The sequence below is a fragment of the Caulobacter sp. GW821-FHT10E02 genome (assembly GCF_059415225.1).
The window spans coordinates 995,713-1,052,308 of sequence record NZ_JBWKMV010000002.1 but is presented as its reverse complement, the minus strand read 5'-3'; the positions used below and the strand labels follow the sequence as shown (position 1 = coordinate 1,052,308).

Genomic DNA, 56,596 nt, shown 5'->3' with positions numbered 1-56,596 from the left:
AACAACGCCTCCACCTGGGACGACTTCACCAACTATTACGAGGTCGCGCCGGCCAACCACCTGGAGCGCCTGCTCTGGGCCGAGAGCGATCGCCTCAAATCGCTGGTCATCGACGAAAGCGTGTTCGCCTCCGAACGCGACGTCGTGAAGGAAGAGCTGCGCCAGCGGGTCCTGGCCGACCCCTATGGCCGCTTCTTCGCCCTGTCGATCCCGCAGCAGTCGTTCACCGCCCACCCCTATCAGCGCCCGGGCATCGGCTCGATCGAGGAGCTGGACGCGGCGACCGTCGACGACGTGCGCGCCTTCCACCAGACCTACTATCGCCCGGACAACGCGGCCCTGATCGTCGTCGGCAATTTCGACCAGGCCAAGCTGGACGCGCTGATCGACCAGTACTTCAACCCGATCGCCAAGCCGGCGGGCGACATCCCGAAGGTGACGGTGGTCGAGCCGGCCCGCACGGGTCCCAAGTCGGTCAACACCTACGGCCCCAACGTGCCGCTGCCGGCCCTGGCCATCACCTGGCTGGCCCCGGCCGCCGCCGACAAGGACACACCGGCCCTGACCGTGCTGGACGCGGTGCTGTCGGCCGGCAAGTCCTCGCGCCTCTATGACAGCCTGGTCTACGACCAGAAGATCGCCCAGTCGGTGTTCTCCAGCGCCCCGAACAACGCCCAGCCGGGCCTGTTCTACGTCGGCGCGGTGATGGCTGGCGGCAAGACCGTGGCCCAGGGGGAAGCCGCCCTGCGCGCCCAGGTCGCCCGCGTCCGCGACGGCATGGTCACCCCCGCCGAACTCGCTGAAGCCAAAGCCGGTCTGCTGGCCGACGCCGTCCGCCGCCGCGAGGAGATCGACGGCCGCGGCTTCGCCATCGGCTACGCCCTGGAAACCGAGGGCGATCCCGCCGTCGCCAACACCGCGCTCGCCAAGCTGCAAGCCGTCACCGCCGCCGACATCCAGCGCGTCGCCAAGAAGTACCTGGCCGACGACCGCCGCACGGTGATCCGCTACCTGGCCGAAAAGGACAAACCCGCCGGCGAGAAGGACGCCACGCCGGCGATCCCGAAGGTCTCCTCGGTCAAGTACGACGGCCCTGTCACCACCCTGGCCCCCGAGAGCGAGCGCCAGAAGCCGCCGGCCGTCGGCGCCCCGGTCTCGGCCGTGATGCCGAGCCCGGCCGAGAAGACCCTGGCCAACGGCCTGCGGGTCATCGTCGCCAAGTCCAGCGACCTGCCGCTGATCACCGCCGACCTGACCGTCAAGGGCGGGGCCAGCTCCGATCCGACCGGCCTGGCCGGGACCTCGAACCTGACCTCCGAACTGCTGACCGAGGGCACCACCAGCCGCTCGGCCACCCAGGTCGCCCGCGAGACCGAGGCCCTGGGCGCCAATCTGGAAGCCGGCTCGGGCTGGGAAGCCGCCTCGCTGACGCTTAGCGTCACGGCCAACAACGCCGCGCCCGCCATGACCATCATGGCCGACGTCGCCGAGCACCCAGCCTTCTCGGCCGAGGAGCTGGACCGCGTCCGCACCGAAACCCTGGACGGCCTGTCGGTGTCGTTCCAGCGCCCGGGCACCCTCGCCGCCTTCGCCACCGCGCCGGTGCTCTATGCCGGCTCGGCCTATGGCCATGTGGCCGGCGGCACGCCGGGCTCGCTGCCGAAGATCAAGCGCACGGACCTGGCCAAGACCCACGCGACCTACTGGCGTCCGGACAATGCGGTGCTGGTGCTGACGGGCAACCTGACGCCCGAGGCCGGCTTCGCCTTGGCCGAGAAGGCGTTCGGCGGCTGGAAGAAGCCCGCCACCCCGCCGCCGGCCCCGCCGGCCGCGCCGACCGGCTACACGCCGCGCAACGTCGTCATCGACCTGCCCGGCACCGGCCAGGCCGCCGTGGTGCTGGCCAAGCCGGCCATCACCCGCGCCGACCCGAACTACTACCAGGGCATCGTGGCCAACACCGTGCTGGGCGTCGGCTTCAGCTCGCGCCTGAACCAGGAGATCCGCATCAAGCGCGGCCTGTCCTACGGGGCCGGCTCCAGCCTGACGCCGCAGGGCCGCTTCGGCGGCTTCTCGGCCCGGGTGCAGACCAAGAACCCGTCGGCCGGCGAGGTCGTCACCCTGACCCGCGCCGAGCTGACCCGCCTGGGCGCCGAACCAGCCTCGGCTGGCGAGCTGACCGCCCGCAAGTCGGTGCTGGTCGGCAACTTCGGGCGTGACCTCGGCACCTCGGAAGGCCTGGCCAACATCCTGGGCAACTACGCCGTCTACGGCGTGCCGTTGACCGAGATCCAGAGCTACGCCGCCAAGGTCGAGGCCGTGACCCCGGAAGAGGTCCAGGCCTTCGCCAAGGCCAAGCTCGATCCGGCCCAGATGAGCGTCATCGTCGCCGGCGACGCCAAGGCCATGGGCGAGGACCTCTCCAAGGCCGCGCCGAACGCCAAGGTGATCCCGGCCGACAAGCTGGACCTCGACGCGCCGAGCCTGCAAAAGTAGGGAAGCTTTAGGTCCCACGATCCGACGGAGATCTCATGGACGAGGTCGACATCGCGATCGTGGGCGCCGGCGCCGCTGGCCTGGCCGCCGCCGAGGCCGTGGCCGCCAGCGCTCTGACGGGCGTCCTGCTGGAGGCCCGCGACCGCCTCGGGGGCCGCGCCCACACCATCCAATCCTCGGTCGGTCCGATCGACCTCGGCTGCGAGTGGCTGCACTCGGCCGACGAGAACCCGCTGGTGGGCAAGGTCGAGGCCCTGGGCCTGACGATCGACAAGACCCCGCCGCCCTGGGCCAACATCACCGACAATCCGGTCTTCAGCCGCGAGGAGCGCGCCGAATTCGGCGAGGCGTTCATGGCCTTGGACGCGCGACTGGAAGCCGCCGCCCAGGACGGCGGCCCCGACCGCCCGGCCTCCGACCTGATGGATCCTGAGAACCGCTGGACCCCGCTCCTGAACGCCTTCAGCGCCTTCTACAATGGCGCGGAGTTCGACCAGGTCTCGCTGCACGACTACGCCGCCTATGAGGACACCGAGGTCAACTGGCGAGTCGCCGAGGGCTACGGCACGGCGATCGCCGGCCTGGGCGGCAAGCTGTCGACGCGGCTGTCCTGCCCGGTCAGCCTGATCCGCCATGACGGACCGCGCGTGGAGCTGGAGACCCCGCTCGGGACGATCTCGGCGCGGGCGGTGATCGTCTGCGTGCCGACCGCGATCCTGGCCACCGGCGCCCTTCGCTTCCTGCCCGCCCTGCAGGACAAGCTGGACGCCGCCGCCGGCCTGCCGCTGGGCCTGGCCGACAAGGTGTTCCTGTCGCTGGACGAGCCGGAGATGTTCGCGGCCGAGACCCAGCTCTATTCCGATCCCCACACCACGGCGACCGGGGCCTATCATCTACGGCCGCTGCACAAGCCGATGATCGAGGTGTTCTTAGGGGGAGCCCACGCCCGCGCGTTGGAAGGCCAGGGGCTTGGCGCGGCGGCGGCCTTCGCGGTCGACGGACTGGCCCAAGTCTACGGCGCCGACATCCGCTCCAAGGTGCACGTGATCGCCGAGACCCACTGGGCCGCCGACCCGTTCGCCGGCGGCTCCTATTCCCACGCCCTGCCCGGTCATGCCGGCGCGCGGGCGGTGCTGGCGGCGCCAGTCGACCAGCGCCTGTTCTTCGCCGGCGAAGCCTGCAGCCCCAACTTCTTCTCCACTGCCCACGGCGCCTGGCAGACGGGCCAGGCCGCGGCGCGGGCGGCGATCGAAAGCCTTACTTCTTAGCCAGCAGATCCCGGATCTCGGTCAACAACAGTTCCTGCGGGGTCGGGGCCGGCGGGACTTCTGGGGCGGGCGCTTCGGCGTCGGCGCGGCGGATGCCGTTGACCACCTTGACCAGCAGGAACACCACCATCGCGACGATGAAGAACTGGATCAGGGTGTTGATGAAGGCGCCGTACTGGATCGAGACCTTCTCGATCGCCTCGGTCGCCGGGTTCTCGGGGCGCAGCACCCATTCCAGCTTCGAGAAGTCGAGGCCGCCCGTCAGCAGGCCGATCGGCGGCATGATCACCTGATCGACCAGGCTTTTGACGATGCCGTTGAACGCCGCGCCGATGATCACACCGACGGCCAGGTCGATGACGTTGCCCCGCGCGATGAACTCGCGGAATTCCTTGACGACGCTCATGACAAATCCCTCGTCACCCTGAAAACAAGGCGCAAAGGCTGAAGGCGTTCGCCGCCCAGGGTCAACCCCGGGTCACGATTGTTGTTATTCGTCGCCGTCGGCGTTCAGGCGGGCGCGCAGTTCCTTGCCGCTCTTGAAGAACGGCACGTGCTTGGCGCGGACGTCCACCGCCTCGCCGGTGCGCGGGTTGCGGCCGGTGCGTGCGGGACGCGAACGGACCGACAGGGCCCCGAAGCCACGCAACTCAACCCGGCCGCCATCTTCCAAGGCGCCAATCATACGTTCCAGGATCACGCCGACTACGCGTTCGACGTCCTTCTGCGTCAGGTGCGGATTTTCATTCGCGAGCCTGGCGATGAGTTCAGACTTGATCATCGATATCCCCGGAACGCCCTTGGGAGGAAAAGGCGCGAGCGGACCTTTGCCCAACGATGGCTGAGTCTTCAAGGGGTTGCATGCGATTCTCGAACGGGGTTCGGTTAACAACCGCCCCTTACGAACCCTTCGGCGCGCGGATGATCATGGCCTGCTCGGCCAGCCGGCGACGCACCTTGTTGGCCTCCTCGGCCTGATCGAAGGGCAGTTCGCGCTCCAGGACCTGATCGGACTCGAAGAAACGCGCCTTGCCGCCGACAATCTCGGACGTCCGGATGACGTCGGCCGCGGCCAGCTTGCCATTGAAGGTCGGCCCCTTGACCGTGAAGCCGACCCCGCCGTCCGGCAGGGTGACCTCGACCAGGGCCTTCTTGAAGCTGGGGAAGGCCACGGCGAACGGCGCGTCGGCGTTGGGGCCCGGCTCGCGGCGGGGGAACTGGGCGGGCTTGTTGTTCCCCGACATCGGCAGACGCCATTCCATCAGGCCGACATCGTCGTTCAGCCGCCACTCCATGTCGGCGTCCCCCGCCATGACCAGGGTCACCACGCCGTCGTCGGCGAGCGTCCAGTCGATCGTGGCGATCCGCATCCAGCTGTTGGTCTTGGAGAAGCTCTCGCGGAAGGCGCGCTCGACCTCGGCGCGCGGGGCGTTTTCGATCAGGCGGGCCATTGACCGGGCCGTGTCGCCGCGCAGGACCAGGGTGACGACGGCCTTGGCCGGCTTGTCGAGGCCGGCCGAGGCGTCGAAGCGCATGGCCGCGTCCAGATCGGGACGGGTCGGCGGCTTCTGGACGATCGCCTCAAGGGTCGCGCCCGAGGCCTTGATCGGCAGGCCCCACAGGAACGGCGGCGCGCTGAGGGTCTGGAGACCGCCGCGATCGCCGGAGCGGGTGCCGTCCAGCCAGTAGGCCTTGCCGTCGATCGTGGCACGGACCAGCACGTGGTTGAACTGGCTGGCCGAGGGCACGCGCTGATCCAGGCCGTCGGCGGCCGGGTTGGCGAACACCACGACCGGCTCGGCCTGGATGTTCAGGCCTTTCAGGATGGCCAGCAGCAGGACGGTCTTGCCCTTGCAGTCGCCGAACCGGCGGGCCCAGGTCTCGTCGGCGCTGGCCGGCTTGTAGCCGCCGTCGCCCATGGCCAGCAGCAGGTAGCGGGTCTTGTCCTCGACCAACTTCAGAGCATTGAAAGCGCGGACCTTGGGGTCGGGGCTGGCGGCGGCGATGGCGGCGATCTCGGCCTTGATCGGCGAGTCCGCCTTCAGGGTCATGGCCTCGTTGTACAGCGCGGCCATAGGGGCGACCACGTCGTCCCAGCCGCGATAGGTCGTGGCCTGCAGCTCGCCGACCCTCTGGAAGCGCATCGGTGCGCCGGTCGGCGGCTTGGGCGCGGTCACGTTGGTCTGGTCGACCACCAGTTCGTTCAGCTCGCCCGCCTTGCCGATCTTCGGATCGGGGAAGCCGGGCGTGGCTTTCCAGACCAGCGGCGTACCGTCGGCCCACAGCATGCGCACGCGATAGCGCCCGGCCACCCCGGGCCAGCTCATGCGCTCGAAGCTGCTGACGCGCGGACCCAGGATCGGGTCACGCCGCTCGATGCTGTAGGCCCAGTCGACCATGTCGCCGACCCGCAGGTCCTTGATCTGGATCGTGGCGGTCATCCGGCCGTCCAGCATGGCCCGCTCGAGGTCCTTCTCGCGGCGCAGGACCAGGACGTCCTCGCCGGTCTTCAGGACGTCGATGCGCTGGCCGTCGCGGATGATGGCCAGGGTGTGCAGGGTGACCTTGTCGCGGTCGGGCTGCCAGGTGATCGACCGCGAGCCGGCCGACAGCCCCTGGGGCTTGGTCACCCGCGCGATGCGGCGGCTGTAGCTGTAGAGGCTGTCCTTGCCGAGCAGGGCCTGGCTGTCGTCCAGCACCGCCTGGAGGGCCGGAGCCTGGTCGTCGCTGGGCGGCGGGGTCGGGACCTCGGCCACCCGCACCCACGCGGCCGGCGGACCATAGGCGGGCTTCTCATCGGCCCACGCGGCAGTAGCCAGAGCCACGACCGAAACCGCGGCCATAGCCGCCCACCGCTGAACCACGCCACACCCCCGAAGCACTCAACCTGAAGCATCTGTGGCAGGGTTTCGCGCAAAAGAAAACGGCGGCGGGATTGCTCCCGCCGCCGCTGACTTCAACTCCAGTGGAGCCGAAGACTATTCCTTGGAAGCGCGCTCGCGGAGAGCGGCGCCCAGGATGTCGCCCAGCGAAGCGCCGGAGTCCGACGAGCCGAACTGCTCGATGGCTTCCTTCTCTTCGGCCATTTCCAGCGACTTGATCGACAGCGACACGCGGCGAGCCGCCTTGTCGATGTTGGTGATCTGAGCGTCGATGCGGTCGCCCACAGCGAAGCGCTCGGGGCGCTGTTCCTGACGGTCGCGCGACAGGTCCGACTTGCGGATGAAGGCCGACATCGGAGCGTCTTCTTCACCGAAGCGCACTTCGATGCCGCCCGTGGTGACTTCCGTCACGGTCACGGTCACGGTCTGGTTCTTGCGGTAGGTGTCGCCCGACATCGGGTCGCCAGCCAGCTGCTTGATGCCCAGCGAGATGCGTTCCTTCTCGATGTCGACATCCAGGACCTTCGCCTTGACGACGTCGCCCTTCTTGTAGCGCGCCATGGCTTCTTCGCCCGGGACGCTCCAGTCGATGTCCGACAGGTGCACCATGCCGTCGATGTCGTTGTCGAGGCCGATGAACAGACCGAATTCGGTCGCGTTCTTGACTTCGCCTTCGACCGACGAGCCGACCGGGTGAGCCTCAACGAAGGCTTCCCACGGGTTGGCCAGGGCTTGCTTCAGGCCCAGCGAAACGCGGCGCTTGGACGGATCGACGTCCAGCACGACCACGTCGACTTCTTGCGAGGTCGAGACGATCTTGCCGGGGTGGACGTTCTTCTTGGTCCAGGACATTTCCGAGACGTGCACCAGGCCTTCAACGCCGGCTTCCAGCTCCACGAAGGCGCCGTAGTCGGTGATGTTGGTGATGCGGCCCGTGAACTTGGCGCCGACCGGGTACTTGGCTTCAACGCCATCCCACGGATCCGACTGCAGCTGCTTCATGCCGAGGCTGATGCGCTGGGTGTCCGGGTTGATCTTGACGATCTGGACCTTCACGGTGTCGCCCACGGCGAGCACTTGGCTCGGGTGGTTGACGCGCTTCCAGCTCATGTCGGTGACGTGCAGCAGGCCGTCGATGCCGCCCAGGTCAACGAACGCACCGTAGTCGGTGATGTTCTTGACGACGCCTTCGCGGATTTCACCCTCTTGCAGCTGCGACACCAGTTCGGTGCGCTGCTCGGCGCGGGCTTCTTCCAGGATGGCGCGACGCGAGACGACGATGTTGCCGCGCGGACGGTCCATCTTGAGGATGGCGAAGGGCTGTTCCTTGCCCATCAGCGGGCCGACGTCGCGGACCGGACGGATGTCGACTTGCGAGCCCGGCAGGAAGGCCGAAGCGCCGCCCAGGTCGACGGTGAAGCCACCCTTCACGCGGCCGACGATGGCGCCCATGACGGGTTCGTTGCGGGCGTAGACGCCTTCCAGACGGGTCCAGGCTTCTTCGCGCTTGGCCTTTTCGCGGCTGATGACCGCTTCGCCCATCGCGTTTTCGAGGCGTTCCAGGAAGACTTCGACGGTGTCGCCGGTCTTGATGGTGGCCTTGCCATTTTCGTCGACGCCGAATTCCTTCAGCTGGACGCGACCTTCGGTCTTCAGACCGACGTCGATGATGGCGAAGTCCTTTTCGATCCCGACGACCAGGCCCTTGACGACGGTGCCTTCCGCGAAGTCGCGGCCGCCCATCGAGTCATTGAGGAGCGCTTCGAAATCGTCGCGCGTCGGGTTGAAGCTCATATCGTCAGCCATGCTGATCTTTAGTCTCTGAGGTTAGGGGAAGCCCTGTAGCGAGCGCCGCTGGAGAAAGCGGTTCTCGGGATTCCGGATGAAATGGGTTTCTGCGATCCCGCGATTTCTCTCTATCGCGGCGAGGTCGGCGGTGGATTTGCCCAGAGCTTGAAGGCTCCTAGCGGGCGCGCGCGTCCTCGACGATACGGCGGGCCGCATCGAAGGCCTGCTCTATACTCATTTCAGAGGTGTCGAGCAAGACGGCGTCCGCCGCCTGCGTCATCGGCGCGTCCTTGCGGCCGCCGTCGCGTTCGTCGCGCTTGCGGATATCGGCCAGGATCTCGTCGAAGGTGACGTTTTCGCCCTGCCCCACCAGCTGTTTCCAGCGGCGGTCGGCGCGGACCTCGGGGCTGGCGGTGACATAGAGCTTGGCCGGCGCCTCGGGGGCGATCACCGTGCCGATGTCGCGGCCGTCGATCACCGCGCCCGCCTCTTGCGTGGCGAAGGCGCGCTGCAGGTCGAACAGGGCCGAGCGCACGCCGGGATGGACGGCGCAGCGGCTGGCGGCCTCGCCGGCGGCGCGGGTGCGCACTTGCGGCTTCTCCAGCTCGGCCAGGGTCAGGCCACGAGCCTGGGCCTCGGCGAAGGTGGGGTCGTCGAGATCGCCGCCGGCGGCCAGGATCCGCACGCCCACGGCGCGGTACAGTAGGCCGGTGTCCAGCATCGGCAGGCCATAGGCCGCCGCCAGACGCGCGGCGATCGTGCCCTTGCCCGAAGCGGCCGGCCCGTCGACGGCGATCACAAAGCCCATGCCTCAGGCCTCGGCGAGCGTGGCGCCCAGGCCGCGCATCAGGTCGGCGAAGCCGGGGAAGCTGGTGGCGATCATGCCCGGCTCGTCGACCGAGACGGCCTCTTGCGCGGCCATGCCCAGGATCAGGTGGCTCATGGCGATCCGGTGATCGCCATGGGTGACCACGGTGGCCCCGCCCTTGGGCTGCTGACCAGTCCCGGTGACGATGAAGCCTTCCGGCTCCTCGATCACCTGGACGCCGCAGGCCTTCAGGCCGTTGGCGGTGAGGCTGATGCGGTCGCTTTCCTTGACGCGCATCTCGCCGACGCCGCGCATCACCGTCTCGCCTTCGGCGAAGGCGGCGGCGATGGCCAGGATCGGATATTCGTCGATCATCGACGGCGCGCGCTCGGGCGGCACGACCACGCCCTTGAGCTTGGAGTAGCGGGCGGTGATGTCGCCGACCTCTTCGCCGCTGGCGACGCGCTGGTTCGAGATCACCAAGTCGGCGCCCATTTCCTGCAGCGTCGTGAAGAGGCCGGTGCGCAGTTCGTTGAGCATCACGCCCTCGACCGTCACTTCCGAACCCGGGACGATCAGGCCGGCCACCAGCGGGAAGGCCGCCGACGACGGGTCGCCCGGAACGGCCACGTGGGTGCCGGTCAGCTTCTGGCCCTCAGGCAGGCGCACGTGGCGGAAGGTCTTCTCGCCGACCTTGCGGTCCTCGACGAGCACCTCGGCCCCGAAGGCGCGCAGCATGCGCTCGGTGTGGTCGCGGGTGGCTTCTGGCTCGACGACCTCGACGCCGCCCTCGGCGTGCAGGCCGGCCAGCAGCACGGCCGACTTCACTTGAGCGGACGCCATCGGCAGGGTGTAGTTGAGGCCGCGCAGATTGCCGCCCTTCAGGGTCAGGGGCAGGCGGCCCTTGTCGCGCCCCATCCAGGTCGCGCCCATGCGGGCCAGCGGATCAAGGACCCGGCTCATCGGCCGGCCACGCAGCGAGGCGTCGCCGGTGAAGGTGGCGCAGAGGGCGAAACCCGCCGCCGCGCCCATGATCAGGCGTACGCCGGTGCCGGCGTTGCCGCAGTCGATGACGTCGGAGGGCTCCTCGAAGCCGCCCTTACCCTCGATCCGCCAGCGGCCGACGCCTTCCTGCTCGACCCGCGCGCCGAAGGCCTGCATGGCCCGCGCGGTGGCGAGAACGTCATCGCCTTCCAGCAGGCCTTCCACCGTCGTCGTCCCAGACGCCAGCGCGCCCAGGATCATCGATCGGTGGGAAATGGACTTGTCACCCGGGGCCCGCACGATCCCTCGCAGAGCGCCTGCGGGTGCGCTCTTCAATCCAGCCGACGACATGCCGAAACCGGCTCCTTAGTACTTGGTGGTTTTCGCGAAGGGGTTTGCTTTTGACAGCGGGCTCTCGTCATGGCAAGTGACCGGCCGCTTTTCCCATCCGGATCAAAGGGTCGCCACTTGGCCAATCCCGAATTGGGCGCAAAACAAATTTGCCCCAACTGCCAATCCAAATTCTACGATCTCGACCGTCGCCCGGCCGTGTGTCCGAAGTGCGGTGAGACGTTCGACCCGGAAGAGGCGCTGAAGTCGCGCCGCGTCCGTGCTCGTTCGATCACGCCGGACTATGACGCCGAGGACGAGAAGCCCGCCCCCGCTCCCAAGGACGAGGACGGCTTCGAGGACGAGGCCGATGAAACGCCGGAACTCGACAAGGTCGAGCCGGACGTCATCGAGACCGAAGACGAAGACGCCGACCCGGGCGCGCCGACCCCCGCGGGCGGCGACGACCTGGGCGTGGACTTCGCCGAGGACGAAGAACTCGAAGACGAGGAAGCCGACGACGTTCCGTTCCTGGAGGACGAGGACGACGACGACAATCTCGACGACGAGATCGAAGGCCTGCCCGGCGAAGGCGCCGACGACTAAGAATACCTGGCGGGATAGCCGGTTTCGGACGTTCGAAACCGGCTATCCACAGGGGTTTTCAGGGGTGCGACATTTTTCTCGAAAAAAGTTCGAGAAGAGGCTTGATCCCAAAAAAATCCCGGACTAGTTTCCGCGCCTCTTCGGAGGGCGACGCAAGTCGAAACGCCGAAGAGACCAAGGATTTCCGAGAGTTACCGCAAGGTGTTCGAGGAAAAATTTGGGGCTATAGCTCAGCTGGTAGAGCGCTTGAATGGCATTCAAGAGGTCAGCGGTTCGACTCCGCTTAGCTCCACCATCAAGGCCCGGACGGAAACGTCCGGGCCTTGTCCATTTCTGGCTCTGAGCTAGCCCGCTCGCTCATCTCGCGCCTTTGCGAACGCAGCCTCAATTTCCGACAAGGATCTGAAGTCTCCCGGCAACACGCTGTGAACTTCCAACTTTTGAAGAGGTAGAGCGAGCGTACGGACATCCCCAAAGGCGGAATTGGCGAAGAAGCTAATGTCGACCAATCGCTCATCAACCCGCGGACTATCCAACGATAGAATGTAGCCAAAAGGCGGATGGGAAATTTCCGAAAATACCCGCCCAGTGGCCTCGGATAGGTCCACAAGCCCAGAGATTCCCGATCTCCTCGAACTCGTGGAAGCTGGATCCATCAGGCACACATGGAGCCTGACATCGTCCGGCAGGCCAGATACCTCTCGATTTAGAACGAAACGAGCAAGGTCCGGGCGGTTTGCAAAAAACTCCGGACCGCACGCGCTAGCGAACATGGCGAGGACCTGTTTGGCGACACGTAACGGCTTTATCTCAAAGCTAAGCTGACCCACGGGCCTAGATAGACTCTCCATTCCCTGTCGGGCCCAGGCAACGTATGCACTACCGTACCAGGATCCCGTATTGTTATTGCAATCTTGGCAAAGGCTAAATCGCCCAGAGCCACGCTGGTTCTGCTTGCGTGGGGCATTTGCAATGTCCTCGAAGGACTGCGCGCGCATAATGAAATTTATATCCGCCTCTAATGCCTTTTCATTATTGAAGGCAGACTGAGGCGGTATGTGCTCGAAAGTCATTTTCGCATCGGTACCGCAGATACAGCATTGCCCTTGAGGCGACTTATTCCGAGCCATAACGACGATCCCTTCTCAGCCAGAGCCTGCCACAGCGCCACCTCCCCTTGAACGCTCCGTCCACGGCCTCCACATCTGGAAGCGTGTCGCGGGGATCGGCGCCGATCCTCGGGTCTGTCTCCGCGAACGAAGTCGCTTGAGCGAGGACTTCGCGATGACCCGGACGATCCTGTTCGACAGCCCCTTCCTGCTGGGCTTCGAACACACCCGAGACCTGATCGAGCGCGCCGCCAAGGCCGCCTCGGAAAGCTATCCCCCATACAATGTCGAGCAGGCCGACAATGGCGGCGTGCGCATCACCCTCGCCGTGGCGGGCTTCTCGCCCGATCAGCTGCAGGTGACGGTCGAGGGCGGGCAGTTGGTCGTCGCCGGCAAGCGCGACGCCCTAGACAGCCGTACGGAGGCCGAGAGGGCCTTCCTGCACCGAGGGATCGCCGCGCGGGGCTTCGTGCGCACCTTCGTCCTCGCGGAGGGCATGGAGGTGACCGCCGCGACCCTCGAACACGGGCTGCTGCACGTCGACCTTGCCCGCCCCGAACCCGAGCGCCTGATCAAGCGCATTCCTATCCGTAGCGCGGGCTGAAAGCCGCGCGGAACCCGTCCCCTCCGGCATTGGCTCTGAACCGGCTGGAGAAAGGCGCGTTCCCTAATCAAGGAGGTGGTCATCATGACGCCTAACACCCACCACAACCCGCTCTTCACGAGCGAAGCGTTCGCGGCCCTTGGCGCCCCTGACCTCGTCTATGTTCGGCCGATCAAGGCGGCCGAGATTCTTGCCGACGTCCCCGAGGGCGTGGAGGACTTCAACCTGGCGCCCGATCAGACCCTTTACGCGGTTTGCCGCGCCGACGGCGCGCGCCTGGCCGTGATGATCGACCGCGACACGGCGATCGCCGCCGCCCTCGCCCACGAACTGGCGCCGGTTTCGGTTCACTAAAATCTTGAGAAGGGCCGCCCGCGTTGGGCGGCCTTTCCAAAGCGCGCCTGGGCGCGCTTGTAATGAGAAAGCTAAAGCCTGCCAAAGGCAGGGTTTAGGCGGCCGTGCTGGTCGCTTCGTGCGTCAGCAGCACATGGATGGCGTCGGCCGAGCGCGCCTGGCGCAGGGCCGTCCGCATCGCGGGCTGGCGCATCATCCGCGCCACCCGCGCCAGGGCCCGCAGATGCTGGGCATTGGCTTCGCGCGGGGCGAACAGGGCCACCAGAAGGTCCACCGGCTTGTCGTCCAGGGCGTCGAAGGCCACGGGGGCGTCCAGGCGCACCAAGACCGCGCGGACGCGGTCCAGGCCATCGATACGCGCATGCGGAATGGCCACACCTTCGCCCACGCCGGTCGAGCCGGCGGCTTCGCGGTCCGCGAGACCTTCGAGGGTGAGATCAGCGTCGATACCCAGCACGCGGGCGGCGACGTCGGCGACCAGGGAAAGCGCCTGGCGCTTGCCGGGCGCGCCAGCGCGCAGCGCGACCGCCCCGGGGTCCAGAAGATCGCCAATGGTCATGGACGTAACAAGCTCGCTAGATGCCGACCGTCTTGGCGCCGTCGCCGCGAATCCGCCGCGACGGCGCCAGACCATGAAGGACCTGGTTAGCTCGCAGTTGACCCGTGCCCGTTCAGCGACTTCGTGCGTTCGGGGTCGATCCAGCCGATATTCCCGTCTGGACGTCGATAGACCACGGACAACCCGCCGTGGGCGGCGTTCCTAAACACGATTGCCGGGTATGCGGTCAAGTCCAGTTCCATGACAGCCATGGAAACGGTCATTGTCTTCACGGCGGCCTGGGTTTCCGCGATGACCATCGCCGCGGGCGCGCCCGTCGGGTGGTCGGCATCCACATCCCAGTCGTGCTCTTCGTGCTCTTCGACTTCGGGAGCCTTGAGGACGAACATCGCGGCGTTCTCGACCTGCTTGGCCGTGGCCGCTTCCGAGTGGCTCTTCAGCCGCCGCTTGTACCGTCGAATCCGGGTGTCGATCTTGGACAGCGCGGAGTCGAACGCGGCGTGCGCGTCGCCTCCCGATCCATGACTGATGAGCTGCTGGCCCGAAGCCAATTTTACCGAGCAATCGACACGGAAGGCGTAGCCTTCCTTGCTGACCACGACCTCGGCGTTGCCGCCGCGATCGAAGTATTTCCCAATGCTCAGGGCGATTTCGTCGGAGACTCGCACTCGCAGAGCCTCACCAACGTCGACATGCTTGCCGGAGACTTGGACTTGCATTCGAGTACAACGCGCCTGTCGCAGGCGGGTGTCAAGCGGGGCTTTAAACGTCTGTGGACGGTCTCAGAACAGGCCTGAAAACACCCCGAGGAGCTTGCGCACGGCCATCACGACAACGTGCGCGCTGACGAACAGCAGAGCCCCGCTACCGAGGGCCATCAGGTAGCCCAACAGCGCCAGAACGCCGTCCCTTTGCAGCAGAGCCAGCGCCAGTACGGCGACCGTCGCGCCGGGCGCCAGGTTGCCCAGGGGGATGGGCAAAACGAGCACCAAAGCCAGCAAGGTGCAGACCACGCCGATCGCCCTCTCGCCCAATGGTGCGAACATCGGCCGCAGGCGCGGACGGGTGATCAGCTCCATGCTGCGCACGATCGGACCCAACCGGCGAAAGAGGCCGCGCAGGTCGTCGCGCTTCAGCGGCTTCTCCATCAGCCCGCGCGGCAGCCACGGCGTGTCGGCGCCCATGGCGATCTGCGGGGCCAGGAACAGGATCGGCAGCGACAGGAGGGTCGAGGAGCCCGGCGGCAGCGGCAGGGTGTTCAGCAGGCCGAAAACCAGCAGCATGGCCCCGAAGGCGCGGCTGTCGAACGCTTCGAGCATCTCGCCCACCGTCAGGACGGGTCGGGCGTCCTCGCCGAAACCCTCGATGACGTCCGCAAGCGACTTCTCGTGCATTCAAACCTCGTACGGCCCGCTCAGGAACGCGCGAGGGGCGCTTTTAGCGTCAGGCCGAAACCTTCATCTGACGGCGACGCTCCACCGACGACGGGATCCGCATGGCCTCGCGATACTTGGCCACGGTCCGGCGGGCGATGTCGACCCCGGCGGCCTTGAGAATTTCGACGATGGCGTCGTCGGAGTGGACATCGGCTTCCGTCTTCTCGGCCTCGACCAGGCCCTTGATCTTGTGGCGGACGCTGGCGGCCGAGTGGGCCTCGCCGCCTTCCGACGACTGGATGGCGGAGGTGAAGAAGAACTTCAGCTCGAACACCCCGCGCGGCGTGGCGATGTACTTGTTGGAGGTGACGCGGCTGACCGTGCTCTCGTGCATGCCGATGGCGTCGGCGACGGTCTTCAGGTTCAGCGGGCGCAGGTGCTCGACGCCGAAGGCCAGGAAGCCGTCCTGCTGGCGGACGATCTCGCTGGAGACCTTCAGAATGGTCTTGGCGCGCTGGTCCAGGCTTTTCACCAGCCAGTTGGCGGTGGCCATGCAGTCGGCGACGAAGGTCTTCTCCTGGTCGCTGCGCGCGCCCTTGGCCACGCGGGCGTGATAGCGCTGGTCGACCAGCACGCGCGGCAGAGTGTCGGTGTTCAGCTCGACGTGCCACATGCCGCCCAGGCCTTCGCGAACCATGACGTCGGGCACCAGGGTCTCGGCCGTCTCGCTGTGATAGGCCGCGCCGGGACGCGGGTTCAGCGCGCGGATCTCGGCGACCATTTCGCGCAGGTCTTCCTCGTCCACGCCGCACAGGCGACGCAAGCTGGCCATGTCGCGCTTGGCCAGCAGCTCGAGATTGTCGAGCATCGCCGCCATGGCGGGGTCGTAGCGGTTCTGGTCCTTCAGCTGCAGCGCCAGGCACTCGCGGACGTCGCGGGCGAAGACGCCGACGGGCTCGAAGCCCTGCAGGGTGGCTAGGGTCTCCTCAACCAGCTCCAGGGCGCAGCCCAGGCGCTCAGCCAGCTCGGTGACGTCGAGGCGCAGGTAGCCGCCCTCGTCGACGGCGTCGATCAGGATCTCGGCGATGGCGTTGCGGGCGGGCGACAGGGCCGCCTGGACCAGTTGCGAACGCAGGTGAGCGGAAAGCGTGGGGACATCGGTCAGGGCGCTCTCATAGCCCTCGTCGCCTTCGAACGAGCCGCCGCCGCCGGCGCGCGACCAGTCGATCTGGCCGCCAGCGTGTTCGGCTTCGGCGCCGTCGCCCGTGGCGCGCTCGCCCGGCGAGACGTCTTCGTGCGGGGTGTCCATCTCGCGCCCAGCCGTCGTGTCGGCCACGGCGTCCAGCTGGGTCAGGCTGGCGTCGCGTTCGCTCTCGACCTCTTTGGCCGGTTCGGACTCGCCCTCATCGCGTTGCAGGAGCGGGTTACGCTCCAGCTCCTGCTCGACGAAGGCGTCGAGCTCGATGTTCGACAGTTGCAGAAGCTTGATAGCCTGCTGCAGCTGCGGGGTGATGACGAGGCCCTGACCCTGACGGATCTCGAGGCGGTGGCTGAGCGCCAATGCGCCCTCCTGACAAATCGAAAAACTTCGATCGCCATTGAAGGGCCTGTTTGGTTAACGGGTCGCCAACGCCTGCAATTCTTGGGCCGGTGCGACGTTCCGTCCCGGAAAATATCGTGCCAGGGCCATTAACCCTTATGGAGCAAGCACTTGATCCGGGTGCGGAGGGGTGACGCAGGCGCCTTTTGCCCACCCCTGCGCGGATTAATCACCGAGGCGAGGCTCGCTGAAGCTGTCGCCCAGATAGACGCGCTTAACTTCCGGGTTCTCGACGATCTCGCGCGGCGAGCCCTCGAACAGGACCTCGCCAGCGTGGATGATCGAGGCGCGGTCGATGATGTCCAGCGTCTCGCGCACATTGTGGTCGGTGATCAGGATGCCGATGCCGCGACCCTTGAGGTAGCCGATCACTTCGCGGATGTCGGCGATGGCCAGCGGATCGATGCCGGCGAACGGCTCGTCCAGCAGCATGAACGACGGCTCGGAAGCCAGGGCGCGGGCGATTTCCACGCGGCGGCGCTCACCGCCCGACAGGGCGACGGCCGGCGACTTGCGGATATGGGTGATGCGCAGCTCTTCCAGGATGCTGGTGACCTGCTCGCGCGCCTTGCGCGGGTCCTTCTGGCGCATCTCGACTACGGCCATGACGTTCTGCTCGACCGTCATGCCCCGGAAGATCGAGGCTTCCTGCGGCAGGTAGCCGACGCCGAGGCGCGCGCGCTGGAACATCGGCTGCGAGGTGATGTTCTCGCCGTCCAGATAGATCGCGCCGTAGTCGGCGGCGATCAGGCCCGTGACCATGTAGAAGCAGGTCGTCTTGCCGGCGCCGTTCGGGCCCAGCAGGCCGGCCACTTCGCCGCGCTTGAGGCGCAGGGAGACGTTCTTGACGACCGGACGGTCGCCGAACGACTTGCCCACGGAATCGACGAACAGGCCGTCCGTGTCGTTGGGGTTCAGGGCCATGTAACGCGAATCCTAGCGCGGGGCGGCGGGTTGAGCGGGCGCGGCCGGCGCGTCGTTCTTCTTGTCGTCCTGGTAGAACACCGCGCGGACCCGGCGAGGCGAGGCCTTGGCGTTCGATTCCAGCTTGGCGTCGTTGGTCTTGGTGTTGACCGTCAGCTTGTCGCCGCGCGCCACGTCCTTGCCCTTCACCAGCACCACGTCGCCGGTGACGATCGCGATGTTGTTGTCGAAGGTGTAGACGGCGCGGTCGCCGCGGGCGGTCTGGGTGTCGCTGACCATGTAGACGCCGCCTTCGGCTTCCATGCGCTGGGCCGCGCCGCAGGAATTGGCGCCGTCGGCCGAAGCGCCGGGCTTCTTGGCGCTGTAGACGGTCACCTTCTGGGCGCGCAGGCGCGAGCGGTTCTGCAGGATCTCCACGTTACCGGTGAAGATCGTGATGCACTTGCTGTTGATCGTTTCCTGATTGTCAGCGGAAACGTCCACGGGCGTGCTGGAATCCTGGGCATAGGCCGTGCCCATCCCACCCAGGATCAACGCGGTCATCATCGCCGCCGCCGTCCGTCGCTTCATCAGAACCATGTCCTTATCCGTCGCGGCCCGCTTCTTTGAGCGAACCTGCGCCATTGATCTTCTTTACTGCCGTTCGAACCGGGCGCGAACCCCACCCCGGAATATGACGCGATCGCCCTTGTCATATACGGAGTAGGCGTTGGATTGCACCTGTCCGCTGGGGCCTTCGCCATTCATTGTGCTTTCGCCGGTGACGTCGCCGCTCTTGGTGTCGACGAAGGATTCCTCCGACGCGAACCGGTAACCGGTGCCATCGTCCAGCCGGACGTCGTCCTTCAGGTTCAGGCCGAAATTGTCCTGGCGGTAGACGCCGTGCTTGGCGGTCATCCGCGTGGGCGTGGGCGAGCCCAGATCCAGGGTCAGGGCCGGCTCGTCCAGGATGATGCGGCGCGGGTCGTTGTCGTCGCGGATCGCCGAGCGCGCGGTGATCATGAAGCTGCGCCCGTCGGTCGACTGACCGTAAAAGCGCGGCGTGATCAGACGGATCTCGGTCTTGGCCTCGGTCGGCGGATGGGTGGCGGCCATGTAGGTGCGCCAGCCGACCTGCGAGGCGACGATCAGCAGCAGGCCCGCGATCGCGGCCGGCAGAAGGATGCGCGCGGCCAGGACACGACGCGAGCGGCGACGCCAGCGCGCGAGGTCGGCGCTCATCGTTCGTCCGGTCATGACCGCGGCCTGTTGCATCGCGTCCGTCAGCTGTGGGCGAAGATGTCCATCTCTTCCCAGCCGGCCAGGTCGAGCGAGGCGCGGTGGGGGAGATAGTCGAAGGCGGCCTGGGCGTGGGCCATGCGGCCTTCACGTTCCAGCATGGCGTTCAGCTTCAGGCGCAGCGCGTGCAGGTGCAGCACGTCCGAGGCGGCGTAGGCCACCTGGTCGGCGCTCAAGCTGGGCGCGCCCCAGTCCGAAGACTGCTGCACCTTGGACAGCTCGACGCCCAGCAACTCGCGCGTCACGTCCTTCAGGCCGTGGCGGTCGGTATAGGTGCGGGCCAGCTTCGAGGCGATCTTGGTGCAGTAGACGGGTGCGGTCACCACACCCAGATGGAGTTCGAACATGGCGATATCAAAGCGGCCGAAGTGAAAAAGCTTCAGCACGTTCGGATCGGTCAGCAGCGCCTTCAGATTCGGGCAGTCATAGGTGTCGCGATTCAGGCGCACGACGTGGGCGTCGCCGTCGCCGGCTCCCAGCTGGACCACGCACAGCGGGTCACGGCCCAGGCGCAGGCCCATGGTCTCCGAATCGATGGCGATGACGCCAACGCCGGCGAACACGCCATCGGGCAGGTCGCCCTCGTGAACGAAATTGGCCAAGTCTCAGAAATCTCCGGCGAACATGTCTGGTCGCGCTCGCGTGAACACGACGAACCACACGCCCGATAAGAGCGCGTGACACTTATACTCACGATGAACGGGATATCTATCCGTCGGGCGGTCTCGCCGTCAGGAAGTTGGCGCCACCCCCGCTTCAAAGAAGCTTGTAAGGGGTGGTGCCCAGGAGAGGACTCGAACCTCCACGACCTTTCGGTCACTGGCACCTGAAGCCAGCGCGTCTACCAATTCCGCCACCTGGGCCCGCTGCGCAACCGGGTAGGTCGCTGCGAGGCCGGGACGTTTAGGGAAAGCTTCTGACGCCGTCAACAGACAAAAATCGATAAGTCGCGATTTCATTGCGAAGCCGCTCTCAGTCGTCTAATTCCCCGTTATCGCGATGGGGTCATCGCAGGCGACGAGGAATGAAGATGCAAGGTCTGGTCACGGTGTTCGGCGGCTCCGGTTTCGTGGGCGGCCAGGTCGTGCGGGCGCTCGCCAAGGCGGGCCATCGCGTTCGGGTGGCCGTGCGCCAGCCCAACCTCGCCTACAAGATGCGGATGCTGGGCGATGTCGGCCAGATCGAGGTGGTCCAGGCCAATATCCGCAACCCGGCCTCCATCGCCCGCGCGCTGGACGGGGCCGAGGCCTGCGTGAACCTGGTGGGCGTGCTCTGGGAGAGCGGCCGCCAGAAGTTCCAGTCGATCCACGTCATGGCCGCTCAGAACGTGGCTCAGGCCGCCGCCAAGGCCGGCGTGAAGAACCTGGTCCACATCAGCGCCCTGGGCGCCAACGCCGAGTCGGAGTCGAAGTACTTCCGCACCAAGGCCGAGGGCGAAGCCGCCGTTCGCGCCGCCTTCCCGGGCGCGACCATCGTGCGTCCGTCGCTGGTGTTCGGCGTCGACGACAAGTTCTTCAATAAGTTCGCCCAGATCGCTGCCCTGTCGCCGATCATGCCGCTGGTCGGCGGCGACAGCCGCGTCCAGCCGGTGTTCGTCGCCGATGTCGCCGCCGTGATCGCCAAGGCCGTGGCCAACCCGGCCGCCGTCGGCGTGACCTACGAACTGGGCGGCCCGACCGTCTACACGATGCGCGAGATCCTCCAGCTGATCCTGACCGAGACCGGCCGCAACCGTCCGCTGGCCCCGCTGCCCTGGCCGATCGCTTCGCTGATCGGCTCGCTGGGCGACATCCAGGCCGGACTCATCCCCTGGGCCCCGCCGCTGACCAGCGACCAGGTCGAGATGCTGAAGACCGACAACGTCGCCGACCATGGCCTGCCGGGCCTGGCCGAGGCCGGCGTCATCGGCACGGCCGTCGAGGCCGTGGTCCCGACCTACCTCTACCGCTACCGCAAGGGCGGCCAGTACGCCGAGACCCCGGCGGGCGCGTTCTAGGGCTTCACGGCCTGTCGAAACGAAGAAGGGCGGACGCCGCGAGGCACCCGCCCTTTTTGTTTTCGGCTTCTCGCCGCCGGCTCGACCTAGTGGTGCAGGTACAGCACCGCCAAGCCACCGATGCCGACCGCGATCCGCCACCAGGCGAACGGGGCGAAGCCGCGCTTGCCGATGAAGTCGAGCATGTACTTGATGGCCAGCAGGCCCGACAGGAACGACACGACAAAGCCGATGCCGACGATGCCGATATGGCCCGCGTCCAGGGCGTCGCGGTTCTTGTAGACGTCCAGGGCGAAGGCCCCGACCATGATCGGGATGGCCATGAAGAAGCTGAACTCGGCCGCGGCCCGGCGCTCGATGCCGAACAGCATGGAGCCGACGATGGTCGAGCCCGAGCGCGAGACGCCCGGGATCAGCGACAGGCACTGGAACAGGCCGACGATCAGAACCTTGTGCAGCGGCAGGTCCATGGCGTCGTGATCGACGGCCGGCGGAGCCTTTTTGTCGATGGCGAGCAGGATCATCCCGCCGATCAGCAGCGACCAGCAGATGATCAGCGGGCTCTCGAACAGGAACTTCTTGATCACGTCGTGCAGCAGCAGACCCGCCGCGAAGGCCGGGATCACCGCGACGATGACGCTGAGCGCGAAGCGGCGCGCTTCGGGCTTGGTCGGCAGGCCGATCAGCACGCCCCACAGTTTCTGGAAATAGAGGGCCACCACCGCCAGGATCGCGCCCAGCTGGATCAGGACGATGAAGGTGTCCCACGAGGGGTCCTTGAGCCCCATCAGCTCCTTGGTCAGCAGAAGATGGCCTGTCGAAGAGACGGGAATGAACTCCGTCAGCCCCTCGACCAGACCCAGAATGATCGCGCTCAGCCAATCCGGCATATTCTCGGCTCCAAACCCCGATCTGGCGTGCGCCCGACACGGTAAACAGGTCGTAAATCCACAAAGTGGACTATTTTGAGGTCATATTGCGAGTCGATCTCAAAGACCCCGCCTACAACACGGATATATAGGTCTACTTATTTGACCATGACATTCTTCTTGCCCGAAAGAGTCCGTATGAGGCCCGTCTGAGCAATTTTTCTCCCGTGACGGGGACAAGGGAAGTCGCATGGCCGAGCGCATGCTGAAATTCACGACGGTGGGCCGCAAGACGCCTGAAAAGCGTGCGGCGGCCGAGCGTTCGGGCGACTTCCACGAGATCTACGCCGACTTCATCGACGCCAAGGCGACCGAGCAGGCCTCGCGCTGCTCGCAATGCGGCGTGCCGTTCTGTCAGACCCACTGTCCGCTGCACAACAACATCCCCGACTGGCTGCGGATGACGGCCGAGGGCCGCCTGGAAGAAGCCTACGCCCTGTCGCAGGCGACCAATTCCATGCCGGAAGTCTGCGGCAGGATCTGCCCCCAGGATCGCCTGTGCGAAGGCAACTGCGTTATCGAGCAATCAGGTCACGGCACCGTGACGATCGGTTCGGTCGAACGCTACCTTACCGACAAGGCCTGGGAGATGGGCTGGGTGAAGCCTCTGGTCGCCGGTGAAGCCCGCGGCCAGTCGGTCGGCGTGGTCGGCGCAGGGCCCGCGGGTCTGGCCGCCGCCGAGAAGCTGCGCGAGGCCGGCTACGACGTCACCGTCTATGACCGCCACGACCGCGCCGGCGGCCTGCTGATCTACGGCATCCCCGGCTTCAAGCTGGAGAAGGACGTCGTCGAGCGCCGCACCAAGCGCCTGGCCGACGGCGGCGTCGACTTCAAGCTGGGCTTCGAGGTCGGCAAGGACGCCACCCTGGAAGACCTGCGCGCCAAGCACGACGCGGTGCTGATCGCCGTCGGCGTCTATGCCGCGCGCGACCTGACCGTCCCCGGCGGCGGCAGCAAGGGCGTGGTGCCCGCGCTGGACTACCTGATCGCCTCCAATCGCCAGGACCTGGGCGACACCGTGCCGGAGATCGAGTCCGGCGTGCTGAACGCCGACGGCAAGGACGTCGTCGTGGTCGGCGGCGGCGACACCGCCATGGACTGCGTGCGCACGGCCATCCGCCAGGGCGCGGCCTCCGTCACCTGTCTCTATCGCCGCGACAAGGCCAACATGCCCGGTTCGATGCGCGAAGTGTCGAACGCCGAGGAAGAAGGCGTCACCTTCGAATGGCTGGCCGCCCCGCGCGCCCTGTCGGGTGAAGCCGAGGCCGTCACCGGCGTGCGCGCCATCCGCATGCGCCTGGGCGCCCCGGACGCCTCGGGCCGCCAGAGCCCCGAGGAGATCCCCGGCGGCGACTTCGACCGTCCGGCCCAGCTGGTGGTCAAGGCCCTGGGCTTCGAGCCCGAGAACCTGCCCGAGCAGTGGTCGGCGCCGGACCTGAAGGTCACCCGCTGGGGCACGGTCAAGGCCGACGTCCGCAACCAGATGACCAATCTCGACGGCGTGTTCGCCGCCGGCGACATCGTGCGCGGCGCCTCGCTCGTCGTCTGGGCGATCAAGGACGGCCGCGACGCCGCCGACGCCATCCACCGCTACCTGCAGGCCAAGGTCGGCGCGCCCGCGCTGATCGCGGCGGAATAAGAGAGAGGACCCGAAGCCATGAACGAGATGGACCTCTATCTGAAGAACCGCCAGGCGCTGATCGACGGTCACGCCTATGACCCGACCACCGAGCGCGACGCCTGCGGCGTCGGCCTGGTCTGCGCCATCGACGGCCAGCCGCGCCGCGAAGTCGTCGAGCTGGCGATCAAGGCCCTGAAGGCCCTCTGGCACCGGGGCGCGGTCGACGCCGACGGCAAGACCGGCGACGGCGCCGGCGTGCTGGTCAGCGTTCCGCAGGACTTCTTCATCGACCAGGTGCGCCGCACCGGCCACGCCCTGCGCCAGGGCCCGATCGCCGTCGGCCAGATCTTCCTGCCGCGCACCGACCTGGGCGCCCAGGAGACCTGCCGCACGATCGTCGAGGCGGAAGCCCTGCGCTTCGGCTTCTACATCTATGGCTGGCGCCAGGTGCCGGTCGACACCTCGGTGATCGGCGAGAAGGCCAACGCCACCCGTCCGGAAATCGAGCAGATCATGCTGGCCGGTCCGGCCGGCCTGGAAGGCGAGGCGCTGGAGCGCGCCCTGTTCCTGTGCCGCAAGCGCATCGAGAAGCGCGTCCACGCCCAGAACATCAGCGACTTCTACATCTGCTCGCTGTCGGCCAAGTCCCTGATCTACAAGGGCATGTTCCTGGCCGAGGCGATCGACGAGTTCTATCCCGACCTGAAGGACGAGCGCTTCACGGCCGCCGTGGCGATCTTCCACCAGCGCTATTCGACCAACACCTTCCCGCAATGGCGCCTGGCCCAGCCCTTCCGGATGCTCGCCCACAACGGCGAGATCAATACGATCAAGGGCAACGTCAACTGGATGAAGTCTCACGAGATCAAGATGGCCGCCCAGGCCTTCGGTGAGTTCGGGGACGACGTGAAGCCGGTGATCCAGCCGGGCGGCTCTGACAGCGCCAACCTGGACAACACCTTCGAGGTGCTGGTGCGCGCCGGCCGTGACGCGCCGATGGCCAAGACCCTGCTGGTGCCGGAAGCCAACAATCCGAAAATGAAGGACGCCCACAAGGCGCTCTATTCGTACTGCAACGCCGTGATGGAGCCGTGGGACGGTCCGGCCGCCCTGTGCGCCACCGACGGTCGCTGGGTCGTGGCCGGCAAGGACCGCTCGGGCCTGCGCCCGCTGCGCGTGGCCTATACCGACGACGGCCTGGTGATCATGGGCTCGGAAGCCGGCATGTGCGGCGTCGAGGAAGCCCGCATCACCCGCAAGCTGGCCATCTCGCCCGGCCGGATGATCGCCATCGACCTCGCCGAGGGCCGCCTGTACGGCGAGAACGAGATCATCGACGAACTGGCCGAACGCCACCCCTATACGGATTGGCTGGGCAACATGGTCGATCTCGAAAAGGAGATCGGCCCCGGCCCCGAGCCGCGCAAATACGCTCGTGAAGAGCTGACCCGTCGCCAGGCCGCCGCCGGCTACAGCCTGGAAGACCTGGAGATGGTCCTCGCCCCCATGGTCGAGGAAGGCAAGGAAGCCGTCGGCTCGATGGGCGACGACACCCCGCTGGCGGTGCTGTCGGAGAAGTATCGTCCGCTGTCGCACTACTTCCGCCAGAACTTCAGCCAGGTGACCAACCCGCCGATCGACCCCCTGCGGGAGACCGGCGTCATGAGCCTGAAGACCCGCTTCAAGAACCTGGGCAACATCCTGGCCCAGGACGCCGCGCAAGCCGACGTCTACGTGCTGGAAAGCCCCGTGCTGACCACCGGCATGTATGAGCGGGTCCACACCCTGCTGGGCGAGAAGAACGTCGCGGTCATCGACTGCACCATGCCCCTGCCGGCCGCCGAGGCCCGGGGCGGCGACGCCCTGCGCGCCAATCTCGACCGCATCCGGGCCGAGGCCGAGGACGCTGTCCTGCGCGGCTGCGGCGCCATCGTCCTGACCGACGAGGCCAGCGACGCCGGTCGCGTCGCCCTGCCGATGATCCTGGCCACCGGCGGCGTCCACGCCCACCTGGTGAACAAGGGCCTGCGCTCGTACGTCTCGATCATCGTCCGTTCGGCCGAGTGCCTGGACACGCACTATTTCGCGGTGCTGGTCGGCGTCGGCGCCACGGCGGTCAACGCCTACCTGGCCCAGGAAAGCTTCCAGGATCGCCTGGAACGCGGCCTGATCGGCGAGAAGTCGCTGCGCGACACCTGCATCAACTTCAAGACGGCCATCGAGGGCGGCCTGCTGAAGATCATCTCCAAGATGGGCATCAGCGTCATCTCCTCGTACCGCGGCGGCTACAACTTCGAAGCCGTCGGCCTGTCGCGGGCCCTGGCCGCCGAGTTCTTCCCCGGCATGCCTTCGCGCATCTCGGGCATCGGCCTGGCCGGTATCGAGAGCAAGACGGTCGAGCTGCACCGCAAGGCCTGGAGCGCCGGCGCCATCACCCTGCCGGTCGGCGGCCTCTACAAGTCGCGCCGCTCGGGCGAGGCCCACGCCTTCGAAGCCCGCCTGATGCACACCCTGCAGACGGCGTGCGACACCGGCGACTACGAGCTCTATCGCCGCTGGAGCAACGGCCTGCGCACCCAGAAGCCGATCCAGCTGCGCGACCTCTTGGACTGGCGCTCGGACCGCAACCCGATCTCGACCGACGACGTCGAGAGCGTCAACGAAATCCGCAAGCGCTTCGTCACGCCGGGCATGAGCCTGGGGGCTCTCGGCCCTGAGGCCCACGGCGCCCTGAACATCGCCATGAACCGCATCGGGGCCAAGTCGGTCTCGGGCGAGGGCGGCGAGGACTCGGCCCGCTACAAGCCGTTGCCGAACGGCGACAACCCTAACAGCGCCATCAAGCAGGTCGCCTCGGGCCGCTTCGGCGTCACCGCCGAATATCTGAACCAGTGCGTCGAGCTGGAGATCAAGGTCGCCCAGGGCGCCAAGCCGGGCGAGGGCGGCCAGCTGCCCGGCTTCAAGGTCACCGAGATGATCGCCCGCCTGCGTCACGCCACGCCCGGCGTGATGTTGATCAGCCCGCCGCCGCACCACGACATCTACTCGATCGAGGACCTGGCCCAGCTCATCTACGACCTGAAGCAGATCAACCCGGTCGCGCGCGTCACGGTGAAGCTGGTCGCGGCCACCGGCATCGGCGCCATCGCCGCCGGCGTCGCCAAGGCCAAGGCCGACGTGATCCTGGTCGCCGGCGGCGTCGGCGGCACGGGCGCCTCGCCCCAGACCTCGGTGAAGTACGCCGGCGGTCCGTGGGAGATGGGCCTGTCGGAAGCCAACCAGGTCCTGACCTTGAACAACCTGCGCCACTCCGTCGTCCTGCGGGCCGACGGCGGCATGCGCACGGGTCGCGACATCGTCATCGCGGCCATGATGGGCGCCGAGGAGTTCGGCATCGGCACCGCCTCGCTGGTGGCCATGGGCTGCATCATGGTGCGCCAGTGCCACTCCAACACCTGCCCCGTCGGCGTCTGCACCCAGGACGAGGCGCTACGCGCCAAGTTCACCGGCACGCCGGACAAGGTCATCAACCTCTTCACCTTCGTGGCTGAGGAAGTGCGCGAAATCCTGGCCGGCCTGGGCTTCAAGAGCCTGCAGGAAATCGTCGGCCGCACCGACCTGCTGGCGCAGGTGTCGCGCGGCGGCGAGCACCTCGACGACCTCGACCTCAACCCGCTGCTGGTTCGCGCCGATCCGGGCAACAACAAGCCCTACAACACGGTCGTCGGCCGCAACGCGGTGCCGGACACCCTGGACGCCCAGATCGTCCGCGACGCCGCTCCACTGCTGGAGCGCGGCGAGAAGATGCAGCTGACCTACACGGTCCGCAGCACCGCCCGCACCATCGGCACGCGCACCTCCAGCCATATCGTCCGCAAGTTCGGCATGAAGGGCCTGCCCTCGGGCCACCTGACTGTCCAGCTCAAGGGCTCGGCCGGCCAGAGCCTGGGCGCCTTCGCGGTCCAGGGCCTGCGCATCGAGCTGACCGGCGAGGCCAACGACTATGTCGGCAAGGGCCTGTCGGGCGCGACCCTGGTGATCAAGCCGGCGCGCGGCCTGGCGGCTCCGGAGACCAACACCCTGATCGGCAACACCGTGCTGTTCGGCGCCACCTCGGGCCGGCTGTTCGCGGCGGGCCAGGCCGGTGAGCGCTTCGCGGTCCGCAACTCGGGCGCCACCACGGTGGTCGAGGGCTGCGGCGCCAACGGCTGCGAATACATGACTGGCGGCCAGGTGGTGATCCTGGGCCCGACGGGCGGCAACTTCGGCGCGGGCATGACCGGCGGCATGGCCTTCGTGCTCGACCAGCACGAGCGCTTCGAGGACAACATCAACCCCGACAGCATCGTCGTGCAGCGCCTGGCCTCGCCCTATTGGGAAGGCGTGCTGCGCTCGCTGATCGCCGAGCACGCTCGCGAGACCGACTCGGTGTTCGCGGCGACCCTGCTGCGCGACTGGGACCGCGTGCGGGACCAGTTCTGGCAGGTCTGCCCGAAGGAAATGATCAGCCGCCTGCCCCAGCCGCTCGCGGCCGAGGAAGCGGTGCACGAACGGGCCTAGGCCGCGGCCTTCGCCTCCAACAGCTTGAAGGTTGCACGGGCGCGCGCGACGGGAACCCCGTCCGCGCGCACCGTCGCCTCGGCGAAGCAGATCGACCGGCCCAGCTTGATGAAGTCGGTGTCGAATTCGAGCCACTGCCCGAGCTTGGCCGAGCCGAGATAGTCGAGCGTCAGCGACACGGTGACGAGACCGCCGGCCGGCTGGCGCGCGGCCGCCAGGTTGACGCCCAGCGACAGGCCCATGGCGTTGTCAGCCAGCGCCGCCAGGAAGCCGCCATGCGGCATGCTGCGCGAATTGCAGTGCTCGGGCCGCACGCGGACGCCCAGCACCAGCCGATCCGGCGCCTGGCGGGCGTAGAGCGGCTCCCACGGATCGGTCAGCGGGCTCTTGCGGCTGTGAGGGACGAAGCCCTCGGGAACGTCGTCCATGCTCGCCTCGCTAGATTTCAAACAATTGTTTTAATCTAACACCGTTCATCCTCTTGCGCGAGCGGTCATGAACCTGCGCTATGAAGCGGCATGGCTCGGGATCGTCAGAAGCTGGACGCCGACAAGGTGGTCGAGACGCTCGACAACCTCTACGCCCGCGTGGCCGAGCGCTTCCCGGCCTCGGGCCTGGCGCAGGTCTGCGGCCGGCTCAGCGACACCGGCCAGCGCACGGCGGCCCGCGCGCGCCGCATCTCCCGGCCCTACCTCTTCCTCCGCCTGCTGGTGGCGCTGATCGTCATCGCCGGCATAGGTCTGGAGGCCATGCTGGTCTGGCGTCTGGACTGGAGCGCGATCGTCCGCGCCCGCGAGGGCTTCGGCCTGGCCCAGGGGCTGGAGTCGGCGGCCAACCTCGCTTTGCTGTCCGGCGCGGCCGCCTGGTTCTTGGCCTCGCTGGAGCGGCGCTGGAAGCAGCAGCGGGTCCAAAAGGCCCTGCACGAGCTGCGCTCGTTCTGCCACGTCATCGACATGCACCAGCTGACCAAGGATCCGACCGTGATCCTGGGGCCGACCACCCGCCATTCGCCCAAGCGCGACATGACCAGCTTCCAGCTCTCCCGCTACCTGGACTACTGCGCCGAGATGCTGGCCCTGACCGCCAAGCTGGCCGCCCTCTATGCCGGCGAGAGCGACGACCCGGTCATCGTCGCCGCCGTCAACGACATCGAGACCCTGGCTTCGGACCTGGGCCGCAAGATCTGGCAGAAGATCATGATCCTGGGCCAGCTGGACGAAGCTCGAGCGAGCTAAAGCGCGGGTACGGCGTTCCATGTCCATGCGCGCCTTCGCCCACCTGCTCGACCGGCTGTCCCTGACCAGCTCGCGCAACGCCAAGCTGACCCTGATCGCCGACCATCTGCGCAACACGCCCGATCCCGATCGCGGCTACGCCCTGGCGGCCCTGACCGGCGCGCTGTCGTTCAACGCCGCCAAGCCGGCCTTCATCCGCAAGGCGGTCGAGGCGCGGATGGACGCCCAGCTGTTCGCCTGGTCCTACGACTATGTCGGCGACCTGGCCGAGACCGTCGCCCTGGTTTGGCCCGCCAAGCCCGGCGCCAACCGGCCGCCGGAACTGTCCGAAGTGATCGAGGCCCTGCACTCGGCCTCGCGGACCGAGGTCCAGCGGCTGATCGAGGGCTGGCTCGATGCGCTCGACCCCGACGGCCGCTGGGCGCTCTTGAAGCTGATGACCGGTGGTCTGCGGGTGGGGGTGTCCTCTCGCCTGGCCAAGCAGGCCTGCGCCAATTTCGGCGGGGTCGAGATCGGCGAGATCGAGGAGGTCTGGCATGCGATGGAGCCGCCCTATGGCGACCTCTTCGCCTGGCTGGAAGGCCGCTCCGAACGCCCCTCCCCCGACGCCCCGGGCCGCTTCCGGCCGGTGATGCTGGCCCAGCCGATCGACGAGGCGGTGGACTTCGCCAAGCTCGACCCGGCCGCCTACGTCGCCGAGTGGAAGTGGGACGGCATCCGCGTGCAGGCAGTGTCCGAACGCGGCGAGCGGCGGCTCTACACCCGCACCGGCGACGACATCTCGGCGAGCTTCCCGGACGTGGTCGAGGCCCTCGACTTCGAGGGCGCGATCGATGGCGAGCTGCTGGTGCTGCGCGACGGCGCCCTGGCCCCGTTCGGCGACCTGCAGCAGCGGCTGAATCGCAAGACCGTCGACGGCAAGCAGCTGGCGACCTTCCCGGCCGGTATTCGCGCCTACGACCTGATGATGGATGGCGAGGAAGATGTTCGCGGCCTGCCCTTCGTCGAACGCCGCGCGCGGCTGGAGACGTTCGTCGCGCGGCTGAAGACCCCCCGTATCGACCTCTCGCCTGTCCAGCCCTTCGAAACCTGGGAGGAGCTGGCCGCCCTGCGCCTGGACCCGCCCGAAGGTGATGCCCGCCTCTCCGAAGGCCTAATGCTCAAGCGCCGCGACAGCGTCTACGAACCCGGCCGCCCCAAGGGTCCGTGGTTCAAGTGGAAGCGCGACCCACACCTGATCGACGCGGTGCTGATGTACGCCCAGCGCGGCCACGGCAAGCGGTCCAGCTTCTATTCCGACTACACCTTCGGCGTCTGGCGCGAGGACGAGGCGGGCGTTCGCCACCTGACCCCGGTCGGCAAGGCCTATTTCGGCTTCACCGACGAGGAACTGAAGCTGATCGACAAGTTCGTCCGCGACCACACGATCGAGCGCTTCGGCCCGGTGCGCTCGGTCCGCGCCGACCTGGAGCACGGCCTGGTGTTCGAGGTCGCCTTCGAGGGCCTGCAGCGCTCGACCCGGCACAAGTCGGGGGTGGCCATGCGCTTCCCGCGCATCAACCGCATCCGCTGGGACAAGCCCTCGCGCGAGGCCGACGAACTCAAAACATTGGAAGCTATGCTGGATCGGTGATCGGCGTTCACCTCTCGTTTGCCATGTGCCCCTACGCAAGGTTGCGAGGAGTACGCCGATGTCCCCCTTTCTTGCGTCCCTGCTGCCGCATCTGCGGGTCAACGCCACCGAACGCTATCGCCAGATCTACTCCCGCCTCGGCCTGACCGGACTGCTGAGCTGGGCGCTGAGCCTGATCGACCGCGCCGACCTGATCCCGCTGTGGCTGGTCGCCAGCCTGTCGGTGCAGGCGCTTGAGCTGTACGCGGTCCGGCCGTTCGCCAAGGGCCGCTTCCCCGAGCGGCACCTCCAGGCGCGGGTGGTGCTGATGCTGGTGGCCTGCGTGGCCATGGCCGCCGTCCATGCCGGCGCGGTGCTGATCTTCTGGCAGAGCGGACAGCCGCCGCTGATGGCCCTGGCCTTGATGGTGCTGGTCGGCGGGGCCCTGAACAATGTCGCCTCGGGCGTCGACAGCCGGCCGCTGTTCTATCTGGGCGCCACGCCCTACGCGCTGAGCATGGCGGCCATGCCGGCCCTGGCCTGGGGCTCGGCCCACGGGCAGGTGACGATCCTGGCGGTGTGCGTCGGCTTCTTCATGCTGGCCCTGCACACGATCTGGGGCCGGATGCACCACGACCGCCGCGCCGTGGTCGCCGCCCGCGAGGAGGCCGACCGCCGCCGCATCCAGACGGAAGAAGCCCTGTCGGAGCGCACCGCCATGGCCGCCATCGTCAGCCACGAGCTGCGCACGCCGCTGTCGGCGATCCTGGCCGGCGCCCACCTGATCCGGGCCGGGACCAACCCGGCCCAGACCCACGCCACGGCCGACCTGATCGTCGACGCCGGCCACCTGATGACCGGCCTGCTGACCGACATGCTGGATCAGGCCAAGATCGAGGCCCGGGCCATGAGCCTGGAAGACCGCGACTTCGACGCCCTGGGCGCGATCCGCGACGCCACCCGCTTCTGGAGCGCCAACGCCCGCGCCAAAGGCCTGACCCTGCGCGAACCGCCGGGCGAACAGCCGTCGGCCTGGGTGCGCGGCGACCCGTTCCGCCTGCGCCAGATCCTCAACAACCTGCTCAGCAACGCCGTGAAGTTCACCGAGGACGGGGTGATCACCCTGCGCCTCTGCGCCAAGCCCACCGACGACGGCCAGGTGCGGGTGACGATCGAGGTCGAGGACAACGGCCCCGGCATCGCCGAAGACGCCATGAGCCGGCTCTTCACCCCCTACGCTCAAGCCTCGCAGGAAACGGCGCGGACATACGGCGGCACGGGTCTTGGTCTTGCGGTCAGCCGCCAGCTGGCCCGGCTGATGGGCGGCGACCTGGACGCCCGTCCAGCCGCCGAGCGCGGCGCCATCCTGCGCCTGACCCTCGTCCTGCCCGCCGGCCAGGAGCAGGACACCGCCCGCCCGGCCGCTGAGCCCGAGGACGCGGCCCCGGATATCGGGACCTTGCGCATCCTCGCCGTCGACGACCACGAGGTGAACCGTCGGACCCTGGCCCTGGTGCTGGAGCCCATGGGTGTTGACCTGACCACTGCCGTCGACGGCTTGGAGGCACTGAAGCGTCTGGAAGCTCAGGCCTTCGACGTGGTGCTGATGGACGTCAACATGCCGGGCCTGGACGGCCGAGAGGCCACACGACGCCTGCGGGCGAACAAGGGCCTGAACCACGACACGCCGGTGATCGGCTTCAGCGCCGGGGTCGCCGACGACGAGGTCCAGGCCTGCCACGCCGCCGGCATGACCGACTGGCTGGCCAAGCCGCTGGACATTCGGGCGCTCTATGCGGCCTTGGACCGCGCGAGGCCGAAGGTCGACGCCTAGTGGGCGGCTGATGGCGCCGGCGCCGAGGCGCCGGTCTGGAACAGCTTGCCCTTCTCGGTGGCCAGCACCATCAGCAGGCCCGCCAGGCCAAAGCCCGTGAAGCCGATGGTCAGCGGCACGGTGGTGCCGTTGTAGAGCTGGCCGATGAAGAAGCCGAACACCGCCCCGCCGATGGTGGTGATGAAGCCCTGGATCGAGGCGGCGGCGCCGGCCACGTGGCCCAGCGGCTCCATGGCGATGGCCCCGAAGTTGGACATGGTCAGGCCGAAGCAGAACATCATGCCGGCCTGCAGCAGGGCGAAGCTGAGCAGCGTCTCGTGGCCGGTGATGGCGACCGCGGCGTGGACGGCGGCGAAGGCGATGAAGCCGATCAGCGCCCAGTGAGAGACCTTGCGCATGCCCAGCTTTTCGACGATCCGCGAGTTCAGCAGCGACGAGACCGCCATGGTCCCGGCGATGGCGGCGAAGATCAGCGGGAAGATGTCGCCCGCGCCCAGCACCTCGGCGAACACCTGCTGGGCCGAGTTGAGGAAGCCGAACAGGCCGGCCAGCACCAGGGTCGCGGCCAGGGTGTAGCCCATGGCGATGCGGTCGGTCAGGGCGGTCTTGAAGGCCGAGGTGACGCCGGCGACCGAGATCGGGATGCGGTCTTCCGGATGCTGGGTCTCGGGCAGCTTGATCGCCGCCCAGGCCATGACCACCAGGCCGAAGATCGACAGGATGCCGAAGATCCAGCGCCACGAGGCGAACAGCATGACCGCCTGGCCCAGCGACGGGGCGATGATCGGGGTGGCCAGGAAGACGATGAAGGCCAGCGACATCACCCGCGCCATCTGGCGGCCGGCATAGCAGTCGCGGACGATCGACACCGACAGCACCCGCGTCGAGGCCGCGCCCAGGCCGGTCAGGAACCGCGCGATCAGCAGCATCTCGAACGAGTTGGAGAAGGCGCAGAGGGCGGCGAAGAGCGTGTAGAGCGCCAGGCCAACCATAAGCACCGGCTTGCGCCCGTAGCGGTCGGCCAGCGAACCATAGGCCAGCTGCGCCACGCCAAAGCCCAGCAGGTACGAGGTGATCACCCACTGGCGGGCGTTCGGGTCATGCACCCCCAGGGCCTCGCCAATGTGCGGCAGGGCCGGCAGCATCGAGTCGATAGCCAGCGCATTGGTCGCCATCATCGCCGCGATCAGGGCGACGAACTGGCCGAAGCCCATGCCGGGGTGCGGCGAGGGGTTGGTGTCTGACATACGAATTTTCCCGCGGGTGACATCCCGGTCCCGCGAGAAGTCTTGCGGGCCATATAGGGCCCGGAGCCGGCCGCGCCAACCGCCGGTCGCTCCTCATCCCTTGATATGGGTCGCCTCAAGGGGTCTCGCCGCCTATATGCAGCGCCATGCGTAACAAAGACATCGTCCCCGGCGCCCCCCAAGCGAGTGTGTTGGGCCGGGGCCTGACCCTGGCCATGGCGGCGGCCACGGGCCTGGCGGTCGCCAACCTCTATTACAGCCAGCCGATGCTGGGCCTGATGCTGAAGGACCTGCCCGGCGAGGCCGCGGCGATGATCCCGACCGCCACCCAGGCCGGCTACGCCGCCGGTCTCTTCCTGCTGGTGCCGCTGGGCGACCTGGTCGAGCGGCAGCGACTGATCGCCTTCCAGTTCCTGGCCCTGGCCGTCTCGCTGGTCGCCACGGCCCTGGCGCCGACCGCCGGCCTGATGATCCTGACCTCGCTCTTGATGGGCGCGGCCGCCACGGTGGCCCAGCAGATCGTGCCGTTCGCCGCCCACCTGGCCAGCCCCGAGAAGCGCGGCGCGACCGTGGGCACGGTGATGGCCGGTCTGCTGTGCGGCATCCTGCTGTCGCGGACCCTGGCCGGCTTTGTCGGCGCGCACTACGGCTGGCGGACCATGTTCTGGCTGGCCGCGCCGGTGGCTCTGGCGGCCGGCGGCTGGATGGCGCTGAAACTGCCGCGCAGCCATCCGCAGTCGGGCCTGTCCTATGGCAGCCTGATGATCTCGCTCGGCCAGCTATGGAAGGAGTTCCCGTCGCTGCGCCTGGCCGTCGCCACCCAGGCCCTGCTGTTCGCGACCTTCACGTCGTTCTGGACGGTGCTGGCCCTGCATCTGCAGGAGTTCCATCTGGGCTCGGACATCGCCGGCCTGTTCGGGGTGATCGGGGCCGTCGGCATCCTGGCCGCGCCGATCGCCGGCCGCTTCGCCGACAAGCGCGGCCCGCGACCGGTGATCATGCTGGGCGCGGCCCTGGCCTTGGTCTCGTGGCTGATCTTCGGGATCTGGGACGGCATCCCGGCCCTGATCGCCGGAGTGATCCTGCTGGATTTCGCGATCCAGAGCGTCCTCGTCTCCAACCAGCACATCGTCTACGCGCTGAAGCCCGAGGCCCGCGCCCGCCTGAACACCGTCTTCATGGGCGGCATGTTCGTGGGCGGCGCGGCCGGGTCGGGCATCGCGGTCACGCTATGGAAGTCCATGGGCTGGACCGGCGTCTGCGCCATGGGCGTGGCGCTGACCGCCACGGCGACGGCGTTGCAGGCGGTGAACCTCTACCGTCGTCGGGCGCTGAAAGCCGCCTAGCCGTTGAAAGCGCGGATCGCGTCGATGATCTTCTGCTGGTCGGCCTCGCCCAGATAAGGGTGCATCGGCAGGGCCAGCACGGTCTCGGCCTTGGCCTCCGTCACCGGCAGGCCGCCGGCGCCGCGCGGGAAGGCCGCATAAGGCGCCTGCACATGCATCGGCACGGGATAGTAGACCGCCGTCGGGATCCCTTGCGTCTTCAGGTGCGCGGCCAGGCCGTCGCGGTTCTCGTGCTCGATCACGTACTGGGCCCAGACCGAGACACCGCCCTCGATCACCGCCGGCGTCGCGATCACCGCGCCTTTCAGGCCCTCGGCGTAGCGATCGGCCACGGCCTGACGCAGCTGGATCTCCTCGGCGAAGATCGCCAGCTTCTCGATCAGGATCGCCGCCTGGATGGTGTCCAGGCGCGAGTTCATGCCGATGCGGGTGTTCAGGTACTTCGGGTCGTGGTCGAAGGTCTTGCCTTCCAGGTCCGGACCGACCGCCTTGCCGTGGACGCGGTAGCTGTCCATCAGGTCCCACAGGGTGGCGTCATTGGTCAGCACCGCCCCGCCGTCGCCGTAGCAACCCAGCGGCTTGGCCGGGAAGAAGCTGGTGGTGGCCACATCCGCCCAATGCAGCGGATGCTTGCCATGGAGCGTGCAGCCGAAGCCCTGGGCGCTGTCGGCGATCAGCTTCAGGCCTTCGCGGTCGCAGATGGCCTTGATGGCCGGGTAGTCGGCGGGCTGGCCGAACAGGTCGACGGCGATGACCACCTTTGGCGTCAGCTTGCCCTCGGCCTTCACAGCGGCGATGGCGGCGTCCAGCTTGGCCGGATCGATATTGAAGGTGTCGGGCAGCACATCGACGAACACCGGCGTCGCGTCGACCCACGGCACCACTTCCGGCGTCGCCGCGAAGGTGAAGGACGGGCAGAACACCGCGTCGCCCTTGCCCACGCCCCAGGCCATCAGCGGCAGGGCGATGGCGTCGGTGCCGTTGGCGCAGGACAGGGCCAGCTTGGCCTGGCCGAACTCCGCCAGCTTGGCCTCGAACTCGCGGACCTGCGGGCCCATGACATAGGCGCCGCTGTCCAGCACCTTGGCGATCGCGGCGTCGATCTTGTCGCGGATCCGGCGCTGCTGCGCGGCGAGGTCGATGAAGGGCATGCTCATGAGCGCAGCCTCTAGTGTCGGTTCACGGCGATTTCGAGCCAATTGATGTAACCGACTGTTTCCACTCGCAAGAAACTACAAACCGGAACCCCAGGCTCGCCTTGTCGTTGACCGAACACGGCGGGGGCGCCTATCGAGAACTCCATGCAGACCAAGCCCAGCATCATCCCGGCGGATACGTCCTTGCCGTCGCTCGCCAACGTGAAGGCCGACGAGACCATGTTCGGACATTTCCTGGACTGGCTGGGCAAGCTGGCGGTGAACCTGGTGGTCGCCGCCCTGATCCTGCTGATCACCTTCTGGGTGGCCGGCTGGGCGGCGGGCGTGATCCGGCGGGGCCTGGGCCGGGTGCACCGGAACAATCCCGACCCGACCCTGGAAAGCTTCGGCGCCTCACTGGTGCGCTATGCGGTGATCGCCGTCGGCCTGGTGGCGGTGCTGCAGCAGCTGGGCGTGCAGGCCACCTCGATTATCGCGGTGCTGGGCGCGGCCTCGCTGGCCATCGGCCTGGCCCTGCAAGGCGCTCTGTCGAACGTGGCGGCCGGGGTGATGATCCTGCTATTTAGGCCCTATCGCGTCGGCGACGTCATCGAGACCTCGACCCGCAACGGCACCGTCAAGTCGCTGGACCTGCTGTTCACCGAGATCGCCACGCCGGACAACGTCAAGGTGATGATCCCCAACAGCAAGGTGTTCGGGGACGTGATCCTGAACTACTCGACCCACCGCACGCGACGGGCCGACGTGCTGTTCAAGGTGCCGCTGAAGACCGACCTGGTCATGGTGCTCAAGCGCCTGCGCGAGCGCGCCGAGAGCGACGCGCGCATCCGCAAGGACCCGGCGGTGATGATCGAGGTCGTCGACCTGTCGGAGGCCTTCGCCCAGGCGGCGATCCGCGTCTGGACGGCGGCGGCCGACTTCGGCCCGGTCAAGACCGACCTGATGCTGGCCGCCCACCTGCTGGCCGAGGACCCGGCGCGCACCGACCTGCCGCCGCCGCGCCCGACCAAGGCCAAGGACCCCTCACCCGTCATGCCGGGCGAGGGCGAACACCATCACCTGCTCAGCCTGATAAAGCCGCGTCGAGGTCGGAAATCAGGTCCCGGCAAGACTCAATCCCCACCGAAAGCCGAATGAGGCCGTCGGAGATGCCCAGCGCCGCGCGCTGATCGGCCGGGATCGAGGCGTGGGTCATGATCGCCGGATGCTCGATCAGGCTCTCGACCCCGCCCAGGCTTTCCGCAAGCGTGAACAGGCGCGTGCGCTCCAGCATCTTGCGGGCCGGCGCCAGGCCGCCCTTGACGTCGGCCGAGATGATGCCGCCGAAGCCGCCGATCATCTGACGCTTGGCCAGGTCGTGCTGCGGATGGCTTTCCAGGCCCGGATAGATCACCCGCTCGATGGCCGGGTGCTTCTCCAGCCACTGGGCGATCTCCAGGGCGCTGTCGCAGGCGCGCTGCATGCGCAGGGCCAGGGTCTTGACGCCGCGCAGGGCCAGGAAGCTGTCAAACGGGCCCAGCACGCTGCCGACCGCGTTCTGCAGGAACTTCATCTTGTCGGCGAGCTCGGCGTTGTCGCCGACCACCGCCACGCCCGCCACCACGTCCGAGTGGCCGTTCAGGTACTTGGTCGCCGAGTGCATGACGATGTCGAAACCCAGCTCCAGCGGCCGCTGGATAAACGGGCTGGCGAAGGTGTTGTCGGCGACGGTGACCAGATTGTGCTTCTTGGCCAGGGCAGCGATGCCGGCCAGGTCCGCCAGGCGCAGCATCGGGTTGGTCGGGGTCTCGACCCAGATCATCCGCGTGTCTGGCGTGATCGCCGCCTCGACGGCCGCCAGGTCGGCCATGTCGACGAAGCTGAAGGTCAGGCCCGCCGAGCGCTTGCGCACCTTGTCGAACAGCCGGAACGAGCCGCCATAGAGGTCGTCGCTGGCGATGACGTGCGCGCCGCTGTCCAGCGTCTCCAGGATCGTCGAGGCCGCCGCCAGGCCCGAGGCGAAGGCGAAGCCCGCCGTGCCGCTCTCAAGATCGGCGATGCTGCGCTCGAAGGCGAAGCGGGTCGGGTTGTGGCTACGGCTGTATTCGAAGCCCTTGTGCTCGCCGGGGCTGGACTGGACGTAGGTCGAGGTGGCGTAGATCGGCACCATGACGGCGCCGGTGGTCGGATCGGGGAACTGGCCGCCGTGGATGGTCCGCGTGGCGAAGTCCAGGCGGTTCTTGCCGGGGTTGTCGGTCATGCGGGGATCCTCTAGGCGCTCAGACGCAGGTGGTTGATCAGATCGACCCGGGTGATGACACCCAGAAATTCTTCACCGTCGACCACCAGCGCCACCTCGTCGCGATCGAACACCTCGGGCAGGTCATCCACGCTCTGGTGGGCCTGCAGGGTGTTGACCGCGCGGGTCATGGCCGCGCCGACCAGGGTCTTGAAGCGCGGGGCGTCGTCGCCCGCCTCGACCGCGGCCAGGACGTCGCTCTCGTCGAGGATGCCGACCAGCTTGCCGTGATCGACCACGGGCAGCTGGCTGATGTCGCTGGAGCGCATGCGGCTATAGGCGGTCAGCAGGGTGTCGTCGGAGCCGATGGCGATCACGCCGCCCTCGGCGTAGCGCTTGGCGATCAGGTCGCGCAGATCGCCATGCAGCTCGCGGCCGTCGAAGCCATGGGCCGCCAGCCAGAAGTCGTTGAACATCTTGGTCAGGTACTTCGAGCCCGTGTCGCAGACCAGGGTCACGACCCGCTTGGGCTCGGTCTGCTCGCGGCAGTATTTCAGCGCCGCGGCCAGCAGGCAGCCCGAGGAAGAGCCCGCGAGGATACCTTCCTTCTTCAGCAGCAGGCGGGCGGTGTCGACGCTCTCGCGATCGCTGATCGAATAGGCCTGGGAGACCAGGTCCATCTGGGCGTTGTCGGGGATGAAGTCCTCACCGATGCCCTCAACGATCCAGCTGCCGGCCTCGCCGAAGGTTCCGGTCTCGACATAGTCGCGCAGGATCGAGCCGACCGGATCGGCCAGCACCATCTTGGTCTTGGGCGAATGGGCCTTCATGTAACGGCCGACGCCCGTCAGGGTGCCGCCGGAGCCGACGCCGACGACGATGGCGTCGATGTCGCCGTCCATCTGGGTCAGCAGCTCCGGACCCGTCGTGGTCTCGTGGGCCAGCGGGTTGGCCGGGTTCTCGAACTGGTTGGCGTACAGCGAGCCGGGGATCGACTGGGCCAGGGTCTGGGCCATGTCCTGGTAGTATTCCGGGTGGCCCTTGCCGACGTCGCTGCGGGTCAGGCGCACGTCCACGCCCATGGCCCGCAGATGCAGGATCTTCTCACGCGCCATCTTGTCGGGGACGATCAGGATCAGCTTGTAGCCCTTCATCGTCGCGACCTGCGCCAGGCCCAGGCCCGTATTGCCGGCCGTGGCCTCGATGATGGTGCCGCCCGGCTTCAGCCGGCCGTCGGCTTCCGCAGCCTCGATCATCGAGCGGGCGACGCGATCCTTGATCGAGCCGCCGGGGTTCTGGTTCTCGAGCTTGAGGAACAGCCGGCAAAGGCCGGTGTCGATGTGCCTGACCTCGACCATGGGCGTGCGCCCGATCAGGTCCAGGGCGGAACCAGCGATGCCCGGAAGGCCGGATTTGAGGTCGTTCATGGCGCAGCTCCGCCGACGGGTGAAACGATTTCCCCTAGCTAGGCCAGTTTCACGAACGAAGGAAAGAGGGCCAGGGCCGTCGGATATAGGGGGGTCGCACGGGATTTACGAAGGATCGAGCCCCTCATAGCGCCGTTATATGACCGACGCCGTCGCCGCCGATCTCGAGACGCGGTTCCGCGCCGCGTCCCTGGTCGCCGCTAGATTTGGAATCAGGCCGTCCCGAGCGTGCCGCGCTGGCTGAGCCACTCGCTGGCGAACTTCTTCGACAGGCAGACGTCCTCGAACACCACCCGGCGCAACTGGCCCAGGAACTCGGGCGTGTCGTGGACGATCACGAAGGGAAAACCGTTAGCCGACAGGAAGCCGTGGAGGAATCGCGAGAAGCGGTCGGCCTCTTCGGGGCCGGCCAAACGGACTTCGGTCTCAGCGGCAGTCGGAACCATGTGCGCGGCCCTCTGTGAACGGACCAAGACTTAACGCACGAACTCGCATTTGCGAACCAGCTTCGCCAATGCGAAATAAACTGTGATCACTTGATCGCCTCCCGGGCGAGTGGAAACCCGCCCGGGAACGCGGAATTCCTTACAGAATCGACTGGCCCGTCGAGGCCCAGTCCTTCAGGAACTGTTCCAGGCCCTTGTCGGTCAGCGGGTGCTTGTAGAGCTCGGCGAACACCGCCGGCGGGATGGTGACGACGTCGGCGCCGACGATGGCGGCTTCCTTGACGTGGGCGGCGTTGCGCACCGAGGCGGCCAGGATCTCGGTCTCGTAGCCGTAGTTGTCGTAGATCGTGCGGATATCGCGGATCAGGTCCATGCCGTCGAAGCCGTAGTCGTCCAGGCGGCCGATGAACGGCGAGACGAAGGTCGCGCCGGCCTTGGCGGCCAGCAGGGCCTGGGTCGGCGAGAAGCACAGGGTGACGTTGGTCTTGATGTCGTCGTCGGCGAAGGCGGCGCAGGCGATCAGGCCGTCGCGGGTCAGCGGGATCTTGACCACCACGTTCGGGGCGATCTTGGCCAGCTTCTGGCCTTCGGCGATCATGGCGTCGGCCGTGGTGGCGGCGACTTCGGCGCTGATCGGGCCCGGGACGATGTCACAAATCTCGGCGATCACTTCCAGCATCGGCCGGCCCGACTTGGCGATCAGGGTCGGGTTGGTGGTCACGCCGTCGATCAGGCCGGTCGAGGCCAGGTCGGCGATCACCTTGGTGTCGGTGCTGTCGAGGAAGATCTGCATGGTCGCTCGCGCTGTTTGTTATGTCGGGAGTTGCCGCCGGTTTAGCCCGAGCGGCGGCGTCACGCCAGACTCGTCATACCAGCTTGGACGAGACGATCGGCCGTTCGCTCGACCGCGGTCCGCCAGGGTTCGGGCGTGAAACCGAACACCTGCTGGAGCTTGCCCGTGTCGAGCGGCGAGCGCGGCGGACGCGGCGCGGGCTCGGCGAAGGCGGCCTGGGTGGTCGCTTCCAGGCGGGCCTTGGCTTGCGGATCGCGATCGATCGCGGCCTTGGCGAAGTCGAAGCGGCTGGTCTCGCCGGCATTGGCGAAGTGGAACAGGCCAAAGACCGGGTCCTCTGCCGACGCGGCGGTCCAGCGGGGCGCGGTCGCGACCAGGAAATCGGCCAGGGCCTCACCGTCGGTCGGCGTGCCGTACTGGTCGGCGACGATCTTCAGCACCTCACGCTCGCGGGCCAGCTTCAGCATGAAGCTGACGTAGTTGCGGCCGTAGCGGGAGAAGACCCACGAGATGCGCAGCACCACCGCCTTGGGCTGGGCCAGCACCGCCTGCTCGCCGGCCAGCTTGGAGCGGCCGTAGACATTGATCGGCCGCGCTTCGTCGGTCTCGACATAGGGGTGGCCTGTCAGGCCATCGAACACCGCGTCGGTCGACAGATGCACGAACGGCAGGCCGCGCTCGGCGCACGCAGCGGCCATGGCGCCCGGCGCCGTGGCGTTGACCGCGAAGGCCTCGTCGGGCCGGGCTTCGGCCGGATCGACATGGGTGAAGGCGGCGGTGTTGAGGACGAGGTCGCAGTCGGCGGCCAGGATCGCGGCGCGGACAGCTTCAGGGTTTTGCAGATCGCAGTCGGCGCGGGACAGGGCGATCACCTCGGCCCGTCCGGCGGCGACCGCCTGGACGGCTGTCGCGACCTGGCCGGTCTTGCCGAACTGCAGGATCCTCATTTCAGCCCAGTCTTCACTTCAGGGAGGGGACGCGGTCGCCCAGCATCTGGCCGACGAAGGCCCGCAGATTGCCGCCCTTGAACAGGTAGCCCGGTAGGCCCGCCCGGTTGCCGGCCTCCACATCGATGTGGCGGTCGCCAATGATCACGGCCTCTTCCGGCGCGAGGCTCCAGTCCGAGAGCCCTCGCAGGATCATGCCGGGATTGGGCTTGCGGTCCGGATGGTCGGCGATGCGGAATTCCTCGACGACGGCCGTCTCGTGGAACGGCGAGTGGTAGAAGGCGTCGATCCGCCCGCCCAGTTCGGCCAGCTGCGCCTGCATGGCGGCATGGAAACGGTCCATCTGCGCCTCGTCGAAATAGCCCCGGCCGATGCCCGACTGGTTGGTGACCACCAGCACCTTGAGGCCCGCCTTCGTCATCGCCGCCACCGCCTCGCGGGCGCCGTCGATCCAGGTCAACTTGGCGGGGTCGTAGACATAGCCGTGGTCGACGTTCAGCACGCCGTCCCGATCCAGGAACACGGCCTTCAGCGGCGGGAGGTCGACGAGCGTGGTCATGGACGTGAGCACTACCGCGCGTCGCGCCGGATGTCTTGGCCTCGTCGCCCAAGCTGCCTAGAAATGCCGCCATGACGAACGCCCTCACCGACGCCACCCGCCTGCGCGACCGCCTCAAGACCTGGGCGGCCGAGGCGGCTTATCCGCTGTGGTGGCGGGTCGGGGCCGATCACGACAAGGGCGGCTTCTTCGAAAAGATCGACCTGGAGGGCGCGCCGGTTGATGGCCCGCGTCGCGGCCGGGTGTTGCCCCGTCAGATCTATTCATTCGCCATCGCCGGCGAGCTGGGCTGGAGCGGCCCGTGGCGCGAGGCGGTCGAGCATGGTCTCGACTTCTATCTGGCATCCTATCGCCGCCCGGATGGCCTGTTCCGCACCCTGGTCGGCCCGGACGGCGAGAGCCTGGACGAGACCGCCGACCTCTATGACCAGGCCTTCGCGATCTTCGCCCTGGCTGCCGTCGCCAAGGCGCTGCCGGCCCGCGCCGACGAGGCCAAGGCGATCGCCGTGGCGGTGCGCGAGAAACTGGTTGCCGAACGCAAGCATCCCGTGGCCGGCTTCCATCAGTCGAACCCGCCGACCGCGCCGCTGCAGTCCAACCCGCACATGCACCTGTTCGAGGCCATGCTGGCCTGGAGCGAGATCGATAGCGACCCCGCCTGGCGCGCCCTGGCCGACGAGATCGCGGAACTGGCCTTGAGCAGGTTCGTCCACGCCGAGACCGGCATGGTCCGCGAGTTCTTCGACCTCGACTGGAACCCGGCGCCGGACGTCGAAGGCCGGATCTGCGAGCCGGGCCATCAGTTCGAATGGGGCTGGCTGCTGCTGCGCTGGGGCAAGCTGGCGGGCCGCGCCGATGCGACCGCCGCGGCGCTGAAGATGATCGACGCCGGCGAGGCGCACGGAACCGACCTGGCGCGCGGCGTGGCCATCAACGCCCTGCTGGACGATTTCTCCATCCACGACAACGGCGCGCGCCTGTGGCCGCAGACCGAGCGGATCAAGGCCGCCGTCCTGGCCGCCGAGACCATCGGCGAGGCGCGCTACTGGGACATGGCCGCCGCCGGCGCCGAGGGCCTGCTGGCCTATCTGCGCACGCCGGTGACGGGCCTGTGGCGCGACAAGTACCAGCCCGACGAGACCTTCGTGGAGGAGCCGGCGCCCGCCAGCTCCTTCTACCACATCGTGCTGTCGATCCTGGAGATGGACCGCGCGGTCAGCGCGGCTTCGTGACGAGCAAGGTCGCCGCGCCAATGGCCCGCGCCCGGGTCTCGGCGTCCAGCGGGATGATCGCGCCGGCGGCATAGACGTCGCCGTCCATCTCCAGCACGCCTTCCAGCAACTGCACGGTCGCGGTCGGCAGGGTGATCGTCTCGCCGGCCGGCACGCGGCGCAGCTCGACGTCGAAGCCGTCGGTCGAAACGAGGGTCTCAGTGCCGTTCGGCTGAGCGCTCTTGCGGGAGGCGATCGAGCGGCCCTTGGCCTTGAGGCCATCGACCAGGCTCTTCACGGCCTGGCTGTCCTCGCGGCGGCAGACCAGCACCGCGTCGGGCTCGACCACCACCACGATGTCGCTGACCCCGATGACGCCGACATAAGGGCCCGTCGTGCGCACCAGTACGTTCGAGGTTCCGTGCAGCTCGACATCGCCATCGCTGGCGTTGCCGGCGTGGTCGCGGTCAGAGGCCTCCCAGATCGCGTCCCAGGCGCCCAGGTCCGACCAGGCGAACGAGGCCGGGGCCACGGCGGCCTTGGTGGTGCGTTCCATCACCGCGTAGTCGAGGCTGATCTTGGCCGCGCCGGCGAAGGCCTCGCGGTCCAGGCGGCCGACGCCGGCCTCCAGCTGCAATACAGCCGCGCAGGCTCGGGCCGCGACGGCCACGGTCGGCTCGAACGCCTCGAACTCGCCCATCAGGGTCGAGGCCTTGAAGGCGAAGTTGCCGCTGTTCCAGAGATAGCCTTCCAGCAGATAGCGCTCGGCGGTCTCGCGGTCGGGCTTTTCGACGAAGGCGGCGACCTCGCGCACCGAACCGTCCAGCAGCGGCGCGCCGGGGCGGATGTAGCCAAAGCCCGTGGCCGGCACGGTCGGCTTGACGCCGAAGGTGACGATCAGGTCGTGCTCGGCGGCCTTGGCGGCGGTGACGGCGGCCTCGCCGAACACCTCGGGATCGGCGACGTGGTGGTCGGCGGCCAGCATCAGCACGACACCATCAGCGTCCAGGGTCTGGACATAGGCGGCGGCGGCGGCGACTGCCGGCGCGGAATCCCGGGCTTCGGGCTCGACCAGGATGGTCACCCAGGTGTCGATCTCGGCCGTCTGTTCGGCGACGAAGCCGACCATGGCCTCGCCGGTGACCACGACGATCTCGGCCACACCCGGCAGGTCGCGCACGCGCAGCACCGTCTCCTGGAAGCTGGAGCGGTCGCCGACCAATTTCAGGAACTGCTTGGGCTGGTCGCTGCGCGAGGCGGGCCAGAGGCGCGTGCCCGAACCGCCGCAAAGGATAACCGGATAGATCGCGGCCAAGAGTAACCTCAGACTGACAAGCACCCCTGCTTGGGCGTGGGGATATCGTGAAGCGCGCGGAAAACGAAAGCTTTTTCGGCCCTGCTCGTATCAGTTCGGAATGTTGGCGTTCAGCTCGGCCAGCCAGGCGTCGGCGGTGACGTCCGAAGGCATCCGCCAGTCGCCGCGCGGCGACAGCGCGCCGCCCGACGAGATCTTGGGCCCATTGGGCACGGCCGAGCGCTTGAACTGGTTGGCGAAGAACCGCTTCAGGAACAGCTCGAGCCACTTCCGGATCTCGGCCAGCTCATAGGCGCGGCGGCCGGTGTCGGGCAGGCCGACCGGCCAGCCACCGCTCGAAGCATCGTGCCAAGCGGTCCAGGCCAGGAAGGCGATCTTGGACGGCGCCATGCCGTAGCGGGTCATGTAGTAGAGGTTGAAGTCCTGCAGGGCGTAAGGGCCGACGAAGCTCTCCGTCGCCTGGGTGACCTCGCCCGGCACCAGCTCCGGCGAGATCTCGGTCGCTAGGATGTCCTCCAGCAGCGCCGTGGTCGCCGCGTCGACATCGCCCGAATGAGCCACGAAGCGGATCAGGTGCTGGATCAGCGTCTTGGGCGCCCCGCAGTTGGGGTTGTAGTGACTCATATGGTCGCCGACGCCGTAGGTGCACCAGCCCAGGGCCAGCTCCGACAGGTCGCCGGTGCCGACCACCAAGCCGGCATTGTGGTTGGCCAGGCGGAACAGATAGTCGGTGCGCAGGCCCGCCTGCACGTTCTCGAAGGTCACGTCATAGACCGGCTCGCCGCGCCCGAACGGGTGGTCCAGGTCCTTCAGCATCTGGGTCGCGGCAGGGCGGATGTCGAGCTCGGCGGCGGTCACGCCCATGGCCCGCATCAGCGCCCAGGCATTGTCCTTGGTGCGGTCGGAGGTGGCGAAGCCCGGCAGGGTGTAGGCCAGGATGTTGGTGCGCGGCAGGCCCAGCTGGTCGACCGCCTTGGCCGCGACCAGCAGCGCCTGGGTCGAGTCGAGGCCGCCCGAAATGCCGATGACCAGTTTCTTCAGGCCGGACGCTTCAAGCCGCCGCGCCAAGCCCTGGACCTGGATGTTGTAGGCCTCGTAGCAGTTCTCCCGCAGCTTGGCGGGATCGGACGGGGTGAACGGGAAGCGCTCGATCGGGCGGGCCAGGGCCAGATCGCCGGCCGGCGGCTCGAACGCGAACCGCACCATCCGGAACGGGACCTTGGGCGGGCTCAGCGCCATGGCGTCGCCGAAGCTGCCCACCCGCATCCGCTCCTGGCGCAGGCGATCGACGTCGATGTCGGCATAGGTCCAGGCCGGACCGGTCGAGAAGCGCGGGCTCTCGGCCAGCAGATTGCCCATCTCGTGGATGTCGACATGGCCGTCCCAGGCCAGGTCGGTCGAGCTCTCGCCCGCCCCGGCCGCCGAATAGACATAGGCCGCGACCATCCGCGACGACTGGCTGGCGCAGAGCAGGCGGCGGGTCTCGGACTTGCCGATGGTGATGTTGCTGGCCGACAGGTTCAGCAGGATCTCCGCGCCGGCCATCGCCTGAGCCGTGCTGGGCGGGGTGGGCGTCCAGACGTCCTCGCAAATCTCGACGCCGACGGTGAACGGCGTGACGCCCTCGCCGCAGTAGAGGACGTCGGTTCCGAACGGCACAGTCTGACCCGCGAGCACCAGGCTCTTGCCGGTCACCCCGGCGCCCGGCGTGAACCAGCGGCGCTCGTAGAACTCACGGTAGTTGGGCAGGAAGCTCTTGGGCGTGACGCCCAGGACCTTGCCGCCCTGGATGGCCACGGCGGTGTTGTAGAGCCGGCCGCCGTCGCGCAGCGGCGCGCCGACCACGATCATCGGCGCGAGCGCGGCGCTCTCCTCGACCAGGGTGGCGATCGCCGCCTCGACGGCGTCCAGCAGCACGTCCTGCTGCAGCAAGTCGTCGATCGTGTAGCCGGTCAGACCCAGCTCCGGGAACACGATGACCGCCACGCCGACGTCATGCGCCTCACGAGCCAGGGCCAGGACGCTCTGGGCGTTCACGGCGGGACCGGCCAGCTTCACCTTGGGAACGGCGGTGGCCACGCGGACGAAGCCATGACGATAGGGCGAGAAGAACGACGGACGAGCCAAGCTACCGGCCTTTCAGGGTTATGCTTAAACTGAGCATAAGTCGGGCTCCAGCTATAACGCCCGCGGACGATGTTGCATAGCGTCCTCAACATGTCGCCAGAAGTCCTGCGCGGGTTGACCCCCGGGGCCTCCCATGCGAGTGCGCCCCTCGCGCAGCCCTGCAAAACATAACAAAGACGGAAGCCCCCATGCCCGTTTCGCCCATCAAGATGGCCGACGCGATCCGCGTCCTTTCCATGGACGCCGTGCACAAGGCCAAGTCCGGTCACCAAGGCATGCCGATGGGCATGGCCGACGTGGCGACCGTCCTGTGGGGCAAGTTCCTGAAGTTTGATGCGGCACAGCCCAACTGGCACGACCGCGACCGCTTCGTGCTGTCGGCCGGCCACGGCTCGATGCTGCTCTATTCCCTGCTTCACCTGACCGGCTTCAAGGCCGTGACGATGAAGGAGATCGAGAACTTCCGTCAGTGGGGTTCGCTGACCCCCGGCCACCCGGAAGTGCACCACACCCCCGGCGTCGAGACCACGACCGGCCCGCTGGGCCAGGGCCTGGCCACCGCCGTCGGCATGGCGATGGCGGAAGCCCATCTGGCTGGCCGCTTCGGCTCTGACATCGTCGACCACCGCACCTGGGTGATCGCCGGCGACGGCTGCCTGATGGAAGGCGTCAGCCACGAGGCCATCAGCATCGCCGGCCGCCTGAAGCTCTCGAAGCTGACGGTGCTGTTCGACGACAACAACACCACGATCGACGGTGAAGCCACCATCGCCGAGACCGGCGACCAGGTCGCCCGCTTCAAGGCCGCCGGCTGGGCCGTGAAGGTCGTCGACGGCCACGATCATACGAAGATCGCCGCCGCCCTGCGCTGGGCCACCAAGCAGGACCGCCCGACCATGATCGCGTGCAAGACGCTGATCTCGAAGGGCGCGGGTCCGAAAGAAGGCGACCCCCACAGCCACGGCTACACCCTGTTCGACGACCAGATCCGCGACGCCCGCGTCGCCATGGGCTGGGACGCCGAGCCCTTCACCGTGCCGGGCGACATCGCCACGGCCTGGAAGAGCGTCGGCCGTCGCGGCGCCAAGGTCCGCAAGGCCTGGGAAGCCAAGCTGGCCGCCTCGACCCACGCCTCGGACTTCAAGCGCGCCATGGCCGGCGAGCTGCCCGCCAGCGCCTTCGAAGCCCTGGACGCCCACATCGCCAAGGCCGTGGAGGCCAAGCCGGTCAACGCCACGCGCGTCCACTCCGGCTCGGCGCTCGATCAGCTGATCCCGGCCATCCCGGAAATGATCGGCGGCTCGGCCGACCTGACCGGCTCGAACAACACGCTGGTCAAGGGCATGGGCGCGTTCGACGCGCCGGAATACACCGGCCGCTATGTCCACTACGGCGTGCGCGAGTTCGGCATGGCCGCGGCCATGAACGGCATGTCGCTGCACGGCGGCGTGATCCCGTATTCGGGCACCTTCCTGGCCTTCGCCGACTACAGCCGCGCGGCCATCCGCCTGGGCGCGCTGATGGAAGCCCGCGTCATCCACGTGATGACCCACGACTCCATCGGCCTGGGCGAAGACGGCCCGACCCACCAGCCGGTGGAACAGGTCGCCAGCTTGCGCGCCATTCCGAACCTGCTGGTCTTCCGCCCGGCCGACGCGGTGGAAGCCGCCGAGTGCTGGAAGGTCGCCCTGCAAAGCGCCCGCACCCCGTCGGTCATGACCCTGTCGCGCCAGAAGACCCCGCACGTCCGCACCAGCGGCGGCGATCTGTCGGCCAAGGGCGCCTACGAACTGTTGGCCGCCGAGGGCGGTGAAGCGGCCGTGACGATCTTCGCCTCGGGCACCGAGGTCGGCGTCGCCGTCGCCGCCCGCGACATCCTGCAGGCCAAGGGCAAGCCGACCCGCGTCGTCTCGACCCCCTGCTGGGAGCTGTTCGCCCAGCAGGACGCCGCCTACCAGGCCTCGGTCATCGGCCAGGCGCCGGTGCGCGTGGCCGTGGAAGCCGGCATCAAGATGGGCTGGGAGCGCTTCATCGGTGAGGACGGCAAGTTCGTCGGCATGAAGAGCTTCGGCGCCTCGGCCCCGTTCGAGCGCCTCTACAAGGAATTCGGCATCACCGCCGAAGCCGTCGCGGAAGCGGCCGGCGCCTAAAACACCGTGGTGGCGTGGAGTTCTAGAACTCCACGCCCACCCGCAGGATCGCCACCAGGGCGTGACCGACGCCGCCGTCGGCGCCCGGGTCTTTTACATATTGCAGGTCGGGCTGGATCGTGACCGGTCCGATCTTGTCCGAATAGGTCACCTCGACGGCGCTCTCGGAGTGCTGCAGGCGCTGGCCGGCGTCGAAGGCGTTGTCGCGGAACTTGCCCGACAGGAACGCTTGGTTGACCCCCACCGAGAAGGCGCTGTCGGGGCGGCTCTCGAAGACATGCTCCACCAGCACGCCGGCCTGCCAGCCGCCCTTGAAGGCGGTGGTGTCGCCATCCGAGACGCCCAGACGCGCGAAGGCGGTCGTCTTGCGCAGGGCCTCATCGCCTTGACCGAGCAGATGCCGCTCCAGCAGCACATAGGCGCCCTGGGCGGTGGCGTGGGCTGGATCGCCGGCCGGCGTGACCGCGCGGATGTCGTCCTGCTTGTCGGTATAGCGCCAGGCGCCGACCGCGATCTTACCGCGTCCCGTCCAGCCCGCCTCGCTGATCAGCAGCAGGCCGTTGTCGAACGAGGTCTTGATGCCGCCCGGGTCGCCCAGCACGCCGGCATTGGCGTTCAGCGCCGCGACCTCGGCATAGACATGCTCGTTGGGCGTCCAGCGCACCCGCACCGCCAGCGCGGTCGACGGGAAGATCGACGGCCCGTTCGGCCCCGTGGCCGCCAGCTCCGAACCGATGCCGAAGGCCGGGGCCAGCAGCATGCCGGCGCTGTCGTTGGAATAGAATTCGCTGTTGAGGTCGTAGAGGCCGGCGCGCACCGACGCCTTGTCGCCAAAGCCCTGCTCTACCCAGGCCTCGAACAGGCGGGTCCGCTGGCGGGTGACCTCGATATTGTCGACACCCTGCAGGGTGCCGGCGTCGTCATTGGGCATGGCGCCGCTGTTGTTCAGCAGCTCGAAGTGGGCGGTCGCGCCCTTCCAGCCGACGGCCTTGTCGAGGTCGAGATCGCCGAAGACCTGCAGATCGTCCAGCACGCGGCCGCGCTTGGCCAAGCCCCCGCTCACCGTGCCGGCGACGTCGGCGGTGTAGTTGCCGCTGAGCTTGAAGGCCGGAACATCCTCGGCATGCGCGGCATGGGCGGCCAGGCACCCGGCGGCGATCAGGAACGCGGCGGCGGCCGCGCGGTAAGTCGTCGATTGGCGCATTTCGCCCCCGCTGACCCGACATTCGATCGGGCTTGAGCGTCATCGCTCGGGAGGAGGCGCCATCCGGTAAACCAGGCCTGTGGCGAGTCGTCGCATGTCGCGCGGGCTCAAAGGCAAAAACGTGCGGAGGTCAGCCGTGGCGGCCGATCGACGCGAACAGGAATTTCTCTGGAAGGTCCTTGGTGGAGCCGAGGGGAATCGAACCCCTGACCTCCTCATTGCGAACGAGGCGCTCTACCATCTGAGCTACGGCCCCAAGGAGCGGCGGAGATACGGCCCCTGAGCGCGCTCGTCAAGCGGGGTTCTCACCGCGCCTTGCCAGCAACCTCCGGGCGCGGCAAGAAGCTGTGGCGTCCAACGGAAATCCCATGGCCCCGATCATCAATCTCGTCTTCTTCATCATCAACGCCCTGCTCGACCTGCTGTGGTGGGCGATCGTCATCTCGGCGATCCTGAGCTGGCTGTTCGCTTTCGACGTGATCAATCGGCGCAACCAGTTCGTCTACAATGTCGCCACCTTCCTGGACCGCGTCACCGACCCGATCCTGGCGCCGTTCCGCCGGATCATCCCGTCGATCGGCGGCGTCGACATCAGCCCGATCATCGTGCTGCTGCTGCTGCGCGGCCTGCAGCTCTTCATCATGCCGGCCTTGCAAGGCACGCTGCTGAACCTCCTTGGCTAATCAGGTTCTTGCCGTCCGGCTCACCCCGCGCGGCGGCCGCGACGCGGTCGACGGCTGGGCGCTGGACGGCGACGGACGCCCGTATCTGAAGGTGCGCGTCGCCAGTCCGCCCGTCGATGGCGCGGCCAACGCCGCCCTGCTGGCCTTCCTGGCCAAGACCCTGAAGATTCCGCGCTCGGCCGTCCGTCTGGCCGCCGGCGACACCGCCCGCGTCAAGCGGCTGGAGCTGGACGACGTCACGCCCCAGGACCTGGAGCGGGCGTTCGGTCCGCGCCCCGCCCAAGCTTAACCAGGAAAAACTTACCTCCACCGTGGGCCAAACGGGCGTTTTGACGCACGATCTTGCCTCAACCCCATTTTGAGCCAAGCCATTGACGTGGCGGGGTTTTCTATATTTTCCTTTAGCCCTTCGCGCCTAGCCTTGGTCGCGAAGGGGATCGGGGGATCCCTGGGGGTGTCAGGCGTCCATGTCGAGGACTGGAGTTCAGGGGGATGTGGCTCGCGCCGCGGCTTCGCGGCGTGCGAACACCTATCTGCGCCTGGGCGCCACCCTGGTCATCGCCGCGATGCTGCAGATCTATATGCGTCCGGCCTGGGGCTGGGTGTGGGCGTCGATCTACACGCTCTGCTACACATTCGAGCTGTGGGTGCGACGTCCTCTGGCGTTCAACCCGGGCGCGCCCGTCGCCACCTGGCGCCGCTGGGCCGCCTTCGTCGCGCCGGCCATCACCTCGACGGCGTTCGGCGCCCTGTCGATCATCCTGTTCGCGTCCCACATCCGCTTCGCCCCCACCCTGGGCGGCATGCTGCTGGCCGGGGCACTGCTGAACGTCGTGGTGGTCAATGCTGGCAACCGCTCGGCCACCCTGATGGCCGCCGCGCCACACGCCCTCTATCTGCTGATCGTCCCGTTCGTGGCCAAGGCGGCCAATCCGGGGGCCAATCTCGCCGACATGCTGTGGTTCGGGGCGCTCTTGATGATCGTCTCGGTCACCGTGGCCGCCCGCACCCTTAGCACCGCCCTGAAGGCCGAGGCCGACGCCAAGGCCGAGGCCGAACGCCGCCGCCATGAGGCCGAGGAAGCCGTCGCCGCAAAGTCCGCCTTCGTGGCCATGATCAGCCACGAGCTGCGGACCCCGATCAGCGCCATCCTGGCCGGCGCGGCGCGCCTGCACAGCGAGGTCCCCGAGGCCAGCTCCAAGGTCCACGCTCAGCTGATCACCGACGCCGGCGGCCTGATGCGCACCCTGCTCAACGACCTGCTGGATTTCTCGCGGCTGGAAGCCGGCCGGATGTCGGTCGAGAAGACCACGTTCAACCTGCGTCAGAGCCTGTCGGACACCCTGCGTCTTTGGCGGCCCGAGGCCGCGCGCAAGGGCCTGCGGCTACGGGTCACCGGCGCGGCCAGCCTGCCCCGCTGGACGAGCGGCGACGCCATGCGCCTGAAGCAGGTGCTGAACAACCTGCTCAGCAACGCCATCAAGTTCACCGAGCGCGGCGCGGTCACCGTCGTGCTGGACGCCCGTCCTGTCGGCGACCAGCTGCTGCTTTCGATCACGGTGCATGACACCGGTCCCGGGATCGCCGAGACCGCCCTGCCCCGGCTGTTCACACCGTTCGACCAGCTGAACGCCTCGGTGGTTCGCCAGCACGGCGGCTCAGGCCTGGGCCTGGCGATCAGCCGCGAGCTGGCCCGCTTGATGGGCGGCGACCTGACCGCCGCCAGTGCGCCAGGCGACGGCGCTCGCTTCACCCTGACCGCGACCCTGGACCCGGCCGAGGCGCCGCGCGTCGAGGAGGAGGGCCGCTCGATCACCGGCCTGCGGGTGCTGGTCGTCGACGATCACGTCGTCAACCGCCGGGCCATCGAGCTGGTTCTGGAACCGTTCGGCGTCGACGCCACCCTGGCCGAATCCGGCGAGGAGGCGCTGGAGCTACTGGCCGCGGAGGTCTTCGACGCGGTGCTGATGGACCTCTACATGCCCGGCATGGACGGTCGCGAGGCCACCCGCCAGCTGCGGGCCAGCAACGGCCCCAACCGCGACATCCCGGTCATCGCCGTCACCGCCTCGGCCACGCCCAAGGACTGGGCGGCCTGTATCGACGCCGGCATGAACGCCCATGTCGCCAAGCCGATCGACCCGGTCGAGCTGTTCAGCGCCCTGGCTCAGGTGCTGGCGGGCGCGGTCGAAGACTCTGACGTGCTGGTCAGCAGGGCCTGAAGGCGGGCGGTCAGGGCCGCTTCGTCCTTAAAGTCGCACTCCCAGATCACCTCGACCCGCCAGCCGGCTGTCTTCAGCGCCTCGATCGACCGTTCATCGCGGGCGACGTTGCGGGCCACCTTGGCCAGCCAGTAGTCGCGATTGGCCTTCGGCACGCGCGAGCCCCGCGCGCAGTCGTGCCCGTGCCAGAAACAGCCATGGACGAAGAAGGCCAGCTTGCGGCCCGGCATCACCAGGTCCGGATTGCCGGGCAGATCCTTGCGATGCAGGCGGTAACGCGCGCCCAGGCCCGTCAGGATGCGGCGCAGGGCCTTCTCCGGCGTGGTGTCCTTGCTCTTCACGCGGGCCATGACGGCCGAGCGTTTGGCCTTGTCGTAGACGTCGGTGGTCATGCCAAAACACTCAAGGGCGTGTTTCCGGCGGGAAGCGGCCCAGGCGCAAGGTCCCGGTCAGTAGCAGCACGCCCAGCTTCTTGAGGCCCGGCCAACGCGACATCGGGGTGAAGAACCAGTCCCGCATCAGGGGCCAGAACGCGCCGTGGGCCTGGAAGAGCGGCGTCAAGGCCTTGGAGGTCAGCTGATAGATGCCAGTGTGGCGTCGCCGGTCTTCCTGCCAGGCGCGGACGGCAACGGCGGTCGGGCGGTGATCACGGTCGAGACGCGCGGCCAGCTCGACGGCGTCGACCAGAGCGAGGTTCGCCCCCTGCCCCAGCTGCGGGCTCGTGCCGTGCGCCGCGTCGCCGATCAGCACGCAGGCCTCGCGGTTCCAACGCCCGACCGACACGTCACGATAGATAGCGCGGGAGAAGCCTTCCCAGTCCTCGCGGCCTTCCAGCAGGGCGGCGGCGTCGGGCCACAGCCCGCCCAGTCGCTCGCGCCGCCAGGTCTCGAAGTCGCCGGCCAGGAAGGCGTCCATGGCCTTGACCGGCACGGACCAGAACAGGCTGACCTGATCTCGCCCGATCGGCAGGACCCCGGTCATCACCTCGGCGCGGTGATAGACCTGTCGCAGGGCCCCTGCGAAGCGGCCTTCGGGATCGGCGGCGTCGGTCCAGACCGCGCCCCACGGATAGACCGGCGCCCGCGCGCTGGGCCGCACGGTGGTCCGCAAGGTCGAGGCCGAGCCATCGCCGACGATGGCCAGGTCGAACGGGCCGAAGACGCGGCCGTGCTGGTCGTGCAGCACCGGCTTGGCCGGGTTCTCGATGCGGACGATGCGGGCGTCGGTGACGACCTCGACTCCGGCCGGTGCCAGCTCGTCATGCAGGGTGTCGAACAGCACCGCCCGGTGGATGCCGACCCCATGCGCGCCGGCCCGCCAGTCGCCGTAGTCGAGATCCATGACCCGGCGGCCGCGCGTGTCCTGGCCTTCCAGCTTGTCGACGCGAGCCCCGGCGGCGCGGATGGCCTCGTCCAGGCCCAGCGCCTTCAGCGCCGCCAGGCCGGTCGGCTGCAACAGCAGGCCCGAGCCCAGCGGACGCGGGGCGGCGAAGGCTTCCAGCAGGGTGACGGCGTGGCCGGGGCGCGCCAGGGCAAGCGCGGCGGCCATGCCGCCCACGCCGCACCCGACGACGCCGATCCGCAAGGGTGTCAGAGCCCCTCGAACAGCGCCGTGGACAGATAGCGCTCGGCGAAGCTGGGGATGATCGCCACGATCACCTTGCCCTTGTACTCGTCGCGCAGGGCCAGGTCGAAGGCGGCGGTCAGGGCCGCGCCCGAACTGATGCCGACCGGCAGGCCCTCGGACGCCGCCGCGCGGCGGGCCATGGCGAAGGCGTCGTCATTGTTGACCTGAACGATGTCGTCGATCACGCCGCGATCCAGCACGCCCGGCACGAAGCCCGCGCCGATGCCCTGAATCTTGTGCGGGCCGGGCGCGCCGCCCGACAGCACGGCCGAGGCTTCCGGCTCGACGGCGACCATCTTCAGCGACGGCTTGCGGGCCTTCAGCACCTGGCCGACGCCGGTGATCGTGCCGCCGGTGCCGACGCCCGAGACCACCGCATCGACCGTCCCGTTGGTGTCGTTCCAGATTTCCTCGGCGGTCGAGACGCGGTGGACCAGCGGGTTGGCGCCATTCTCGAACTGCTGCGGCATGACCGAGCCCGGCGTGGCCTCGATCAGCTCCTGAGCGCGGGCGACGGCGCCGCGCATGCCCTTCTCGGCCGGGGTCAGCTCCAGCTTGGCGCCCAGCAGCAGCAGCATCTTGCGGCGCTCGATCGACATGCTTTCGGGCATGACCAGGATCAGCTTGTAGCCCTTGGCGGCGGCCACGAAGGCCAGGGCGATGCCGGTGTTGCCCGAGGTCGGCTCGATGATGGTCGCGCCCGGCTTCAGGAGACCCTGGGCCTCCAGGGACTCGATCATCGAGGCGCCGATGCGGTCCTTGACCGAGGCGATCGGGTTGAAGAATTCCAGCTTGGCCAGCACCTCGCCCTTGGGCTTCAGCTCGGCCGACAGGCGCGGCAGGCGGATCAGCGGCGTGTCACCGATGGTGTCGATGATCGAGTCGTAGATCTTGCCGCGACCAGCACGCTTGAAACGCGCGGCGTCATAGAGGGAGGAAGCGTCGTCCATCTGAGAACCCAGAGCCTTAGGTTGCGGGAAGCGGCCGCACACTAGCCCCCGAAGCGGGGACTGTCAGCGGGTCATTCGGCGGCGAGGCTTGCAGTTTTGCTATCGAGCAGGGGCTCCAGCAGGCTTTGCGCCAGCCAGCGCACCACCGGGACCGCGACGCCGTCGCCGATCACCTGCAGGCCGGCGGTCTGCGAGCGCGGCAGGGCGTAGCTGTC

The 56,596-nt window shown here is 67.9% G+C and carries 49 protein-coding genes and 3 tRNA genes (2 of these 52 running past the window's edge); 19 read left to right on the top strand and 33 right to left on the bottom strand.

What is annotated here, in order from left to right; genetic code table 11:
- A protein-coding gene (locus AC07NI_RS14835) for a M16 family metallopeptidase (RefSeq protein WP_494620341.1) crosses the window boundary here: on the top strand, positions 1–2,496 show its 3' portion. It extends 369 nt beyond the left edge of the window; only the last 2,496 of its 2,865 coding nucleotides appear in the window; the start codon falls outside the window, past its left edge; its stop codon occupies positions 2,494–2,496.
- A gap of 35 nt (positions 2,497–2,531) precedes the next feature.
- Positions 2,532–3,764 carry a flavin monoamine oxidase family protein gene (locus AC07NI_RS14830; protein WP_494620339.1) on the top strand — a complete coding sequence of 411 codons (1,233 nt, stop codon included), beginning with the start codon at positions 2,532–2,534 and terminating at the stop codon, positions 3,762–3,764.
- On the opposite strand, the gene mscL is transcribed toward AC07NI_RS14830, so the two are convergent.
- The 6 genes from mscL to aroA form a co-directional block, all read right to left on the bottom strand.
- Positions 3,754–4,170, bottom strand: coding sequence for a large-conductance mechanosensitive channel protein MscL (gene mscL, locus AC07NI_RS14825; protein WP_494620337.1), 417 nt, complete (start codon positions 4,168–4,170; stop codon positions 3,754–3,756). The genes AC07NI_RS14830 and mscL overlap by 11 nt on opposite strands.
- An 84-nt stretch (positions 4,171–4,254) precedes the next feature.
- A complete protein-coding gene (locus AC07NI_RS14820; RefSeq protein ID WP_010921415.1) occupies positions 4,255–4,545 on the bottom strand; it encodes an integration host factor subunit beta in 291 nt (96 codons plus the stop codon).
- Positions 4,546–4,663: 118 nt separating this feature from the next.
- Positions 4,664–6,607, bottom strand: coding sequence for a DUF3857 domain-containing protein (locus tag AC07NI_RS14815; protein ID WP_494620334.1), 1,944 nt, complete (start codon positions 6,605–6,607; stop codon positions 4,664–4,666).
- Between the two features lie 135 nt (positions 6,608–6,742).
- Complete coding sequence (rpsA, locus tag AC07NI_RS14810) at positions 6,743–8,452, bottom strand: 30S ribosomal protein S1 (protein WP_494620332.1); 1,710 nt, start codon at positions 8,450–8,452, stop codon at positions 6,743–6,745.
- Between the two features lie 157 nt (positions 8,453–8,609).
- On the bottom strand, positions 8,610–9,242 hold the full coding sequence (cmk, locus tag AC07NI_RS14805; RefSeq protein ID WP_494620330.1) for a (d)CMP kinase: 633 nt from the start codon (positions 9,240–9,242) through the stop codon (positions 8,610–8,612).
- Between the two features lie 3 nt (positions 9,243–9,245).
- On the bottom strand, positions 9,246–10,577 hold the full coding sequence (gene aroA / locus AC07NI_RS14800; protein WP_494620328.1) for a 3-phosphoshikimate 1-carboxyvinyltransferase: 1,332 nt from the start codon (positions 10,575–10,577) through the stop codon (positions 9,246–9,248).
- 117 nt (positions 10,578–10,694) lie between these two features.
- Here aroA and AC07NI_RS14795 point away from each other — a divergent pair, with 117 nt between their 5' ends.
- From AC07NI_RS14795 to AC07NI_RS14780, 4 genes are all read left to right on the top strand, one after another.
- Positions 10,695–11,162 carry a TIGR02300 family protein gene (locus tag AC07NI_RS14795; protein WP_494620326.1) on the top strand — a complete coding sequence of 156 codons (468 nt, stop codon included), beginning with the start codon at positions 10,695–10,697 and terminating at the stop codon, positions 11,160–11,162.
- Between the two features lie 219 nt (positions 11,163–11,381).
- Positions 11,382–11,457, top strand: a tRNA-Ala gene (locus tag AC07NI_RS14790).
- Positions 11,458–12,446: 989 nt separating this feature from the next.
- The gene (locus tag AC07NI_RS14785) at positions 12,447–12,875 is read left to right on the top strand and encodes an Hsp20 family protein (protein ID WP_494620324.1); all 429 of its coding nucleotides are present in this window, start codon (positions 12,447–12,449) and stop codon (positions 12,873–12,875) included.
- 84 nt (positions 12,876–12,959) lie between these two features.
- Positions 12,960–13,229, top strand: coding sequence for a DUF1150 family protein (locus AC07NI_RS14780; protein ID WP_354068258.1), 270 nt, complete (start codon positions 12,960–12,962; stop codon positions 13,227–13,229).
- 94 nt (positions 13,230–13,323) lie between these two features.
- Here the strand turns inward: AC07NI_RS14780 and ptsN are convergent, their stop codons facing one another.
- The 9 genes from ptsN to AC07NI_RS14735 form a co-directional block, all read right to left on the bottom strand.
- Positions 13,324–13,788, bottom strand: coding sequence for a PTS IIA-like nitrogen regulatory protein PtsN (ptsN, locus tag AC07NI_RS14775; RefSeq protein WP_494620322.1), 465 nt, complete (start codon positions 13,786–13,788; stop codon positions 13,324–13,326).
- Between the two features lie 86 nt (positions 13,789–13,874).
- The gene (hpf, locus tag AC07NI_RS14770) at positions 13,875–14,507 is read right to left on the bottom strand and encodes a ribosome hibernation-promoting factor, HPF/YfiA family (RefSeq protein WP_494620320.1); all 633 of its coding nucleotides are present in this window, start codon (positions 14,505–14,507) and stop codon (positions 13,875–13,877) included.
- Positions 14,508–14,570: 63 nt separating this feature from the next.
- Positions 14,571–15,182 carry an exopolysaccharide biosynthesis protein gene (locus AC07NI_RS14765; RefSeq protein WP_494620318.1) on the bottom strand — a complete coding sequence of 204 codons (612 nt, stop codon included), beginning with the start codon at positions 15,180–15,182 and terminating at the stop codon, positions 14,571–14,573.
- Positions 15,183–15,231: 49 nt separating this feature from the next.
- Complete coding sequence (gene rpoN, locus AC07NI_RS14760; RefSeq protein WP_494620316.1) at positions 15,232–16,725, bottom strand: RNA polymerase factor sigma-54; 1,494 nt, start codon at positions 16,723–16,725, stop codon at positions 15,232–15,234.
- Between the two features lie 204 nt (positions 16,726–16,929).
- A complete protein-coding gene (gene lptB / locus AC07NI_RS14755; protein WP_494620314.1) occupies positions 16,930–17,688 on the bottom strand; it encodes an LPS export ABC transporter ATP-binding protein in 759 nt (252 codons plus the stop codon).
- 12 nt (positions 17,689–17,700) lie between these two features.
- A complete protein-coding gene (locus tag AC07NI_RS14750; RefSeq protein ID WP_494620550.1) occupies positions 17,701–18,258 on the bottom strand; it encodes an LptA/OstA family protein in 558 nt (185 codons plus the stop codon).
- A gap of 63 nt (positions 18,259–18,321) precedes the next feature.
- Positions 18,322–18,984 carry an LPS export ABC transporter periplasmic protein LptC gene (gene lptC, locus AC07NI_RS14745; RefSeq protein ID WP_494620548.1) on the bottom strand — a complete coding sequence of 221 codons (663 nt, stop codon included), beginning with the start codon at positions 18,982–18,984 and terminating at the stop codon, positions 18,322–18,324.
- Positions 18,951–19,568 (bottom strand): ribonuclease D, encoded by a 618-nt coding sequence (locus AC07NI_RS14740; protein ID WP_494620312.1) that lies wholly within the window; start codon positions 19,566–19,568, stop codon positions 18,951–18,953. Before AC07NI_RS14740 ends, lptC begins: the two co-directional genes overlap by 34 nt.
- Positions 19,569–19,742: 174 nt before the next feature.
- Positions 19,743–19,829 (bottom strand) — tRNA-Leu (locus AC07NI_RS14735).
- Positions 19,830–19,996: 167 nt separating this feature from the next.
- Here AC07NI_RS14735 and AC07NI_RS14730 point away from each other — a divergent pair.
- Entirely contained in the window at positions 19,997–20,962 is a 966-nt protein-coding gene (locus tag AC07NI_RS14730) for a complex I NDUFA9 subunit family protein (RefSeq protein WP_494620546.1), read from the top strand.
- 86 nt (positions 20,963–21,048) lie between these two features.
- On the opposite strand, the gene AC07NI_RS14725 is transcribed toward AC07NI_RS14730, so the two are convergent.
- Entirely contained in the window at positions 21,049–21,852 is an 804-nt protein-coding gene (locus AC07NI_RS14725) for an undecaprenyl-diphosphate phosphatase (protein ID WP_494620310.1), read from the bottom strand.
- Positions 21,853–22,081: 229 nt separating this feature from the next.
- Between AC07NI_RS14725 and AC07NI_RS14720 the strand changes: the two genes are divergently transcribed.
- Together AC07NI_RS14720 and gltB are read left to right on the top strand one after the other, a co-directional pair.
- Positions 22,082–23,530: an NAD(P)-dependent oxidoreductase gene (locus AC07NI_RS14720; RefSeq protein WP_494620308.1), complete on the top strand. Its 1,449-nt coding sequence runs from the start codon at positions 22,082–22,084 to the stop codon at positions 23,528–23,530.
- 18 nt (positions 23,531–23,548) lie between these two features.
- Positions 23,549–28,072, top strand: coding sequence for a glutamate synthase large subunit (gene gltB / locus AC07NI_RS14715; RefSeq protein ID WP_494620306.1), 4,524 nt, complete (start codon positions 23,549–23,551; stop codon positions 28,070–28,072).
- On the opposite strand, the gene AC07NI_RS14710 is transcribed toward gltB, so the two are convergent.
- Positions 28,069–28,500, bottom strand: a complete 432-nt coding sequence (locus AC07NI_RS14710) for a PaaI family thioesterase (protein WP_494620304.1) — start codon at positions 28,498–28,500, stop codon at positions 28,069–28,071. The genes gltB and AC07NI_RS14710 overlap by 4 nt on opposite strands.
- Before the next feature lie 90 nt (positions 28,501–28,590).
- On the opposite strand from AC07NI_RS14710, the gene AC07NI_RS14705 reads away from it, so the two are divergent.
- Genes AC07NI_RS14705 through AC07NI_RS14695 form a run of 3 tightly spaced genes read left to right on the top strand, consistent with a single transcriptional unit; the run spans position 28,591 to position 32,753 of the window.
- Positions 28,591–29,307: a hypothetical protein gene (locus AC07NI_RS14705; RefSeq protein ID WP_494620302.1), complete on the top strand. Its 717-nt coding sequence runs from the start codon at positions 28,591–28,593 to the stop codon at positions 29,305–29,307.
- A 19-nt stretch (positions 29,308–29,326) separates the two neighbouring features.
- Positions 29,327–30,940 carry a cisplatin damage response ATP-dependent DNA ligase gene (locus AC07NI_RS14700; protein ID WP_494620300.1) on the top strand — a complete coding sequence of 538 codons (1,614 nt, stop codon included), beginning with the start codon at positions 29,327–29,329 and terminating at the stop codon, positions 30,938–30,940.
- A 58-nt stretch (positions 30,941–30,998) separates the two neighbouring features.
- Positions 30,999–32,753 carry an ATP-binding protein gene (locus tag AC07NI_RS14695; RefSeq protein WP_494620298.1) on the top strand — a complete coding sequence of 585 codons (1,755 nt, stop codon included), beginning with the start codon at positions 30,999–31,001 and terminating at the stop codon, positions 32,751–32,753.
- Here the strand turns inward: AC07NI_RS14695 and AC07NI_RS14690 are convergent.
- Positions 32,750–34,000 (bottom strand): multidrug effflux MFS transporter, encoded by a 1,251-nt coding sequence (locus AC07NI_RS14690; RefSeq protein WP_494620296.1) that lies wholly within the window; start codon positions 33,998–34,000, stop codon positions 32,750–32,752. The two genes, AC07NI_RS14695 and AC07NI_RS14690, sit on opposite strands and share 4 nt — an antisense overlap.
- A 146-nt stretch (positions 34,001–34,146) precedes the next feature.
- Here AC07NI_RS14690 and AC07NI_RS14685 point away from each other — a divergent pair, with 146 nt between their 5' ends.
- On the top strand, positions 34,147–35,346 hold the full coding sequence (locus AC07NI_RS14685; protein ID WP_494620294.1) for an MFS transporter: 1,200 nt from the start codon (positions 34,147–34,149) through the stop codon (positions 35,344–35,346).
- Here the strand turns inward: AC07NI_RS14685 and AC07NI_RS14680 are convergent.
- The gene (locus tag AC07NI_RS14680; protein WP_494620292.1) at positions 35,343–36,503 is read right to left on the bottom strand and encodes a DegT/DnrJ/EryC1/StrS family aminotransferase; all 1,161 of its coding nucleotides are present in this window, start codon (positions 36,501–36,503) and stop codon (positions 35,343–35,345) included. The two genes, AC07NI_RS14685 and AC07NI_RS14680, sit on opposite strands and share 4 nt — an antisense overlap.
- 144 nt (positions 36,504–36,647) lie before the next feature.
- On the opposite strand from AC07NI_RS14680, the gene AC07NI_RS14675 reads away from it, so the two are divergent.
- Complete coding sequence (locus AC07NI_RS14675) at positions 36,648–37,640, top strand: mechanosensitive ion channel family protein (protein WP_494620290.1); 993 nt, start codon at positions 36,648–36,650, stop codon at positions 37,638–37,640.
- Here the strand turns inward: AC07NI_RS14675 and AC07NI_RS14670 are convergent.
- From AC07NI_RS14670 to AC07NI_RS14645, 6 genes are all read right to left on the bottom strand, one after another.
- On the bottom strand, positions 37,567–38,742 hold the full coding sequence (locus AC07NI_RS14670) for a trans-sulfuration enzyme family protein (RefSeq protein ID WP_494620288.1): 1,176 nt from the start codon (positions 38,740–38,742) through the stop codon (positions 37,567–37,569). The two genes, AC07NI_RS14675 and AC07NI_RS14670, sit on opposite strands and share 74 nt — an antisense overlap.
- Before the next feature lie 11 nt (positions 38,743–38,753).
- A complete protein-coding gene (locus tag AC07NI_RS14665) occupies positions 38,754–40,148 on the bottom strand; it encodes a pyridoxal-phosphate dependent enzyme (protein WP_494620286.1) in 1,395 nt (464 codons plus the stop codon).
- Between the two features lie 212 nt (positions 40,149–40,360).
- Positions 40,361–40,594 carry a hypothetical protein gene (locus AC07NI_RS14660; RefSeq protein WP_494620284.1) on the bottom strand — a complete coding sequence of 78 codons (234 nt, stop codon included), beginning with the start codon at positions 40,592–40,594 and terminating at the stop codon, positions 40,361–40,363.
- A gap of 139 nt (positions 40,595–40,733) precedes the next feature.
- Positions 40,734–41,387, bottom strand: coding sequence for a fructose-6-phosphate aldolase (fsa, locus tag AC07NI_RS14655; protein WP_494620282.1), 654 nt, complete (start codon positions 41,385–41,387; stop codon positions 40,734–40,736).
- A gap of 59 nt (positions 41,388–41,446) precedes the next feature.
- Positions 41,447–42,334, bottom strand: coding sequence for a dTDP-4-dehydrorhamnose reductase (gene rfbD / locus AC07NI_RS14650; RefSeq protein WP_494620280.1), 888 nt, complete (start codon positions 42,332–42,334; stop codon positions 41,447–41,449).
- A gap of 13 nt (positions 42,335–42,347) precedes the next feature.
- A complete protein-coding gene (locus AC07NI_RS14645; protein WP_494620278.1) occupies positions 42,348–42,893 on the bottom strand; it encodes a D-glycero-alpha-D-manno-heptose-1,7-bisphosphate 7-phosphatase in 546 nt (181 codons plus the stop codon).
- A 71-nt stretch (positions 42,894–42,964) separates the two neighbouring features.
- On the opposite strand from AC07NI_RS14645, the gene AC07NI_RS14640 reads away from it, so the two are divergent.
- Positions 42,965–44,125 carry an AGE family epimerase/isomerase gene (locus AC07NI_RS14640; protein WP_494620276.1) on the top strand — a complete coding sequence of 387 codons (1,161 nt, stop codon included), beginning with the start codon at positions 42,965–42,967 and terminating at the stop codon, positions 44,123–44,125.
- Here the strand turns inward: AC07NI_RS14640 and AC07NI_RS14635 are convergent.
- The gene (locus AC07NI_RS14635; protein WP_494620274.1) at positions 44,109–45,419 is read right to left on the bottom strand and encodes a mannose-1-phosphate guanylyltransferase; all 1,311 of its coding nucleotides are present in this window, start codon (positions 45,417–45,419) and stop codon (positions 44,109–44,111) included. The two genes, AC07NI_RS14640 and AC07NI_RS14635, sit on opposite strands and share 17 nt — an antisense overlap.
- 90 nt (positions 45,420–45,509) lie before the next feature.
- Positions 45,510–47,546 (bottom strand): NAD(+) synthase, encoded by a 2,037-nt coding sequence (locus AC07NI_RS14630; protein WP_494620272.1) that lies wholly within the window; start codon positions 47,544–47,546, stop codon positions 45,510–45,512.
- A 188-nt stretch (positions 47,547–47,734) separates the two neighbouring features.
- On the opposite strand from AC07NI_RS14630, the gene tkt reads away from it, so the two are divergent.
- On the top strand, positions 47,735–49,696 hold the full coding sequence (gene tkt, locus AC07NI_RS14625) for a transketolase (RefSeq protein ID WP_494620269.1): 1,962 nt from the start codon (positions 47,735–47,737) through the stop codon (positions 49,694–49,696).
- A gap of 22 nt (positions 49,697–49,718) precedes the next feature.
- Here the strand turns inward: tkt and AC07NI_RS14620 are convergent, their stop codons facing one another.
- Positions 49,719–50,900, bottom strand: a complete 1,182-nt coding sequence (locus AC07NI_RS14620) for a carbohydrate porin (RefSeq protein WP_494620267.1) — start codon at positions 50,898–50,900, stop codon at positions 49,719–49,721.
- A gap of 180 nt (positions 50,901–51,080) precedes the next feature.
- Positions 51,081–51,156, bottom strand: a tRNA-Ala gene (locus tag AC07NI_RS14615).
- A 112-nt stretch (positions 51,157–51,268) separates the two neighbouring features.
- Between AC07NI_RS14615 and AC07NI_RS14610 the strand changes: the two genes are divergently transcribed.
- From AC07NI_RS14610 to AC07NI_RS14600, 3 genes are all read left to right on the top strand, one after another.
- Positions 51,269–51,583, top strand: coding sequence for a YggT family protein (locus AC07NI_RS14610; RefSeq protein WP_494620265.1), 315 nt, complete (start codon positions 51,269–51,271; stop codon positions 51,581–51,583).
- Positions 51,576–51,872, top strand: a complete 297-nt coding sequence (locus AC07NI_RS14605) for a DUF167 family protein (RefSeq protein ID WP_494620261.1) — start codon at positions 51,576–51,578, stop codon at positions 51,870–51,872. The genes AC07NI_RS14610 and AC07NI_RS14605 overlap by 8 nt, the downstream gene beginning before the upstream one ends.
- A 178-nt stretch (positions 51,873–52,050) precedes the next feature.
- Complete coding sequence (locus AC07NI_RS14600; RefSeq protein WP_494620257.1) at positions 52,051–53,805, top strand: ATP-binding protein; 1,755 nt, start codon at positions 52,051–52,053, stop codon at positions 53,803–53,805.
- Here the strand turns inward: AC07NI_RS14600 and AC07NI_RS14595 are convergent.
- The 4 genes from AC07NI_RS14595 to AC07NI_RS14580 all read right to left on the bottom strand — a co-directional run.
- Positions 53,751–54,197 carry a very short patch repair endonuclease gene (locus AC07NI_RS14595; protein WP_494620254.1) on the bottom strand — a complete coding sequence of 149 codons (447 nt, stop codon included), beginning with the start codon at positions 54,195–54,197 and terminating at the stop codon, positions 53,751–53,753. The two genes, AC07NI_RS14600 and AC07NI_RS14595, sit on opposite strands and share 55 nt — an antisense overlap.
- Positions 54,198–54,207: 10 nt before the next feature.
- Positions 54,208–55,389: an FAD-dependent oxidoreductase gene (locus AC07NI_RS14590; RefSeq protein ID WP_494620252.1), complete on the bottom strand. Its 1,182-nt coding sequence runs from the start codon at positions 55,387–55,389 to the stop codon at positions 54,208–54,210.
- 5 nt (positions 55,390–55,394) lie between these two features.
- Positions 55,395–56,381, bottom strand: a complete 987-nt coding sequence (gene cysK / locus AC07NI_RS14585) for a cysteine synthase A (protein ID WP_494620250.1) — start codon at positions 56,379–56,381, stop codon at positions 55,395–55,397.
- Positions 56,382–56,452: 71 nt separating this feature from the next.
- On the bottom strand, positions 56,453–56,596 hold the 3' end of the coding sequence (locus tag AC07NI_RS14580) for a DNA cytosine methyltransferase (protein ID WP_494620248.1). It continues 984 nt past the right edge of the window; 144 of the gene's 1,128 nt are visible here — the last part of the coding sequence; the start codon falls outside the window, past its right edge — the gene reads right to left on this strand; its stop codon occupies positions 56,453–56,455.

Excerpts from the sequence above, each read along its gene's own strand:
- cysK (WP_494620250.1), bottom strand. The coding sequence starts at position 56,381 with ATGGACGACGCTTCCTCCCTCTATGACGCCGCGCGTTTCAAGCGTGCT.
- AC07NI_RS14785 (WP_494620324.1), top strand. The coding sequence starts at position 12,447 with ATGACCCGGACGATCCTGTTCGACAGCCCCTTCCTGCTGGGCTTCGAA.
- AC07NI_RS14815 (WP_494620334.1), bottom strand. The coding sequence starts at position 6,607 with ATGGCCGCGGTTTCGGTCGTGGCTCTGGCTACTGCCGCGTGGGCCGAT.
- AC07NI_RS14685 (WP_494620294.1), top strand. The coding sequence starts at position 34,147 with ATGCGTAACAAAGACATCGTCCCCGGCGCCCCCCAAGCGAGTGTGTTG.
- rpsA (WP_494620332.1), bottom strand. The coding sequence starts at position 8,452 with ATGGCTGACGATATGAGCTTCAACCCGACGCGCGACGATTTCGAAGCG.
- ptsN (WP_494620322.1), bottom strand. The coding sequence starts at position 13,788 with ATGACCATTGGCGATCTTCTGGACCCCGGGGCGGTCGCGCTGCGCGCT.
- AC07NI_RS14675 (WP_494620290.1), top strand. The coding sequence starts at position 36,648 with ATGCAGACCAAGCCCAGCATCATCCCGGCGGATACGTCCTTGCCGTCG.
- AC07NI_RS14600 (WP_494620257.1), top strand. The coding sequence starts at position 52,051 with ATGTCGAGGACTGGAGTTCAGGGGGATGTGGCTCGCGCCGCGGCTTCG.
- AC07NI_RS14705 (WP_494620302.1), top strand. The coding sequence starts at position 28,591 with ATGGCTCGGGATCGTCAGAAGCTGGACGCCGACAAGGTGGTCGAGACG.
- AC07NI_RS14750 (WP_494620550.1), bottom strand. The coding sequence starts at position 18,258 with ATGAAGCGACGGACGGCGGCGGCGATGATGACCGCGTTGATCCTGGGT.
- AC07NI_RS14765 (WP_494620318.1), bottom strand. The coding sequence starts at position 15,182 with ATGCACGAGAAGTCGCTTGCGGACGTCATCGAGGGTTTCGGCGAGGAC.
- AC07NI_RS14670 (WP_494620288.1), bottom strand. The coding sequence starts at position 38,742 with ATGACCGACAACCCCGGCAAGAACCGCCTGGACTTCGCCACGCGGACC.
- AC07NI_RS14680 (WP_494620292.1), bottom strand. The coding sequence starts at position 36,503 with ATGAGCATGCCCTTCATCGACCTCGCCGCGCAGCAGCGCCGGATCCGC.
- AC07NI_RS14820 (WP_010921415.1), bottom strand. The coding sequence starts at position 4,545 with ATGATCAAGTCTGAACTCATCGCCAGGCTCGCGAATGAAAATCCGCAC.
- cmk (WP_494620330.1), bottom strand. The coding sequence starts at position 9,242 with ATGGGCTTTGTGATCGCCGTCGACGGGCCGGCCGCTTCGGGCAAGGGC.
- AC07NI_RS14780 (WP_354068258.1), top strand. The coding sequence starts at position 12,960 with ATGACGCCTAACACCCACCACAACCCGCTCTTCACGAGCGAAGCGTTC.
- AC07NI_RS14640 (WP_494620276.1), top strand. The coding sequence starts at position 42,965 with ATGACGAACGCCCTCACCGACGCCACCCGCCTGCGCGACCGCCTCAAG.
- lptB (WP_494620314.1), bottom strand. The coding sequence starts at position 17,688 with ATGGCCCTGAACCCCAACGACACGGACGGCCTGTTCGTCGATTCCGTG.
- hpf (WP_494620320.1), bottom strand. The coding sequence starts at position 14,507 with ATGCAAGTCCAAGTCTCCGGCAAGCATGTCGACGTTGGTGAGGCTCTG.
- AC07NI_RS14730 (WP_494620546.1), top strand. The coding sequence starts at position 19,997 with ATGCAAGGTCTGGTCACGGTGTTCGGCGGCTCCGGTTTCGTGGGCGGC.
- AC07NI_RS14830 (WP_494620339.1), top strand. The coding sequence starts at position 2,532 with ATGGACGAGGTCGACATCGCGATCGTGGGCGCCGGCGCCGCTGGCCTG.
- AC07NI_RS14620 (WP_494620267.1), bottom strand. The coding sequence starts at position 50,900 with ATGCGCCAATCGACGACTTACCGCGCGGCCGCCGCCGCGTTCCTGATC.
- AC07NI_RS14720 (WP_494620308.1), top strand. The coding sequence starts at position 22,082 with ATGGCCGAGCGCATGCTGAAATTCACGACGGTGGGCCGCAAGACGCCT.
- gltB (WP_494620306.1), top strand. The coding sequence starts at position 23,549 with ATGAACGAGATGGACCTCTATCTGAAGAACCGCCAGGCGCTGATCGAC.
- mscL (WP_494620337.1), bottom strand. The coding sequence starts at position 4,170 with ATGAGCGTCGTCAAGGAATTCCGCGAGTTCATCGCGCGGGGCAACGTC.
- AC07NI_RS14710 (WP_494620304.1), bottom strand. The coding sequence starts at position 28,500 with ATGGACGACGTTCCCGAGGGCTTCGTCCCTCACAGCCGCAAGAGCCCG.
- AC07NI_RS14700 (WP_494620300.1), top strand. The coding sequence starts at position 29,327 with ATGTCCATGCGCGCCTTCGCCCACCTGCTCGACCGGCTGTCCCTGACC.
- AC07NI_RS14645 (WP_494620278.1), bottom strand. The coding sequence starts at position 42,893 with ATGACCACGCTCGTCGACCTCCCGCCGCTGAAGGCCGTGTTCCTGGAT.
- AC07NI_RS14660 (WP_494620284.1), bottom strand. The coding sequence starts at position 40,594 with ATGGTTCCGACTGCCGCTGAGACCGAAGTCCGTTTGGCCGGCCCCGAA.
- aroA (WP_494620328.1), bottom strand. The coding sequence starts at position 10,577 with ATGTCGTCGGCTGGATTGAAGAGCGCACCCGCAGGCGCTCTGCGAGGG.
- AC07NI_RS14695 (WP_494620298.1), top strand. The coding sequence starts at position 30,999 with ATGTCCCCCTTTCTTGCGTCCCTGCTGCCGCATCTGCGGGTCAACGCC.
- rfbD (WP_494620280.1), bottom strand. The coding sequence starts at position 42,334 with ATGAGGATCCTGCAGTTCGGCAAGACCGGCCAGGTCGCGACAGCCGTC.
- AC07NI_RS14665 (WP_494620286.1), bottom strand. The coding sequence starts at position 40,148 with ATGAACGACCTCAAATCCGGCCTTCCGGGCATCGCTGGTTCCGCCCTG.
- AC07NI_RS14595 (WP_494620254.1), bottom strand. The coding sequence starts at position 54,197 with ATGACCACCGACGTCTACGACAAGGCCAAACGCTCGGCCGTCATGGCC.
- AC07NI_RS14690 (WP_494620296.1), bottom strand. The coding sequence starts at position 34,000 with ATGTCAGACACCAACCCCTCGCCGCACCCCGGCATGGGCTTCGGCCAG.
- AC07NI_RS14610 (WP_494620265.1), top strand. The coding sequence starts at position 51,269 with ATGGCCCCGATCATCAATCTCGTCTTCTTCATCATCAACGCCCTGCTC.
- tkt (WP_494620269.1), top strand. The coding sequence starts at position 47,735 with ATGCCCGTTTCGCCCATCAAGATGGCCGACGCGATCCGCGTCCTTTCC.
- fsa (WP_494620282.1), bottom strand. The coding sequence starts at position 41,387 with ATGCAGATCTTCCTCGACAGCACCGACACCAAGGTGATCGCCGACCTG.
- AC07NI_RS14725 (WP_494620310.1), bottom strand. The coding sequence starts at position 21,852 with ATGCCGGATTGGCTGAGCGCGATCATTCTGGGTCTGGTCGAGGGGCTG.